Annotated in this window: 57 protein-coding genes and 1 tRNA gene; 11 read left to right on the top strand and 47 right to left on the bottom strand. The window is 58.8% G+C overall.

The window, feature by feature from the left end; genetic code table 11:
- Together IIC71_09235 and IIC71_09230 are read left to right on the top strand one after the other, a co-directional pair.
- Positions 1 to 223 (top strand): hypothetical protein (locus IIC71_09235; GenBank protein MCH7669361.1); only part of this gene is annotated, 223 nt, incomplete at its 5' end.
- Positions 220 to 618: a hypothetical protein gene (locus IIC71_09230; protein ID MCH7669360.1), complete on the top strand. Its 399-nt coding sequence runs from the start codon at positions 220 to 222 to the stop codon at positions 616 to 618. The genes IIC71_09235 and IIC71_09230, both read left to right, overlap by 4 nt.
- Before the next feature lie 675 nt (positions 619 to 1,293).
- On the opposite strand, the gene IIC71_09225 is transcribed toward IIC71_09230, so the two are convergent.
- Positions 1,294 to 1,367, bottom strand: a tRNA-Pro gene (locus IIC71_09225).
- 87 nt (positions 1,368 to 1,454) lie between these two features.
- On the opposite strand from IIC71_09225, the gene IIC71_09220 reads away from it, so the two are divergent.
- A complete protein-coding gene (locus tag IIC71_09220) occupies positions 1,455 to 2,411 on the top strand; it encodes a hypothetical protein (GenBank protein MCH7669359.1) in 957 nt (318 codons plus the stop codon).
- A 14-nt stretch (positions 2,412 to 2,425) separates the two neighbouring features.
- Here IIC71_09220 and IIC71_09215 read toward each other — a convergent pair whose 3' ends face one another.
- Genes IIC71_09215 through IIC71_09205 form a run of 3 tightly spaced genes read right to left on the bottom strand, consistent with a single transcriptional unit; the run spans position 2,426 to position 5,282 of the window.
- Positions 2,426 to 2,587, bottom strand: coding sequence for a hypothetical protein (locus IIC71_09215; protein ID MCH7669358.1), 162 nt, complete (start codon positions 2,585 to 2,587; stop codon positions 2,426 to 2,428).
- On the bottom strand, positions 2,587 to 3,900 hold the full coding sequence (gene der / locus IIC71_09210; protein ID MCH7669357.1) for a ribosome biogenesis GTPase Der: 1,314 nt from the start codon (positions 3,898 to 3,900) through the stop codon (positions 2,587 to 2,589). The genes IIC71_09215 and der overlap by 1 nt, the downstream gene beginning before the upstream one ends.
- Positions 3,897 to 5,282 carry a DUF512 domain-containing protein gene (locus tag IIC71_09205; GenBank protein MCH7669356.1) on the bottom strand — a complete coding sequence of 462 codons (1,386 nt, stop codon included), beginning with the start codon at positions 5,280 to 5,282 and terminating at the stop codon, positions 3,897 to 3,899. The genes der and IIC71_09205 overlap by 4 nt, the downstream gene beginning before the upstream one ends.
- A gap of 117 nt (positions 5,283 to 5,399) precedes the next feature.
- Between IIC71_09205 and ispH the strand changes: the two genes are divergently transcribed.
- Positions 5,400 to 6,446: a 4-hydroxy-3-methylbut-2-enyl diphosphate reductase gene (gene ispH / locus IIC71_09200; GenBank protein MCH7669355.1), complete on the top strand. Its 1,047-nt coding sequence runs from the start codon at positions 5,400 to 5,402 to the stop codon at positions 6,444 to 6,446.
- Positions 6,447 to 6,450: 4 nt separating this feature from the next.
- On the opposite strand, the gene IIC71_09195 is transcribed toward ispH, so the two are convergent.
- The 13 genes from IIC71_09195 to IIC71_09135 form a co-directional block, all read right to left on the bottom strand.
- A complete protein-coding gene (locus IIC71_09195) occupies positions 6,451 to 7,113 on the bottom strand; it encodes a (d)CMP kinase (GenBank protein MCH7669354.1) in 663 nt (220 codons plus the stop codon).
- Positions 7,098 to 8,384: a 3-phosphoshikimate 1-carboxyvinyltransferase gene (gene aroA / locus IIC71_09190; GenBank protein ID MCH7669353.1), complete on the bottom strand. Its 1,287-nt coding sequence runs from the start codon at positions 8,382 to 8,384 to the stop codon at positions 7,098 to 7,100. Before aroA ends, IIC71_09195 begins: the two co-directional genes overlap by 16 nt.
- Entirely contained in the window at positions 8,381 to 9,115 is a 735-nt protein-coding gene (locus IIC71_09185; GenBank protein ID MCH7669352.1) for an rRNA pseudouridine synthase, read from the bottom strand. Before IIC71_09185 ends, aroA begins: the two co-directional genes overlap by 4 nt.
- The gene (gene scpB / locus IIC71_09180; protein MCH7669351.1) at positions 9,094 to 9,687 is read right to left on the bottom strand and encodes an SMC-Scp complex subunit ScpB; all 594 of its coding nucleotides are present in this window, start codon (positions 9,685 to 9,687) and stop codon (positions 9,094 to 9,096) included. Before scpB ends, IIC71_09185 begins: the two co-directional genes overlap by 22 nt.
- Positions 9,672 to 10,457 (bottom strand): segregation/condensation protein A, encoded by a 786-nt coding sequence (locus tag IIC71_09175; GenBank protein MCH7669350.1) that lies wholly within the window; start codon positions 10,455 to 10,457, stop codon positions 9,672 to 9,674. Before IIC71_09175 ends, scpB begins: the two co-directional genes overlap by 16 nt.
- Before the next feature lie 104 nt (positions 10,458 to 10,561).
- Positions 10,562 to 11,038 (bottom strand): hypothetical protein, encoded by a 477-nt coding sequence (locus IIC71_09170; protein ID MCH7669349.1) that lies wholly within the window; start codon positions 11,036 to 11,038, stop codon positions 10,562 to 10,564.
- A 48-nt stretch (positions 11,039 to 11,086) separates the two neighbouring features.
- Positions 11,087 to 11,431 carry a TraR/DksA C4-type zinc finger protein gene (locus IIC71_09165; GenBank protein ID MCH7669348.1) on the bottom strand — a complete coding sequence of 115 codons (345 nt, stop codon included), beginning with the start codon at positions 11,429 to 11,431 and terminating at the stop codon, positions 11,087 to 11,089.
- Between the two features lie 42 nt (positions 11,432 to 11,473).
- On the bottom strand, positions 11,474 to 12,355 hold the full coding sequence (locus IIC71_09160) for a site-specific tyrosine recombinase XerD (protein MCH7669347.1): 882 nt from the start codon (positions 12,353 to 12,355) through the stop codon (positions 11,474 to 11,476).
- Positions 12,352 to 12,885: an NUDIX hydrolase gene (locus IIC71_09155; protein MCH7669346.1), complete on the bottom strand. Its 534-nt coding sequence runs from the start codon at positions 12,883 to 12,885 to the stop codon at positions 12,352 to 12,354. The genes IIC71_09160 and IIC71_09155 overlap by 4 nt, the downstream gene beginning before the upstream one ends.
- Positions 12,882 to 14,537, bottom strand: a complete 1,656-nt coding sequence (locus tag IIC71_09150) for a CTP synthase (protein MCH7669345.1) — start codon at positions 14,535 to 14,537, stop codon at positions 12,882 to 12,884. Before IIC71_09150 ends, IIC71_09155 begins: the two co-directional genes overlap by 4 nt.
- 14 nt (positions 14,538 to 14,551) lie before the next feature.
- Positions 14,552 to 16,204, bottom strand: coding sequence for an AAA family ATPase (locus IIC71_09145; protein ID MCH7669344.1), 1,653 nt, complete (start codon positions 16,202 to 16,204; stop codon positions 14,552 to 14,554).
- On the bottom strand, positions 16,185 to 17,006 hold the full coding sequence (locus IIC71_09140) for an NAD(+)/NADH kinase (GenBank protein ID MCH7669343.1): 822 nt from the start codon (positions 17,004 to 17,006) through the stop codon (positions 16,185 to 16,187). Before IIC71_09140 ends, IIC71_09145 begins: the two co-directional genes overlap by 20 nt.
- 158 nt (positions 17,007 to 17,164) lie before the next feature.
- Positions 17,165 to 17,377, bottom strand: coding sequence for a hypothetical protein (locus IIC71_09135; GenBank protein MCH7669342.1), 213 nt, complete (start codon positions 17,375 to 17,377; stop codon positions 17,165 to 17,167).
- A 41-nt stretch (positions 17,378 to 17,418) separates the two neighbouring features.
- Between IIC71_09135 and IIC71_09130 the strand changes: the two genes are divergently transcribed.
- Positions 17,419 to 18,168 carry a rhomboid family intramembrane serine protease gene (locus tag IIC71_09130; protein MCH7669341.1) on the top strand — a complete coding sequence of 250 codons (750 nt, stop codon included), beginning with the start codon at positions 17,419 to 17,421 and terminating at the stop codon, positions 18,166 to 18,168.
- Here the strand turns inward: IIC71_09130 and IIC71_09125 are convergent.
- The 18 genes from IIC71_09125 to arc all read right to left on the bottom strand — a co-directional run bounded on the left by IIC71_09125 (position 18,161) and on the right by arc (position 35,560).
- Positions 18,161 to 18,970, bottom strand: coding sequence for an HAD-IIA family hydrolase (locus IIC71_09125; GenBank protein MCH7669340.1), 810 nt, complete (start codon positions 18,968 to 18,970; stop codon positions 18,161 to 18,163). The two genes, IIC71_09130 and IIC71_09125, sit on opposite strands and share 8 nt — an antisense overlap.
- A 2-nt stretch (positions 18,971 to 18,972) precedes the next feature.
- Complete coding sequence (locus IIC71_09120) at positions 18,973 to 20,370, bottom strand: M20/M25/M40 family metallo-hydrolase (GenBank protein MCH7669339.1); 1,398 nt, start codon at positions 20,368 to 20,370, stop codon at positions 18,973 to 18,975.
- Positions 20,367 to 20,846 carry a GNAT family N-acetyltransferase gene (locus IIC71_09115; GenBank protein ID MCH7669338.1) on the bottom strand — a complete coding sequence of 160 codons (480 nt, stop codon included), beginning with the start codon at positions 20,844 to 20,846 and terminating at the stop codon, positions 20,367 to 20,369. Before IIC71_09115 ends, IIC71_09120 begins: the two co-directional genes overlap by 4 nt.
- 10 nt (positions 20,847 to 20,856) lie before the next feature.
- Complete coding sequence (locus tag IIC71_09110) at positions 20,857 to 21,639, bottom strand: polyprenol monophosphomannose synthase (GenBank protein MCH7669337.1); 783 nt, start codon at positions 21,637 to 21,639, stop codon at positions 20,857 to 20,859.
- A 40-nt stretch (positions 21,640 to 21,679) separates the two neighbouring features.
- Complete coding sequence (locus tag IIC71_09105; protein ID MCH7669336.1) at positions 21,680 to 22,075, bottom strand: DUF4193 family protein; 396 nt, start codon at positions 22,073 to 22,075, stop codon at positions 21,680 to 21,682.
- A gap of 107 nt (positions 22,076 to 22,182) precedes the next feature.
- Positions 22,183 to 23,064, bottom strand: coding sequence for a YegS/Rv2252/BmrU family lipid kinase (locus tag IIC71_09100; protein ID MCH7669335.1), 882 nt, complete (start codon positions 23,062 to 23,064; stop codon positions 22,183 to 22,185).
- Positions 23,061 to 25,616: a DEAD/DEAH box helicase gene (locus tag IIC71_09095; protein MCH7669334.1), complete on the bottom strand. Its 2,556-nt coding sequence runs from the start codon at positions 25,614 to 25,616 to the stop codon at positions 23,061 to 23,063. The genes IIC71_09100 and IIC71_09095 overlap by 4 nt, the downstream gene beginning before the upstream one ends.
- The gene (gene tatC, locus IIC71_09090; protein MCH7669333.1) at positions 25,613 to 26,320 is read right to left on the bottom strand and encodes a twin-arginine translocase subunit TatC; all 708 of its coding nucleotides are present in this window, start codon (positions 26,318 to 26,320) and stop codon (positions 25,613 to 25,615) included. Before tatC ends, IIC71_09095 begins: the two co-directional genes overlap by 4 nt.
- A complete protein-coding gene (locus IIC71_09085; GenBank protein ID MCH7669332.1) occupies positions 26,320 to 26,817 on the bottom strand; it encodes a twin-arginine translocase TatA/TatE family subunit in 498 nt (165 codons plus the stop codon). Before IIC71_09085 ends, tatC begins: the two co-directional genes overlap by 1 nt.
- Positions 26,818 to 26,901: 84 nt before the next feature.
- Positions 26,902 to 27,198 carry a hypothetical protein gene (locus tag IIC71_09080; GenBank protein MCH7669331.1) on the bottom strand — a complete coding sequence of 99 codons (297 nt, stop codon included), beginning with the start codon at positions 27,196 to 27,198 and terminating at the stop codon, positions 26,902 to 26,904.
- Between the two features lie 148 nt (positions 27,199 to 27,346).
- Positions 27,347 to 28,306, bottom strand: coding sequence for a WYL domain-containing protein (locus IIC71_09075; protein ID MCH7669330.1), 960 nt, complete (start codon positions 28,304 to 28,306; stop codon positions 27,347 to 27,349).
- The gene (locus IIC71_09070) at positions 28,303 to 29,226 is read right to left on the bottom strand and encodes a WYL domain-containing protein (protein MCH7669329.1); all 924 of its coding nucleotides are present in this window, start codon (positions 29,224 to 29,226) and stop codon (positions 28,303 to 28,305) included. Before IIC71_09070 ends, IIC71_09075 begins: the two co-directional genes overlap by 4 nt.
- A gap of 70 nt (positions 29,227 to 29,296) precedes the next feature.
- On the bottom strand, positions 29,297 to 30,652 hold the full coding sequence (gene pafA, locus IIC71_09065; GenBank protein ID MCH7669328.1) for a Pup--protein ligase: 1,356 nt from the start codon (positions 30,650 to 30,652) through the stop codon (positions 29,297 to 29,299).
- Between the two features lie 39 nt (positions 30,653 to 30,691).
- Positions 30,692 to 31,375: a proteasome subunit alpha gene (gene prcA, locus IIC71_09060; GenBank protein ID MCH7669327.1), complete on the bottom strand. Its 684-nt coding sequence runs from the start codon at positions 31,373 to 31,375 to the stop codon at positions 30,692 to 30,694.
- Positions 31,372 to 32,082, bottom strand: a complete 711-nt coding sequence (gene prcB, locus IIC71_09055; GenBank protein MCH7669326.1) for a proteasome subunit beta — start codon at positions 32,080 to 32,082, stop codon at positions 31,372 to 31,374. Before prcB ends, prcA begins: the two co-directional genes overlap by 4 nt.
- 89 nt (positions 32,083 to 32,171) lie before the next feature.
- The gene (locus IIC71_09050; GenBank protein ID MCH7669325.1) at positions 32,172 to 32,360 is read right to left on the bottom strand and encodes a ubiquitin-like protein Pup; all 189 of its coding nucleotides are present in this window, start codon (positions 32,358 to 32,360) and stop codon (positions 32,172 to 32,174) included.
- The gene (locus IIC71_09045; protein MCH7669324.1) at positions 32,347 to 33,834 is read right to left on the bottom strand and encodes a proteasome accessory factor PafA2; all 1,488 of its coding nucleotides are present in this window, start codon (positions 33,832 to 33,834) and stop codon (positions 32,347 to 32,349) included. Before IIC71_09045 ends, IIC71_09050 begins: the two co-directional genes overlap by 14 nt.
- A 4-nt stretch (positions 33,835 to 33,838) precedes the next feature.
- Positions 33,839 to 35,560 (bottom strand): proteasome ATPase, encoded by a 1,722-nt coding sequence (gene arc / locus IIC71_09040; protein ID MCH7669323.1) that lies wholly within the window; start codon positions 35,558 to 35,560, stop codon positions 33,839 to 33,841.
- A 144-nt stretch (positions 35,561 to 35,704) separates the two neighbouring features.
- Between arc and IIC71_09035 the strand changes: the two genes are divergently transcribed.
- The gene (locus tag IIC71_09035) at positions 35,705 to 35,950 is read left to right on the top strand and encodes a ferredoxin (protein MCH7669322.1); all 246 of its coding nucleotides are present in this window, start codon (positions 35,705 to 35,707) and stop codon (positions 35,948 to 35,950) included.
- Between the two features lie 42 nt (positions 35,951 to 35,992).
- Here IIC71_09035 and IIC71_09030 read toward each other — a convergent pair whose 3' ends face one another.
- The 3 genes from IIC71_09030 to IIC71_09020 form a co-directional block, all read right to left on the bottom strand.
- On the bottom strand, positions 35,993 to 36,778 hold the full coding sequence (locus tag IIC71_09030) for a tRNA (adenine-N1)-methyltransferase (protein MCH7669321.1): 786 nt from the start codon (positions 36,776 to 36,778) through the stop codon (positions 35,993 to 35,995).
- 403 nt (positions 36,779 to 37,181) lie between these two features.
- A complete protein-coding gene (locus tag IIC71_09025) occupies positions 37,182 to 37,379 on the bottom strand; it encodes a hypothetical protein (GenBank protein MCH7669320.1) in 198 nt (65 codons plus the stop codon).
- A gap of 3 nt (positions 37,380 to 37,382) precedes the next feature.
- The gene (locus IIC71_09020; protein MCH7669319.1) at positions 37,383 to 37,694 is read right to left on the bottom strand and encodes a phage holin family protein; all 312 of its coding nucleotides are present in this window, start codon (positions 37,692 to 37,694) and stop codon (positions 37,383 to 37,385) included.
- Between the two features lie 98 nt (positions 37,695 to 37,792).
- Here IIC71_09020 and IIC71_09015 point away from each other — a divergent pair, with 98 nt between their 5' ends.
- Complete coding sequence (locus IIC71_09015) at positions 37,793 to 39,079, top strand: MFS transporter (GenBank protein MCH7669318.1); 1,287 nt, start codon at positions 37,793 to 37,795, stop codon at positions 39,077 to 39,079.
- 124 nt (positions 39,080 to 39,203) lie between these two features.
- On the opposite strand, the gene IIC71_09010 is transcribed toward IIC71_09015, so the two are convergent.
- The 3 genes from IIC71_09010 to hppD all read right to left on the bottom strand — a co-directional run bounded on the left by IIC71_09010 (position 39,204) and on the right by hppD (position 42,348).
- Positions 39,204 to 40,364: an OmpA family protein gene (locus IIC71_09010; protein ID MCH7669317.1), complete on the bottom strand. Its 1,161-nt coding sequence runs from the start codon at positions 40,362 to 40,364 to the stop codon at positions 39,204 to 39,206.
- Positions 40,365 to 40,405: 41 nt separating this feature from the next.
- Positions 40,406 to 41,104 (bottom strand): DivIVA domain-containing protein, encoded by a 699-nt coding sequence (locus tag IIC71_09005; GenBank protein ID MCH7669316.1) that lies wholly within the window; start codon positions 41,102 to 41,104, stop codon positions 40,406 to 40,408.
- Between the two features lie 125 nt (positions 41,105 to 41,229).
- Positions 41,230 to 42,348, bottom strand: a complete 1,119-nt coding sequence (gene hppD, locus IIC71_09000; GenBank protein ID MCH7669315.1) for a 4-hydroxyphenylpyruvate dioxygenase — start codon at positions 42,346 to 42,348, stop codon at positions 41,230 to 41,232.
- A 144-nt stretch (positions 42,349 to 42,492) separates the two neighbouring features.
- On the opposite strand from hppD, the gene IIC71_08995 reads away from it, so the two are divergent.
- Positions 42,493 to 42,984, top strand: coding sequence for an Lrp/AsnC family transcriptional regulator (locus IIC71_08995; protein MCH7669314.1), 492 nt, complete (start codon positions 42,493 to 42,495; stop codon positions 42,982 to 42,984).
- Here IIC71_08995 and IIC71_08990 read toward each other — a convergent pair.
- Positions 42,981 to 43,757 carry a hypothetical protein gene (locus IIC71_08990; protein ID MCH7669313.1) on the bottom strand — a complete coding sequence of 259 codons (777 nt, stop codon included), beginning with the start codon at positions 43,755 to 43,757 and terminating at the stop codon, positions 42,981 to 42,983. The genes IIC71_08995 and IIC71_08990 overlap by 4 nt on opposite strands.
- A gap of 93 nt (positions 43,758 to 43,850) precedes the next feature.
- Entirely contained in the window at positions 43,851 to 45,008 is a 1,158-nt protein-coding gene (locus tag IIC71_08985) for an MFS transporter (protein MCH7669312.1), read from the bottom strand.
- An 89-nt stretch (positions 45,009 to 45,097) separates the two neighbouring features.
- Here IIC71_08985 and lon point away from each other — a divergent pair, with 89 nt between their 5' ends.
- Both lon and IIC71_08975 read left to right on the top strand, forming a co-directional pair.
- The gene (gene lon, locus IIC71_08980) at positions 45,098 to 47,389 is read left to right on the top strand and encodes an endopeptidase La (GenBank protein ID MCH7669311.1); all 2,292 of its coding nucleotides are present in this window, start codon (positions 45,098 to 45,100) and stop codon (positions 47,387 to 47,389) included.
- Positions 47,390 to 47,520: 131 nt separating this feature from the next.
- Positions 47,521 to 47,922: a hypothetical protein gene (locus IIC71_08975; protein ID MCH7669310.1), complete on the top strand. Its 402-nt coding sequence runs from the start codon at positions 47,521 to 47,523 to the stop codon at positions 47,920 to 47,922.
- A gap of 463 nt (positions 47,923 to 48,385) precedes the next feature.
- On the opposite strand, the gene IIC71_08970 is transcribed toward IIC71_08975, so the two are convergent.
- From IIC71_08970 to IIC71_08955, 4 genes are all read right to left on the bottom strand, one after another.
- Positions 48,386 to 49,414, bottom strand: coding sequence for a cation transporter (locus tag IIC71_08970; protein ID MCH7669309.1), 1,029 nt, complete (start codon positions 49,412 to 49,414; stop codon positions 48,386 to 48,388).
- A 452-nt stretch (positions 49,415 to 49,866) separates the two neighbouring features.
- Positions 49,867 to 50,046: a hypothetical protein gene (locus IIC71_08965; protein MCH7669308.1), complete on the bottom strand. Its 180-nt coding sequence runs from the start codon at positions 50,044 to 50,046 to the stop codon at positions 49,867 to 49,869.
- Between the two features lie 1,058 nt (positions 50,047 to 51,104).
- Positions 51,105 to 52,337 carry a site-specific integrase gene (locus IIC71_08960; GenBank protein ID MCH7669307.1) on the bottom strand — a complete coding sequence of 411 codons (1,233 nt, stop codon included), beginning with the start codon at positions 52,335 to 52,337 and terminating at the stop codon, positions 51,105 to 51,107.
- Positions 52,334 to 52,756 carry a hypothetical protein gene (locus IIC71_08955; protein MCH7669306.1) on the bottom strand — a complete coding sequence of 141 codons (423 nt, stop codon included), beginning with the start codon at positions 52,754 to 52,756 and terminating at the stop codon, positions 52,334 to 52,336. Before IIC71_08955 ends, IIC71_08960 begins: the two co-directional genes overlap by 4 nt.
- Before the next feature lie 119 nt (positions 52,757 to 52,875).
- Here IIC71_08955 and IIC71_08950 point away from each other — a divergent pair, with 119 nt between their 5' ends.
- Entirely contained in the window at positions 52,876 to 53,097 is a 222-nt protein-coding gene (locus IIC71_08950; GenBank protein ID MCH7669305.1) for a helix-turn-helix domain-containing protein, read from the top strand.
- Positions 53,098 to 53,357 lie beyond the last annotated feature (260 nt).

Raw genomic sequence — 53,357 nt, 5'->3', positions numbered from 1 at the left:
GCAATTGCGAGACGAGGTCATTTTTGATTTCGTCCAGGCAACCGTGGGGTCGCCTAGTAATCGCGAGGAGACGGAAGCCGAGGTCGTTGCGCGCGTCGTAGTCTCGGTGGGGCTAGCTACCCGCATCCAAGACATGTTCGCCCAGCTCAATTTCTCTGTTTCGCTAAAGGAACAGGCGGTGGGTGCTGAGGGCGATGCAGAACCCACATCGGAGACAGCATGACAGTCCTCGACCATCCGAACGAGTACGCTGACACCGCACACTTTTTGAACTACCTCAGCCGCGTGGTCTACTCGACGACTGCTGGTCCTATAGCCACACGTATCGTCAGTGAGGCACGCGCTAGTGACGATTCTTTTCCTCTCCTCCTCTCTGTACTCTCCACTCAGGTCATAACCGATCAAGTCTTGACGACACCGCGGAACCCTACGCTGTCGTCTCTGTTCAAGGCCCTGGTAGACGATGAAGCCAACCTCGCCCTCTTCATACGTGATCTCGCCGAAACCGACGACATCGATTTCTTGCTGCATGAGTGGGAGGAAACGCTCGCGTTCGAGCACGCCGAGCCCAGCGCCGTCATAGACATTCTCGGTCGGATCGAGCGCCACCAGAGCTAAGGATCTATAGGTGGTCAGCGAAACCGGTTGGTCCCACATTCAAGTACCGTCTGTCACTCGGTTTCTCCAGAGGGACGGACGGCGAGGACAAGACTTCGAACGGGCCATCGCGGTGATTAAGGCCGACCCATTCAATGAGGCGAAGTCGCGCAAGCGAGTGCGACTCCGTACGCGTGCTTGGAGAGAGTACGGCGAGGTCTACAAGTACAAAATCTCGACCAATAACTGGCGCTTCATTTACATGCTTGACCGCGATACTAGATGTATCCACGTCTTGGATGCAGGACGCCACGACGAGCTGAACGAGAGGGCCTATCGCTAGTCCAAGTCACGCAGGCTTGTAACGACAAGCAGGCAAGAGTCCCCCACTCAAGGCCACGGTTACCATGCAGTATCCGCGTGGTGTCCGCGGCACCTGCCTATTTCGACGCATCTGAAGCTATCGCAGGCAGTCCCGCATCCGTGTCACATGGGTTCCGGTCCCAGGCTTGCCTACACGTTGCACCACAGCCTAAGCACACACGATCACAGTATGCGAACGAAGACAAATCAGAGGGCGCAAAAAGGGCAATAACGGCACATTTCTCGAAAGTTTCGTTGCCTACTCGTTGCCTCCAGCGACTCGGCTAGCAAACATCCACCCCCGAAAAGCCTGGAATCATTGGGGTTTTGCGGTCGGGCTGGCCGGATTTGAACCGGCGACCCCTTGGCCCCCAGCCAAGTGCGCTACCAAACTGCGCCACAGCCCGCAAGATCCGATTGTAGCCCACCACCACAGCGGCGAACGGTGGCGGTCTGCTCGGGCCACAAACTCGGTTGGCCGGTATCATCGGGTGGTGAATCAGACCGCCACACGCACCGCAACTTTCGCACGCAGCAAGCGGCTTGCATCGCTGAGCGTTGCGATCGCACTCACCGCCTCTGCGTGTACCGGCGCAACTGAGCAAGACGCGGCCAGCTCCGAGCAAAGTAGCCGTGAAACTAGGTCGGACAGCGTCGCTGTTGCGACCGAGTGCCCCACAATCGAGCCCGCCCGAGACTCGAACGACGTCATCACTCTCACAATCGGGCGCACTTTTGATGAAATCCTCTCCGCCACGGATGTCACTGTTTGTGTACGGATCGTCGACCCCGGCGGAGCCACTGTTTACGCCGACGGGTTGGTGACGCGCGCCGGACGCTCCTTCTCCCCCGAGACCACCACCGTCTCGCTGTCGCCGGATGCGTATACGCTGCGGTGGAGCTACGTGTGGCCATCGAAAGTCGACAGGCTGAGCTGCGCTGCGGAGCTGAACCTCTCGGACCCTTTCGACGTGACGGCAACCTTACATATTCGACCCACGTGTCTCGCCAAGGTTGAAGAAACCGCACCGTGGGCAGGCACCCAGGGGGATCCGGCGCCGCGATCGGAGGTTGAAGAGTTTGTTTCCGGCGGGCACTGCAACTGGGGGCAAGCCCATTTCGTCGCCATCGGCGGATATTTCGAGGGCACTGCGTATGTGAATGACGTCTCCGGGATTTTTAGCAATTCAAGATTCGTGTCGAGCGCTGCGCGGCTTCGTCTTGGACTCACCGGCGACTTCGAGTACTTCGGAACCGAACTCGACGCGACCGACTATCTCACGTTCGATCCAGACGTCGTCCTCCCTGTCGACGCCGTTACGCTCGGCTACACACGAGGTTTTAGGGAACTGTTTACAAGCCCGGCGGATGATGGTGACTACCTCTATGTCGTAAGCCCCGACGGTGTTGAGCGGTGGCCGAGGATCAGGCCTGTGCCGGCATGCGCCTAGTTCAGACACGGTACCTAGAAGATTGCGCGCAACGCCTTGATGCCTAGATCAACAAAACGTAACACGAGGTAGAGCGCCACGAGGCCGGTGAACATGAGAAACCCGATCGGCCACGGTTCGTCTGCCGGGTCGACGTGCCCGTTCTCCTCATCGTTGGCTTGTTCCTCAGCGACCATCAGCGTTCCCGGCGCTTGGCCACAACTCTGATTGGGGTACCTGCGAACCCATACGTGGCTCTCAGCTTGCCCTCGATGTAGCGCAAGTAGTCATCACCAATGGTGCCGCCGCGGACGTAGAGAAGGAAGGTTGGCGGACTCACGTCGGCCTGCACGGAGTAGATGATTCTTGGCCGCTTTCCTTTACGCACCGGCGGTGAATGCATGTCTTGCCACTCGCGGATTTTGCGATTGATCTCGCCGGTCGACACACGGAATCTGGCGCTCTCCAATACCATCCGGATGGCCTTTGGCAGACGATGAATCCTCGAACCGGTCTTGGCAGATAGCCTCAGCACGGGTGCCCACGACACGAACGCGAGCCGGTCCGCAACGGAGTCCTCAGTAAAGTCTCGCTGTTTCTCGTCAATGACGTCCCACTTGTTGAGGAGCACGATGAGACCGGTGCCCGACTTCACGATCTCTTCGGCGAGGCGCTGCTCCTGGTGGCTTGCTCCCCTGGTCCCGTCGATGAGGAGAAGTGCAACATCAGATTGCCACAACACCTCACGGGCACGCAGCGTTGAGTAGAACTCGACATCGTCGGTGATCTTCGTGCGTCGCTTGATCCCCGCGGTGTCGATCACCTCAAACGGCTCACCATCGAGATCGACGACAATGTTTACCGGGTCGCGGGTGGTGCCAGGGATCTCCGAAACTATTGCTCGATCTTCGCCGGCGAGTTTGTTGAGCAGCGTCGACTTGCCGACGTTGGGCCGGCCCATGATGGCCAGCGACGCCAGCGGCACCCTTTCGGGATCGTCGCCGTCGACTGCGGGCATCTCGGCAAGTACGGCGTCGAGAAAGTCACCGGTGCCGCGGCCGTGCAGAGCAGAGAGTGGAAAAGGCTGGCCGAGACCCAGCCCCCACAGGTGGTCATAGGTATGTTCCTGCTTTGGCGAGTCGACCTTGTTGGCGACCAAGATGTATGGTTTCCCTGATTTCTGAAGAAGTCTCGCGATCCCCAAGTCGTCGTCGCTGATGTCAGTTGTTGCGTCTGCAACAAAGATCGCCATGTCCGCAAGGCTCAACGCTACCTCGCTCTGGACCTTGATACCGGCAGGGATGCCCTTGTCGGGTCGAGCCTCCCAACCACCAGTGTCGATCAGACAAAACTCGACTCCCGACCATTCTGCGTCGAACTCCCGACGATCCCTAGTGACACCCGATTGCGCGTCGACGACAGCCTCCTTGCGACCGACGATACGGTTTACAAGTGTCGACTTGCCGACGTTCGGACGTCCGATAATTGCAACCACGGGCACGCGACTCATGCGGCGGCCCCATCGAGGAGACCCGCAACCGTAGTCTCCACAACCAGCACCGATGCTTTGGCGGCCGCAACGACGGTGTCGAGAGTGACGTTGTCGAGGAAGGTATTTCCGACGACCGCAACATCGGGGATCAGGTACACAGCGGCAGGTTCAGCATCTTCGCGAAGAGTGCGAACGAGGTCCTCCCCGACCATGAGGCCGGCAACTCCTACGTTGCCAGCGAAGAAATCATTTTCAACTTCGAGCAGCCGAATCTTGCGTCCAGCCACCGCCTGCAGACGTCCAACGATCGGCTCTAACGCGGCTCGACCGTAACTTCCAGTGAGTACGACAACATCACCCTTATCGGTTGAGGCGTCTCCTCGACGGGTGCCGCGCGGCGCGCGATATCCAAGCGCCGGTGCCGCAGGTATGGAACGCCACTCCCCTGTCACCACAGGGACATCGCCACCAGAGCCATTCTCGATACGTTCCAACTCGTCGTAGAAGGCCCTCACCATCCCGATGCCGTTCTCGTGCTGCGCAAAATCTTCGTAGGTTTCACTCGATGGAATGTCGAGCCCGGCAAGAAGGTACAGCTCGTCCGACGCAAAAAATAAGCGTCGCCCCAGACGCTCGTGTGCTACGGCCTGCCACGCATGCACGATCTCAAGATCACGCCGCGCGGTATCACGTGTATGAGGGATGAGACCGGGTTCAGTGCTGTACTTCGAGATACCCAGCGGCACAATCCCAACTGATTGAATACCGCTGTAACGACCTACGATCTCGCACAGGGTTCTTTCAAGAACCTCGTCGCCGTTAACCGTCGGACACAGAACGATCTGCCCGTGCACCACAGTGCCCGCATCGAGCAAGGCCCGCAACCACCGCAGACTGGTCGCACCGCGTGGGTTTCGAAGCATGTCGGTACGCACTGCCGGGTCGGTGGTGTGGATGGACACATAGAGCGGCCCTAAACGTTCCTCAACAACACGGGCGAGATCGAGCTCGGTGAACCGAGTGAGAGTGGTGAAGTTTCCGTAGAGAAACGACAGCCGATAATCGTCGTCTTTGAGGTACAGAGACTTTCTCATCCCCGGCGGTAGCTGATAGATGAAGCAGAATGCGCAATGGTTGTCGCAGGTTTGTACTCGATCGAAGATCGAGGAATCAAGACGAATCCCAAGCGGCTGGCCGGTCCGCTTGCTGATCTCAACAGACCGGGCAATTCCGTCCCGTTCGGTCTGGATTGACAGCTCCGGTTCGTCGATGAGTTGTTGGTACTCAATGATGTCTGAAGGGGCCGCGCCATTCACCGCGACAAAGGTATCGCCAACGGCGAGACCTGCGAGCGCGGCAGGAGAATCGGGGGTGATCTCGAGGACCGTCGGATACGACATATATCGTAGAGGATACCCCTGCGCGGGCCATCGACAGAATTGGGCGGCACCGAGTCGACAGGCCACGGCGCACCAAACGCTGCCTTTTGTGCAGTCTTGGCCGAGTAGCATGCCGCCATGGCAGACAAAGTGATCCTTGCCGAGCCGCGGGGTTTCTGCGCCGGAGTTGAAATGGCGATAAAGGCCCTCACCTGGATGGTCCAAGTGTTCGAGGGGCCGGTGTACTGCTTTCATGAAATTGTCCACAACGCCGACGTTGTCGCGGCCTTTGAACGGGCTGGTGTGGTGTTCATTGATGACATCGTCGACGCACCGCCGGGGAGCCCTGTAATGCTTTCAGCCCACGGTTCGGCACCCGACGTGGTGGCTGCCGCAGAAGGCCGATCGGCGATCATGGTCGACGCCGTGTGTCCTCTCGTTACAAAGGTGCACCACGAAATTAAACGCATGGCCGCTGACGATTTCGACATCATCTACGTCGGTCATCACGGCCACGACGAAGCTATGGGTGCAGTCGCTGAGGCGCCCGACTCCGTTCGATTGATCGATCCCGATAGCGGCCTCGGTGGGTATACACCTCGTGATCCGAAAAAGGTAGCGTTGGTCGCCCAGACGACGCTGGGCTTTTTCGAATGGGAGTCGGTGCTGAGCGCGGCAACAATTGCTTTCCCAGATCTCCACACCGCCCGCAAAAGCGACCTCTGTTACGCGACCACGAATCGGCAAGAAGCGACGATTGCGCTCGCAAGACAGGCGACGCTTATCCTCGTCGTCGGCTCGGAGAACTCATCAAACACCCAAGCCCTCGTGCGAGTTGCGCGGCTCCAAGGTGTGGAGGCCCATCGCGTCAGTGGCCTCGATGAGATTGATCCCGAATGGTTGGTCGGCCACAAGGTTGTCGGGGTGACGGCGGGTGCCTCCGCACCAGATCAACGCCTCCGTGAAGTGATCGACGCTATCGATCCCAAGGACGGAGTAGAGCTTTTGAGCGTTACCAACGAAGACGAGTATTTCCCTCTACCGCCGGCGCTTCGTCAGCTCATCATTTCTCTTCAATATCTCGTTGAAGGTGGATTCGCCGCCCAAGGCCCACACCGCTCCGGACCTATGCAGGCCGACCGGGATCACACCGCAACCGAATCGCTTGACTTGCTCGCTCTGTAGGCAGCTACACCGGGTCGACAGAGACGGCGACCGCTGCAAGAACTTTCTCGGTAACTTCAGACAGGCTCAACTCGGAAGTGTCGATCGTGAGCGCCCCGTCGGCAGCCAGCATCGGACTGATCTTGCGTGTCGAGTCCAGATGGTCGCGGCGACGCAAACTGTGCTCGATAGCATGTGTAGAAAGGTCGGAGACCTCAGCGTCACCAGCCCGGCGCCTCGCACGCACCTCGGGCCGCGCAACAAGAAAGATCTTCACTGCAGCGTCGGGGAACACGACCGTGCCGATGTCACGGCCCTCGACGACGGCTTCGCCGTCCCTTTCGCTGACCCAGGCACGTTGCAGATCCACAAGAATGAGCCGGACCTGCGGGATGGCCGCGATGACGCTCACGGCACTGGTTACCTCGCTGCCGCGCACTTCGGCTGACACGTCCGCGCCACCCAACAGAATCGCGCCATCGGCGTAGACAATTTGTGATCGTTCGATCACGTCGATAGCAGCGTTGGTGTCTTCAGGAGCAACACCGGCTTGCAACACGGCGAGAGTCGCTGCTCGATACATCGCACCCGTATCGAGTGCCTCGTAGCCACACGCAGAAGCCACGGCTCGTGTTACCGACGACTTTCCGACACCGGACGGCCCGTCGATCGTTATGACCACAGTGATTCGAGAACTTCGTAGAAGTCTGGCCACGACACCCCGGCAATGCCCGCATCGTTAATCGTCGACGGCCCACTTGCGCACGAAGCAGCAACCGCGCCTGCCATAGCAATGCGGTGATCGTTGCGGGTGTCTATTTCTCCACCTTCAAGAAAGCCTAGGCCGACAACGTCGAACCCATCAGCATGCTCTTGCGCCCCGCCACCCATGTTCTCGATAATCGCGACTGTTGCGCTCACCCGATCGGACTCCTTCGTTCGGAGCTCTGCCGCATCTCGGACCGTCGTCATCCCTTCCGCAAAACACGCAACCACACCAACGAGCGGTAACTCGTCTAGCGCGCCGGCGATGACCGGACCGCTGAGATCAACACCGTGCAACGTCTGACCGGTAACAGTTACCGTCCCAATCGGGTCTCCCAAAATGGCGCCCGTTACCTCGGCTTCCACCTTGGCCCCCATCATTTCGAGGACTTGGAGAAACCCGATCCTTCCAGGGTTAAGCGAGACTCCCGGTGTCGTTACCGATGAACCGGTGCGGATTGCAGCGACCGCCCAGAGAAAGGCAGCGCTTGAAGGGTCACCTGGTACATCGTATTCACCGGGAGGGATCTCGCCAGGGACGATGCGCAGCACTGATTTGCCGACTCGTTCACCGAGGCCGAGAGTGACCAGCCACCGTTCCGTGTGATCACGGAACCCATCGGGCGAGGCGATCGTTGACGGTGCGTCTCCTTGGATTGCAGCAAGCGCGAACGCGGTCCGGAGTTGTGCTGAAGCCACCGGCAGGACAGCGTCGGCAGGCCGACGAGTCACGTCGGCGCCACCAACGGTCATGGGTGCGGTGCCGTTGCTCGTTTCGACCCTGCCCCCGAGAGCGCCGAGGGGGCCGACCAGTCTCTCCATCGGGCGACTCGACAATGACTCGTCTCCAACAAGCACCGACTCAAACGACGCTGCACTCAACGCACCTGCCATAAGGCGCATCGTCGTGCCTGAGTTTCCACAGTCGAGAACATTTGCTGGTTCTGTCCATTCTCGGACACCAGGGGACATAACCGAGTCCCCGTCAAACACAACTCCTAGGTCAGCCAGGATCGATTTGGTCGACTGGATGTCTTCACCGGTACCGAGCCCAGATACGATGCTCGTACCGTTAGCAAACCCAGCAAAGATCAACGACCTGTGCGACAGAGACTTGTCGCCCGGCACCGTGACTGTCGCGGAAAAGGCCCCCGGCCTTGGGCGAATGGTCACCGTATCGATCGCTGACGTCATGCTTGGACCGCCGTACCGCCCGCCGAAGCGGTGTAGAGCGAACGAACTTCGTCAGCGCTCAGCGACCGTTGGGTACCTGGTTTGAGGCTCGGATCCCGGATCGGTCCGATGGCGGTGCGGACCAGTCTCACAACTGGGTGCCCGATGGCGTCAAAGATCCGTCGAACCTCTCGGTTGCGCCCCTCGGTAAGCACGATCTCCACAAGCGACGTTCCCTTCGATGTTGCTTTGACGACCGCACGAACCGGTCTTGCCGGGCCATCATCGAGGGTAACGCCGTCGCGGACAAGCCGGGCCATGTTCGCTGAAGTCACCGCGCCATCGACAACTGCCTGATACGTCTTTTCGACCCCAAAGCTCGGGTGTGTCAAGCGATGGGTGAGATCTCCATCGTTGGTGAGGAGGATCAGTCCCTCGGAGTCAGAATCGAGGCGGCCTACAGGGTGAACCGGGGTCGTTGTTGGCACAAGGTCCACAACAACGGTGCGCCCTTGGGGATCGCTCACGGTAGAAATGACATCGACCGGCTTGTACAACAAGTAATACACGAGGTCAGGACGCACGGGTAGTGGAACGCCGTCCACCACAATTAGGACACTTTGCGGATCAACTTGTTGACCGATCGTGGCCGGCTGTCCGTCGACCGTGACGCGACCCTGGAAAATCAGCTGCTCCGCCCTACGCCGGGAACATAGCCCGGCGTGAGCGATCAACTTATGGATCCGTTCGATGATTCCTCCGGACGAAACGGTCTCTCTAGAACATCCACGACGCTTGCTGGCGGCACGTGATCGGCAAGCGGTGGTAGCTCAGCTAGACCGACAATCCCGAGCTTTTCAAGAAACAGGTCCGTGGTTTCGTACAGCACAGCCTGCCCGGGTCCGTCATCTCGACCAGATTCGTAGATAAACCCCCGGCGCTCGAGTGTCCGCAGCACCCTGTCGGAATCGACTCCGCGAACCTCGGCAACCTGTCCGCGAGACACCGGTTGCCGGTACGCGACGATCGCAAGTGTTTCGAGCGCTGCCTTGGAAAGTCGCGCGGCGCGCTCGGTCGCGGCAAATCGTTCGAGGTACGGTCTCGCCTCTTCCCCCGTGTAGAGCCGCCACCCTCCTCCAACGTTGCGTACGACGAGTCCTGATGGGCCCGCGGCATGCCTCTCCCGGAGGGCGACCAACGCCTCGTCAGTTTCGGTACGCGGGACCTCGAGTAGCTCGGAGAGTTCGGCGGCCGAGACCGGCTCATCAGCGACAAACAGAATCGCCTCAATGGTCGACAGCACATCCATCAGTTGGTCTGCCATTCTGACGTTTCACCAAACACATCGATGACACCGATGAGCATCGTAGATGTGTTTCGTTCAAAGGTGATGGGTGATGCAGTCACTTCTTGGGTGGCGTGTACCAACCCCCACTGCACCAGTTCAAGTAGGGCAAGAAAGTAAGCAACGACCTCGATCGACCGCTCACAGTGTTCAACGACGGCATCAAACTCAAGGATTGCTTCGCTGGCGATCCTTCTTCGGAGATCGGTAATTGCTTCGTCGACAGAGGGCACGTCGAAATCGAGGTGGTCGAGATCAGGGTCAACAAGCCTTTCTGAAAACGCGAGGGAGGCAATGGCGTGGAACTCATCAAGCGAGACACCCAAGCGCACGTTTGCCCGTGCGGGTTCGATCCCAGGGTCGAGCCCGACATCGCGCGCAACCCAACGCTCAACTGCTTCGAGGCGGTGCAACAACACCGCGGCCACATCTTTGAATGTGAGACACGCGAGGAGCCGAGAGAGCAACTTGTCCCTCTCGCCCGCGAGCTCGAGTTCTTCGTCGAGATCGAGCGGACGACCATCGGGAAGAAGGTGCCGAGCTTTGAGCTGAATCAGCGTGGCCGCTATGAGCAAGAACTCAGAAGTCGACTCCATGTCGGTATCCGTGATGGCATCCAGATGCGCCACAAACTCCGTAACGATCGAGGACAGCGACAGATCTGTGATCTCCAACTGGTGCGAAGTGATGAGTTGCAAGAGTAAATCGAGCGGACCCTCGAACACTCGTGTTTGCACTTCAAACGACACACTGTCTCCAACAAATCGACCCTCCCATGTTATCGCCTCTGCCGCGCATCCGAGTCAACTGCTTGTGTCATGCATCGTCTCCGCATCGTCAAAACACCCGCTGTTCAGTCATCGTCAGCACGAAGCAGAGATTCCCATATGGCCTTCGAGTAAACAGAGGGTCCGCTATCGGGGTGGAACCTGGCGAAATCGACCACCAGCGATTCGCAACCCATGGCTGCGAGATAGCGCGCTCCGATCGGCCCATGGTCGTCGTAGAGGCGCCAACGGATGGGGCGAGGGAGCCTGAGCAGCCGGGCGACTGTAGCGAACGCACGCGTCACTGCACCGAGGTCGCTATCAATTTTTCCGATGTCGTGCCACAACGCCGCACGCAACACGGCCCTGCCGTGTGCATGCGTTGACAACATACGGCGTGCGGTGACAACCGCGTGTTGTTGATCACCGAGGCGTTGGCGCCAGAACAACGGTTCCTCATCCGGGCTGATCAGCGTCCTGATGAACTCGATATCCACATCGGTCAACGGTTTTGCGAGAACGTGTCTAGAAAAGCGTCGAACAACGTGCGCAAGTGAAGCCACGTTTAGCGTTCCACTGCCGCGGTATGGATCGTCATCAGGTCGCGAGTACTAGGAAGCGAGCGACGACTTACAGGAAATACACAACCGCGACGTCGGACGATGCTCCATCCGGGCAGCACCAATTTGGTTTCCACATGAGGCGCAAATCCCGTACGTCCCGTCGGAAATCGACGAGATTGCGCGGTCAATGTCACCCAACAGCCTCGTAATGTTCTGGACGAGGCCAAGCACTTCGCTGCGTTCGGCGGTGGCGGCGGCGGCGTCTGCAAACGCGTTGCCGTAATCGACATCGCCGGTAAGGTCACCGGATTCGGTAGCGCCGAGTTCGTCGAGTTGCCGAAAGAGTTTGCGACGCTCGTCGTGAAGGTCCGACGCAATCGCTTCGATGTTCACTGGTTGCTCCCACTTTGACGGCGGTTCCCTTGACTGCGCCCGCTAGCGCCCTCTCGGATGTGCACTGACGTACACCTCATAGAGGTGCTCTGGCGTTACGCGTGTGTAGACCTGCGTTGTAGAAATACTAGCGTGACCGAGCATTGTCTGGACAGTACGCAGGTCAGCGCCTCCTTCGACCATGTGTGTAGCTGCCGAGTGCCGCAGTACATGTGGGGACACTCGATCGCTTGGGATTCCTGCTGCGCAAGCCGCTCGCTTGAGTATTCCCCACATCCCTTGCCGGGTGAGGCGGCCACCTCTGGCATTGAGAAAGAGCGCTCCCGTATTCAGCGCGTCCGTCCGCCCGTTCACGCGTACTTCAACATACGCATCGATCGCTGTAACGGCATAGGTGCCGAGCGGCAAGAGTCGCTGCTTGTTTCCCTTGCCAGTGACGACAACGGTGCGATCAATGAGGTTGACATCGAACATGTCGCACATGCTCGCCTCGCTTACCCGAGCCCCCGTCGCGTAGAGGAACTCAAGTAGTGCGGTGTCCCGCCGTTGCAGCGGCGTGTCGTCTCGAGATGGGATAAGGAGGCGCCGCACCTCGTCGATTGTCAGCGCCTTCGGAAGCGACCTGCGAGGTCTCGGCGTTGCCAACTTCACGGTCGGGTCGTCAGTTCGCAACCCCTCGCGGACCGCGTGTCGGTGTAGGCCGCGCAACGCGGATACTCGACGCTTGATCGAACTCGTTTGCAGCCCAACGTCAGTCAAACCTTCGACATAGTCGGCGACCAACTTGGTCGTCGGCTCCCTACCGGACAGAAAGTCTAGGTAGTGGAAAATGTCTCGCCGGTAGGCCTCGGCGGTAAGCGGAGACTGTCCAGCCTCGGTCACGATCGATCCGATGTAGTCGTCAGCGATCGTCTTGAGATTCACTTCCGATCCCGTACGGAATGCAACGCAATGATCGTCTTGGCATCTTCTATGTCCCCGGAATCAATGAGCGCTAATGCGTCGGCGAGCGAGAGTTTTACGATCTCCGCGTGCTGCTCCTCTGCGCCGTCGGGTTCCAGGCCGACTTGGCTGACTGCCGTCATCTCAAAAACGTCTATGTATTCGTCTGTGAACCCCGGCGCCGTGTAGAAACCGGCAATGTGTGACACGTCTCGAACCGTGTACCCAAGCTCCTCACGGACCTCACGTTCGATCGCCGCGATTCCGGATCCGTCTGATTCGTCGAGTTTGCCTGCCGGGATCTCCAAGAGGTATGCATCAACTGCTGAGCGGTATTGCCGAACGAGAACGACAACCGATCCGTCCCAGACGACCGCTGCGACCGCACCCGGGTGCCGAACGACAACTCTGGTGACCTCTCCACCGTCGGGCGTCGCTACCGTCAGCTCGGCGGTTGTGATGAACGCCGTTCTCGCTACCGCCACCTCAGAGGTGATGCGGAACCGGTTCACGATTTTGGCAAATGGTCCGCTGTTAGATCGTCGACGCTCACGCCGTGCGTTAGGCGCGAGCGGTCGCGAGCTGCTTTGAGAAACCCGACGAACATTGGATGTGGCAGATCGGGCCGAGACCGTAGTTCGGGGTGTGCTTGACTCGCTAAGAAGAACGGGTGCGACGGGAGTTCGATGTGTTCCACGAGCCTGTCGTCGGGTGACACACCGACCATCTGCAAACCGGCATCTTCCAAGTCCTTGCGATATTTGTTGTTCACTTCCCACCTATGGCGATGCCGGTCATATATCAGTTCCTCACCATACAAAGCACGCGTGAGCGACCCTTCGCGTAACTTCGCCGGATACAGGCCGAGTCTCATCGTTCCACCCTTGTCCAGCACCCCCGTCTGGTCTTCCATCAGGTCGATGACGCGATGTTCGGTCATCGGTTCGAATTCGCCAGAGTGCGCCGACGCCAACCCCAGCACATGGCGGGCATACTCAATCACTGCACACTGGAGGCCCAAACAGAGACCTAGAAACGGCACGTTGTTCTCTCGTGCGTAACGGATCGACTGAACCTTACCCTCGATCCCTCGGTGACCGAACCCGCCTGGAACCAGGATCGCATCCATCCCCTCCAGGTAGGTTGCGGTAAGCAGCCCCTCAACATCATCGCTGGGAATCCACTTGATTTTCGCCTTCACGTCATTCACCGCGGCGGCGTGGCGGATCGCCTCCACGACTGATTTGTATGCGTCAGGAAGATCGACGTACTTGCCGACTATGCCAATAACCACTTCCTCGGTCGGTGAGTCCATCCGCTCGACAATCGCCGCCCAGTCGGCAAGATCGGCCGCTGGCAGATCGAGGTGAAGTGTTCTCAGTACCGCGGTGTCAAAGCCCATCTCGCTGAGCGCTAGGGGCAACGCATACACGTTGCTTACGTCCAGCGCGTTGATTACCGCATCGGGCTCAACATCGCAGAACAAGCTGATCTTGCGGCGAGCTCCTTCGTCGAGAGGGCGATCTGAGCGCACCACAATGACGTCGGGAAGGATGCCACGACTTCTCAGCTCAGCAACGGAGTGTTGGGTGGGTTTGGTCTTCAGCTCGCCACTTGTCTCCAGGTACGGAACCAGCGTCACATGGATGTAACAAATGTTATCGGGACCGACGTCTTTGCGCATCTGACGGATGGCTTCAAGAAACGGAGTGCTTTCGATGTCTCCAACAGTTCCACCGATTTCACAGATGACAACATCGACGTCGTCGTTGTCCCCGACCTTACGAATGCGGGATTTAATCTCATTGGTGATGTGGGGTATGACCTGCACGGTGGCGCCGAGGTAGTCACCGCGGCGTTCCTTTGCGATGACCGTCTGGTACACCGACCCGGTTGTGACATTCGATTCCCGACGTAACGACACCCCGATGAACCGCTCGTAGTGTCCGAGGTCAAGATCAGTCTCGCCACCGTCATCTGTGACAAACACCTCGCCGTGTTCAAACGGATTCATCGTGCCGGGGTCGACGTTGATATACGGATCGAGCTTCTGAATAACGACCCGCAACCCTCGACTTTTGAGAATCCGCCCGAGAGAGGCGCCGGTGATCCCCTTGCCGAGGCTTGAAGTAACTCCCCCAGTGACAAAGATGTACTTGGTCAACGTTGTTTCTCCACCTAGGACGACCGCAGCATAGCCGACTCTTGTGCGACTCCGGATCTCACCGACGAAGCAAGTAACTCTTCAGCATGGCGGATTCCACTTTTGGATTCTGGCATGCCGGACAACATGCGGGCGATCTCGTCCACTCGTTCCTGTGGACTCAGGACACGTGCAGTAGCAACGGTTCCGTCGCGTTCGACGAAAATGTGCCCGTCCGCGTAGGCCGCAACCTGGGGCAGATGCGTCACGCAAAACACCTGCCTACCACTCGCAAGTTCTTGGAGTCGGGAACCCATTGCGCGGGCTGTGAGTCCACCGATGCCTGCGTCGATCTCGTCGAACGCCACCACCGCCGCCGACTCGATTCCCGCCGCAAGTCTGAGCGCAAGCACCAACCGCGAGAGCTCACCACCCGATGCGACCTTCTGGATCGGCGATGGAGTAAGCGAGGAGTGCGACGCAAATTCGAGAACGACACGGTCGGCGCCGTGTGCCGCGGGTGGCAGCGGTGTGATCGTGAAAGCGACCGACGGATCGGTGAATCCGAGAGCGGTTAAGTGTCCAACGGTGGCCTCCGCCAACTCTTGCGCACGGGCGATGCGTACGTTTGTCAGATCCGCGGCGGCGGCGCCCACGTCGCGCAACGCACCTTCGATCTCATCGTCAAGCGTTCCCGAGCGCTCGATGAACTCGCACAGCTCATCGCGCCGCATTGACGCCTGTTTAGCGAACGCCAACACATCCTCGAGGCTGTCGCCGTACTTTCTACGCAGGTTGCTGAGAAGCGCAATACGCATTTCTACAGACTCCAACATGTCGCCGTCGCCTACATCGTCCGCACCATGACGTGCGATCTCCCCCGCCAGAACCGCGAGGCTTTCCTCGATGTCGGCTACCTGGCGCATCATGCCGGTAACCGAGACGTCAAGCTTGACCAGACGGCGCACGAGGCTACCGGCATCCGCGAGCGCTGACACAGCCCCGTGATCGGCGTTGAGCGCGATGTCGATCCCGTTGAACAGTTCGCTGATCTCCTCACGATTGCGCAACCGCTCGACCCGGATCTGAAGATCTGCGTCGTCACCGATAGAGAAACCTGCCGCCGCGATCTCTTGTGCCTGGAACTCCACCATCTCACGCTCACGTTCGAGCGACCTCAGGTCCTCCCCGATCGCAGCGCGGGTACTAATCAGACCGCGCCACGTTGCGTACTTTTGCGCGTACATGTCGAGTGTCGAGCGCTGCAGCGAATCAAGCGCATCGTCGAGAAAAGTGCGCGCGCCGGTGGGGGAACCGAGGCGAAAGCCATCATGCTGCGCAACAACTTCCACACGTTCACCGATTTTTCGCCGTAGATCGCCAGCCGCTGCAATCTCGCCGTCGAGGTAGGCCCGCGACTTGCCTTTGGTAGTCACCTTGCGTTGCACGACAACATCGACGCCGTCGATGAGGAACCTACCGGTGACCGACAGCTCGTCGCCCTGCGGACCGACCCCGCTCCGACTCGCGTTTTCGCCGGCGAGAAGCCGCAGCGCCCCCAACAGCAAAGTCTTGCCTGCCCCGGTTTCCCCCGTCACCACGACGAATCCCGAAGGGATGTCAATCGATGCTTGTCCGAGAATTCCGAGATTCTTGACCGATAGTTCCTCAAGCATGACGAAGCCCAAATTGATCTCGTACCGCGCGAGGAAACGGGGCGCCACCGGTGACCAAGAACCGTACCGGGCGCTTCGAGCGGGTGACATGTACGGTCTCGCCAAGGGCAAGCTTGCGCGTCCCACGACCGTCCACGTGTACTTGAGCGGGTCGATCAGATGCGGTCTGGATGCTGACGACTGCGTCGAGACGAACGACAAAGGAACGGTTCAAAAGGCTGTGCGGAGCAATCGGAGTCATCACAATACATTCAACTGTTGGCTGAACAATGGGTCCACCGGCGGACAGTGAGTACGCGGTCGACCCGAGTGGAGTCGAAACGATGATGCCGTCGGCCCGGTACCGTGTCAGCGCCTCACCGTCGATCGCAACCTTGAGCTCCACGATGCGTTGGCTGACTACCTTTTCCACAACGACGTCGTTGATAGCAGTGAGCGCTGTCCCATCTTCGAAAGTGACCTCAATCGTTGGGTGCTCAACCTCTTCAAGGCCCTCTGCACCGAGACGTTGCAAAACCTTCCCGGCATCGGTTGCCTCAACCTCAGCGAGGTAGCCAACGCGGCCCAGATTGATGCCGATGATTGGAATGTCTGCCGCACGCGCCACCGCGGCAGCATGCAGCACGGTGCCGTCGCCACCAACACCGACCACTGCATCGACATCGCCGATTGCAGACCCAATGGGTGCATAGACGCCCTCGAAGCCAAAGTCTGCAAACGCTGACCCAGCAAGCGTCTTCGCAAGCTCAGTGCCTGCATGGTTTTCCTCGGATGCGACGAAGGCGACCCGCGTGGGAATGAGATTCGATGTCATTATTCTTTGATCCAAATCACGAGAAGTTCTTCTTGGCCAACGATGGCGGCACGTCTGTGTCGCCGCTAGTTCCCGGTACACGAGATGGTATCGCACCACAGAGACACATACCCACATCCATAAACATTTGGCTCAAGACTACGTTTGCGGATCCGAGTTCACGGGCCAGTCGGGGTCTCAGTCAAATCGAAGTTCGCGGCAAGTTGCTCACCTGCTTGTGAGACCGGCGATGAATCCTCAAGTCTCTCGGTGAGTTCTGCAGCGAGCCTTTCGGCGACGTCGGGAGCTTCTGCCGCATCGATATCGGCGAGCTCCTGTAACGCATCGGTCCGGTTCGGCGCGCTGTTAGCTGGTGTGTGCGTAGTATCCATGTTGTGCATTATCGCCCATCGAACCGCAAAAGGTCTAACGGATGATCCCGATCAGAGACATCAATCCAACGAAGACGTTTCCCATCGTCACGCTGGTCCTGATAGCTGTGAACCTCGCCGTGTTTGCGTTTGTGCAACCCCATGATTCGACCGACGCGGAGGATGAGTTCCTCTACAAGAACGCGGCGATTGCGTGCGAGGTCGTGACGTGGGAACCAGTCTCGCAATCCGAAGTCGACTCCGACACGTGCAGCGATGTCTCTGAGCCGGGGTTCTTTGCGGACAAGGCGATTCTGGCGTCGATCTTTTTCTCGCTGTTTCTACACGGCTCCTGGTTACACGTGCTGTTCAATATGTGGTTCCTATGGATTTTTGGCAACAATGTCGAGGAGGCGTACGGGCCGAAGTGGTTCCTGTTCGGGTATCTCGGCGTCGGGCTGTTGGCCACGTTGGGATTCGTCGCAGCAAATCCAGACAGCGTGATTCCGCTGGTCGGAGCGTCCGGCGCCGTTGCCGGAGTACTCGGAGCGTATTTGGTACTGTTTCCAAAAAACAAGATCACATCGCTGGTAATTGTATTCTTTGTGCCAATTCCGGCGTTCATCTATCTCGGGTTGTGGTTCGTCAGCCAATTCGCCGACCAGTCACCGAACGTGGCGTGGGAGGCCCACGTTGCAGGGTTCCTCGTCGGAGCCCTCGTCACACTGATGTTTCGCACGGTGCTGATACGGCGCCTCGCGCTCATTCACAGGCCCCGGGCCACGCTCGGGTTTCCCACTCAGTTCAGATAGCGCAACGGCGGCGAAGTTCTCCGGGCAGGTCAGCAATAGAGTCGAGCACGAGCATTCGTGGTGTCGGCGCAGGGGCCGAACTCGCATCCGTCGAACCGCTGAGCACCAATGCACCAAACCAACCCTGCGCAGTAGCCATTGCAATGTCAGTATCCATACGATCACCAACCACGACAACCTGCCCTGGCGCCAGGCGAGATGCGATGAGGTCCCGAATCGGGGCCGCGGGTTTTCCGCAAGACACCGGGGTGACACCCGCCGCGACTTCGACTAACGCAGCAATGGCACCTCCGCCGGGCTGAAGCCCTGCAGGTGTCGGATATGTCGGGTCCAAATTCGTGCATATAAACTGCGCACCGTGACGAATCGCGAGAGTGGCGTCTGCGAAACGTCGGTACGTCACACTTCTGTCGAGACCGGTGACCACCGTCTTCGCCTCTCTCCAGTCCTCCACGAGTCTCAGTCCCGAATAGCGCAGCGTCTCTCGCAGACCGTCCTCTCCGATCACAAAACAGTCGTCAAGTTGATTCTCCTTGAGATAATGCGCTACAGCTTGTGGCGAAGTGACCACACGGTCCGCTGTGGTGACAAACCCGGTGCGTTGCGCAATGTTGGCAACCACCATGGCTGGTGTTCTTGTTGCGTTGTTGGTCACAAACAACAGGTCGTACCCGTCCGATTGCAAACGCTCAAGGGCCTCTCCAGCACCGGGGACCGGCTCGCTGTCAACGTACAGGACGCCGTCAAGGTCACACACAATCGTCCGTACCTGGTCGTACCCGTCGGGCTCTGCTAGCGACACCCCTACGTCGATTCAGGTCTGTTCGATGCGATGTCCTGGCGCGGAAGGACGGATGTCCTGGCACCGAAGCGCTCCACCGTTGTACTCAAAAACGCGGTTGTTTGGTTGACGGATGTCACTCGGACTCTCTCGTTGTGACCGTGGAACATGGATAGCAGCTCGGAAAATGCTGCCTCGTCGTCGAACCAACCTACTCCATACGATGTGACTCCGCGACGCCTGAAAAATCTCGCGTCCGTCGCGACCGGACTCGTCATTGGCACCAAAGCGCGAGACCCGATGTGCTCTTGTGCGGCGTCGCCGATCGCTTCCCACAGCAGCCCCGAGGCCATTGACAGGGTGGCCTCTCCAATCGATGCCCGTTCGATATCGACACGGGCAGCGACCGTCTCACCCATGGCCTTACGAAGATGCGAGTCGGCGTCGTCCTGAGACTGGCCAGGCAGCAAGCGAATGTCAACGGACGCCGTCCCGAAATCTGCAATGGTGTTCGTCTTAGTACCGGCAGTCAACGTTGTTGGAGCAACGGTCATGTGCGTGCTGGCATGTGCCCACCTCGCAAGCAGCGGATCGGTCTCAGCTAGATCGTCGATCGCTTCGTCGACAGTATCGGGATGCTTCAGCCGCATTGCGACGTCAACGTCTAGATCAAGCGCATCGACAAACGTTGTCCATTCTTCGCTTATCGAAACCGGAGTCGGTGTAGACGCTAGTGAGACGACCGACTCAGCGAGGGGAACAACGGCGTTGTCAGCACCAAACGGCTGACTGGCGTGGCTTGGGGTGCCACGTACTGAGAGGATCCGCCACCCAGTTCCTTTCTCCCCTGCGGTAACCGGCAGCACGGACGACCCGAGTTTTGTAAGTGTCGGTGCGGCTACCTCGGTGAGCAGATAGTCACACGACACGAGATCCCAGTGGTTCTCAACAAGGTTCTCAGCACCGAAAACGCCGCCAGATTCCTCGTCTGCGACCGCCGCAAACACGAGGTCGCCCGCAAGTGGCGGAATGTCGCCCACAAGGTATGGTCTGAACACCGCGGCCATTGCCGCCGTGACGTTGAGCATGTCGACGGCCCCACGACCCCACACGACACCGTCGCGAATCTCGGCGTCAAACGGATTGTGCAACCAGCCGTCTTCACTCACCGGAACAACGTCGAGATGCGGAAGCAACATGAGCGTCGGCGCCTCGGAGCTGTGCCCGCGAACCCGGTAAACAACGGACTGCCTCCCCGGCGACGGTTCGATGACGGTCCCTGAGCGACCGAAGAACTCGGCCAGCGTTGCGACCGACTTCCACTCGTCCCCCGAATCAGAGTCTCCGGTGTTGATACAGGCATTACGTATCAGCTCCTGCAAGAGTCTGACGACATCAGAGCTTTCATCACTGTACCTCACGTCGTCAGTGCCCCTTCGTCGAGACCGTGCATCACGATCAATCGCGCCTTGAAACCATGCGCCTCAAAGAAATTCTTGGCACTGCGATGCCCTGGGGAGACCAGCGCGTCGAACAGGTGTATCCCCGCCTGTCGAAACTCGTCCAGAGCATGGTCGAGCAGTGCGTGTCCAATGCCGACACCCCGCATACCTTCAAGCGTGAAAATCATGCGGACCACACCGACTCGCTCCCCACCTGCTTGTGGCAGAAGGTCTTCGGTAAGGGCCTCGAGAAAACCAACAACGGCGCCACACACCTCCGCAACGTACAGCTCATGTTCGCCGTCGACGATCATTGCCGCCAGCGAAGTCGCCGCCGGTTCGCCGAGTCCGTTGGCGTACCTCCACAAGGGGCGCAGATCTGACTGTTCTCGCTCGAGCATGGCAAAGAGATCAATCAACTCATCCAAGTCGTCGAGCGTCGCGTTACGCACCACGGGTTTCGGTTCACCTGCCATTAAATCTCAGCTTTCTCATCAGTCGTTGGACACCCCATTTGCTAAACAGGCGAACCGCCTCAGAGGCCACCCTCCAATCCATTTTCGATGTGCCACGCACCCTGTCACGGAAGATAATCGGAATCTCCTGGACAACTAGCGAAAGACTCTCCGCTCGGGCCGCCATCTCGACCTGGAACGCATACCCCGCCGCGGTGCAGCTTCCAGGGTCGAGCCGGTTAAGTGCGGACGATCGAAAGGCGCGAAAGCCACTGGTCATATCTTGAACCTGGCCCCCAACCATAAGCCGGGCAAAGCGGTTTCCTCCAGAGGACAGCAGTCGCCGAAACATCGACCAATCGCCTATACCTCCGCCAGCGACGTATCGAGAGCCAATGACGACATCTGCGCCATTTTGGATCGCTGCCGTTAGCCGGGGTATATCGACCGGGTCGTGCGACAGATCCGCATCCATCTGAACGATGACATCGTATCGGTCAACAACGTGGGCGAATGCAGCGCCATACGCGGCGCCGAGTCCCTGTTTCGAAGCACGATGAAGCACTTCGACCCCGCTGTCGCCGTCCGCTATTCGATCGGCTATCTCCCCCGTGCCGTCCGGCGACGCATCGTCGACAATCAGCACCGCGTACCCGTACGCCCGTACTGCGCCAACGACTGTATCGATGTTCTCCGCTTCGTTGTATGTCGGCAAAACAACGACAGTGTCCTTGCTGAGCGGGTCGGCCGGCCTGAATGGGTCGGCGGGCCGATCAGACTCCCTCGAATCAATCCCGCTTTCGGGAACACCCTGACGGCCTATGGACGGAACGTTAGCCCGCACAGTCGATGCAGATCTTCTTCCTCTTGTTCCGCAACTGAGCGTACGGTTTCACAAGAAAACAAGATTGGCACACAAACTCCTGATCGCCAGCGGCGTCGACATCGGACGACTCCATAGAGCGCTCTGCAATCATGATGTCGCGCAAGGCTGCGTCCTCGTCAATGCCGATGCTTTCCGACGCTTCGTCGTCGGTGAGCATGCTGCGTTCCTCGGACTCGAGTTCTTCGAGCGGTTCGCCCGTTGCCTCAGTTTCTTCGACCTCGTCGACCTCTTCCTCAAAGTCGTCGCGCCCATCGTCGACTCTGTCGGCGTCTTCTTCCCACGAAACGTCGCTGGATGTCTTGTTGTTCTTTGCGCTGTCAGCGACATCGTCGCTAGATAACATCAAAAGCACCTCATGCGGTGGCTGAAACAAATTCTGGGCGAGTATATCTCGCCCGCAAGAAAATGTGAACCGCGTTTCGCAGACTTCACATCTCGCGGCGCTCGGCCTCAGATCTTGAGATAGAACGCACCAGGTACGACACTAGCGACCACGGGCCCATGGCCAATCAATTCGCCGTCCGCTTCGATCGGCCAGTGTTCGCGACACCCAATTTCGATTCGTGCAGACCTCGTTACCCTTACTGAGGCGTGGCGAAGGTGCGTACCCCTCATGACCCTCGGCATCACAGACAGCGCCTGCCATCTTCGTCCTGTGAACACCTCAACATCAAGCAAGCCATCCATAAGCACGGCTTGTGGAGCAATGTGCATGCCGCCGCCAAAGAATTGTCCATTGGCGATTACGACGTTGACCGCACTGGCTTCGATTGTCGTCCTGCTTGTGACGGCCCGTACATCTCGCGGAGAGAACACTGCGAGCGCAAGCCAGAATCCCACGGTGTAGCGCAGCTTTCCCAACTTTCGCGGCAACCTATTTGACCAGGATACGGCTGCACCCGCGACACCAACATCGGCGACGTTGACGAAGTACCGCAGACCGAATGATCCCTCAAGGAGGCCGATGTCGCAGAGGTAGCGGCCGTCACCCGTGAGGTGAGCGATCGCGCGGTCGAGCCTACGAGGAAGAGCAAACGAACGTGCAAAGTCGCTCCCCGACCCTAGGGGAAGGATTCCGACGGTTGGTGGCTCGGGCCACTCGTGGGCCATGAGAGCGTTCACGACACCGTGTAGAGTGCCATCACCGCCAGCAGCAACATAATGCTCGGTCCCGCCACTGTGTGCGCTAGCGATCACCTCCGCGCACTGCTCAGCGCTGGTCGTCTCGTGTACCTCTGCGTCGATACCGCAGTCCTCAAGCACGCCCGCCAGAGATGCTCTCTTCCGAGATCGCTTACCGGCGCGGATGTTGTGAATGACCACCCACCTCACGCGCGGCCGCCTGCCGCAACGACGCCTCGGTCCATGGCAGAGATGGCGCCACGCGCCGTATTGGACAACGTTGGGTAGCCGTCACGAATCTGCCTAATCAAATCGATCACCTGGCGGCATGTCCGCACGAAGTCGCCAATGACAATGTCCTCGTCACCAAACAGGTCAGCAAGGCTAGATCCCTCGACCCACGCGTACACCAGCTCGGCAAACCCAACCTCAGGGTCGCGCGAGACTGATACATCGTGGCTGCGTTCCGCAATCTGTACGGAATCAACAATGTCCCAGAGCGCGTCAACGCGCCGGTGCACGCGGCGCGACGGCGGGCCCCCGCCGATGTCGACTCGACGAGGTTCATACACAAAAACGGAAACCATTGCCGCAAACTCTGCGCTCGTCAGGTTGTCGAACACCGCATTATCGAGAGCCTCTGTGAGAAGAAGATCGAGTTCGGTGGATAACAACCGTAGGCGCTGCCCTTTTTCTTGCAGTGCCCATCCCGATATAAAGCGACGATCCTCAAGGAGCGACATCATCGCTTCAAACGCGTCGAGAACGGTCGTGTCAACACGGAGAATCCGTCGGTTGAGTCTCCGAAGATCGTTTTCGGCATGACGCAGTTTCGCCAGCGCTGATAGGTGGTTATCGAAATCAACACAGGTGACAACACCGACGTCGGGTCCAGGGACTGTGGGAACCGGTCGAATAGGGTCACGACCGTCAGATCGCCACCCTCGTAGTGCAGATCCGACGCGGCGTTGAAATCGTGTGTCCGTCGGTCTGAACGGTTCCGGAAATCGGATTTCCCCGACCACAGCAATGTCGCGTCCCAGGTCTGCCGACTGCGTTCGGCGGACGGTTCCGTCTTCCGATAACAAGGTCACTCGCGGTGAGGCACCGAAACCTAGTGCTAGCACTGCCCACCGGTCCGGGAAGCCACCTCCCGGAGCCGGTCGCTCAAGTACGTCTCCAATGTCAAGCCGGGTGACGAAGTCGTCCAGTTGGGACCTGAGGTCGCCTGTCTCCGCAGCGGTCTCCGCCCACTGGCGGACGTCGCCCTGGTCGCATTCGACCATCGGGGTCCATGCAACTACATCCCGTTCGAGCTTGGCAACACGCATACGCATCGACTCTGAGTGTGTCTCGATTGTGAACTGCGCAAACGATGCCTGTAACAACCTCGTGGCCTCATCTCGGTCGTATTTGGCGATCATGTTGACGACCATGTTGTAGGACGGGCGAAACGACGATCGCAACGGGTGAGAACCGGCGCCAGCGATGGCCACAACTCTGTCGAACGGCACATGGTCAGTGTGCAACACCACCGCGGTGCCTTGCGTATCGATTCCACGACGCCCGGCGCGACCAGTGAGTTGAGTGAAGTCGCCGGGTTTGAGCAGCTCGTGGCCCTGACCGGTGAACTTCGAGAGCTTTTCGATCACCACGCTTCGCGCCGGCATGTTGATACCCATTGCCAGCGTCTCCGTTGCAAACACGACCCGCAAGTAGCCAGAGACGAACAGGTCCTCAACCGTCTCCTTGAATGCAGGAATCATGCCTGCATGATGGCTGGCGACACCCGCTTCGAGATTCTCAAGCCATGTGACGTAACCGACTACTGCGAGATCTGAGGGACTTAGATGCGATGTGAGCTGCTCGGCCCGCCGGCGAATGTGTTCGCGCTGCTCAGCGTTTGTCAGCGTGATGCGTGCGGTGGCGATGTCTCGGGCCGCCTGATCGCACCCTGCTCGCGAGAACACAAAAATGATTGCTGGAAGAAGCCCAAGGTCGTTGAGCTCGTCGACCGTCTCGCGCCGCCGAGGCGTACGAAAACGGCGTTCCCTCCCCCGTCCTCGCTTGAGGAGTTTGACAATCGCCGAGTTGGGACGTGTCCCCCCGCTGGCGAACACCGGCTCGGTGATAAGGCCTCGGTTGCGGTGCTTGTCATTGATCATGTACACAACATCGAGCGGCACCGGACGAACCATCTCCTGAATGAGGGTCGTCGGGCCGCGTCGGGCCCGGATCCATCCGGTGAACTCTTGCGCGTTGGCAATCGTGGCGGACAGGTTCACAAACTGCACACCCTTGTCCAGGTGGATCACGACTTCCTCCCAAACGGAGCCACGCTCAGGATCGGCGAGGTAATGGACCTCGTCCAAGATAACAACACCAAGACCCGTGAGAGCGGTGGAATCTGCATAGATCATGTTGCGCAGCACTTCTGTTGTCATGACAACTACACGAGCGTCTGCGTTGATGACGTTGTCCCCTGTGAGCAGACCGACGTCGGTAGCGCCGTACATGTCGACTAGATCTGCGAACTTCTGGTTAGAAAGCGCCTTGATCGGCGTGGTGTAGAACGCCCGCCGCTGTAGCCCCAAGGCCCGGGTGATCGCAGCATGAGCGACCACCGTTTTCCCAGCCCCGGTGGGCGCAGTCACAACCACGCTCTCGGCGGCGTCGATCGCGGAGGCCGCTTCTATTTGAAAGGCGTCTGGAGGGAACCCCAGACCGCCGAGGAACTCACTCGCAAATGCGGTACCGCTCACTTACGAAGTAAGAGCTTGATGGCGAGGATGGTCGCCTCGTACAGAAGGTACATCGGTATTGCGAGCATGAGAAGCTGAAGCGGGTCCCCACCGGGCATGATGAGTGCAGCGACGACAACGATCGTGACCATTGCGCCTCTCCACGACTTCCGCAGTCGTTGACTTGTAAGAAGGCCAAACGTCGCTGCCGCAAACAGCGCGACCGGGAACTGGAACCCGAGACCGAAACCGAGCATGTAACGCAGGACAAAAGATAGATAGTCCGGCTCGGTGATGGTCGGTTCTACGGACTCGCTAGCGAAACTGAAAAGCACTCGCAGTGCCAACGGCAGCGTCCAATAGGCCAGCAACAAACCGGCGAAGAACAGGCCAGCCATGACGAGCGACAGGGGGATGACAAGCTTCTTTTCGCGTCGACTTAGTGCGGGGGCGACGAACCGCCAGATTTGGTAAATCACGAACGGAGCCGCGATTACCAGTCCGATGAACAAGGACACCTTCATCGCCTGCGAAAAGCCGTCGGCGGGGGAGAGAAACCCGAGCTTGTTGTCGGTGATGTCCACATACGGTTGTTCAAGAAACTCACGGCCGCGTTGATTGAAAAAGAAGCCGATGATGGTACCAACCGACAATGCCATCAGCGCCTTGATGACGCGATCGCGAAGTTCTCGAATGTGACTAAGGAGGGTCATTCGGTCCGTCATTAGTCGCTCGACCCTTGATCTACCGCATTTCCAGACGAAACATCATCGGGTGAGCCCGCCTCGACGCCATCTGCGTCGACATCTTGAACTCCTCCTGTGGCGACCAGGTCGGTCGGTCCACCGTCGGACACCGGCTTCTCGATCGAGATCGCGTTACGGGCCGCGGCAAGGGATTCGTCCACAGAATCACGTGCCTGCGCAGCGATCGACGACACGTCGGTCGTGACATCATCAATGGCCCCCGTCACCTGGTGCGCGACATCGGTGGCAATACCTCGGATCTCGGCGCGGGCCTCGCGTAGGGATTTGCGGACGTCTTCGATCGGGGCGAGGACCTCTTTGTAGTCATCGCCGAGGTCATCGCGAAGCAGCCGCACCGTATCACGGGCCTTTGCAAGCATGGTGCCGGCCTTGCGAGCGAGTGCGGGCATCCTGTCAGGCCCGAAGATCACCAGGATTAGGACCCCGAGAGTGAGCATGTCGCCGAACGAAAACATGGATTAACTCTAGGGAACGTTATCGCACAAACGAAAAGACCCCCGCACCTGCGGAGGTTCTCTTCACGTCTTGGTTGCGAGTCTCTACGACGCGGCGATTTCCGAGAACCATCCGTCATCGTCAAGCGATCTGACGAACTCTTCGATCTCGTCCTCCGTGATCGTCTCGGTTTCGGGTGTCACGAATTCAAACGTCACGCCGGTCGCAAGAAGGATGCTCACAACTCGGTGGTTAGCAGGCCGCCGCTGGATAGAGCTGCAGAACGGACACTCGAAGCGATAGCTGCCCGTGGACCTTTCAGCGGTCAGCTCCAAGCCGATATCCGAAGTCGTAAGTTCGACATCGCCGCAGCGGTTGCAGGTCGTACGAATTGTTGTCATCAGTCTTAGCCTCGCAGTGTGCCCGTACTGTCCCCTTCACCATCGGCACCGCGAAAAAAGGCTGAATGACTATTTGCGGCGTAGTCCAATCTGGCTAGTTCCCGACTTCCTGCCGCCGAGAACTGTGATGGCGACGAGCGCTCCCCGGTCAGTCCACTGTGTCGTCGAGAACTGCGGATTCCGGGTATCGCGAAAGTATGCTTCGGCGCAGATCACCGTACGCGGCGGCCACGCGTTCGCCCGCGAGAAGTTCCGCATGGATTCCGAGTCTGATCAGAAGTTTTGCTGCAACACTCGGGTCGTGTGTCGACAAATTCACAACCACGCTCTCGCCGGTGTCCTCGACAACGTCCACCGGGTAGTACTGCGCGACCCACCTTCCACGTTCTGTCAGACGAATCGTTGCAATGCAATCGCCAACGTTTGGAGTGTATCGGACCGGTTCGCTGCCGATTTTCGGTTCTGCGGTGGCGGTGTCCGCAACGTCGGCAACGCTGCGGATACGGTCGACGCGAAAAACTCGCTCGGCATCCGCACGACGGCACCACGCAGTTAAGTACCAGTTGCCTGAAGCTGAGTACACCTGCCAGGGTTCGATATCACGGGTCGTCTTCTCTCCGGTGCCAATGGCAGTGTATTGAATACGGACAACGCTGTTTGTTTCAATCGCTCCACGTAACTCATCGAGAAGTGGGGGTTCGGAGAGATCGATTGTCAGCATCTGATCTACATCGCTAAATACCAGGTTTTCCAGCTTTCTCACGGCTGACTCAAGGGCAGCGGGGGCAGAGCCGGCGGAAAGCACGGCGCGGCCGGCACCGATCATTTGCAGCGCCTCCGGTGGGGTAAGGCGGATTGGCCGTGAAAAGTAGCCGGCGAAATCCACGACCACTTCGTCATCGTCGATGTACGCCACCATCAAGTCACCAGGCCCGTACCCGGGCAACCCGCACACAAACACGAGATCCAGGTCGCTGGTGAGTTGCCGAACAGATGAGTAGCCGAACCTCTCGATCACCGCGGCGACGGTGCAACCTGGGTTGGCAATCACCCAAGGGAGCATCGACAGGATGCGGAAGAGCCTGCGTACCGTCTTCTCGCTGCTCATTGCACACCCCGGATCAGATCGACAAATTGGGATCGAAGATCTGGCGGACCTTCGATGACAGCCTTGTCTTGGAAGTCAATCATCCACGCAAAGAACGCGTCGACGTTATGGACCGGGATCTCGCAACGCAGACCACCGCTCTCGGTGCGAGTAGTGATTGCACGGTCGGTGAGCTGCCGCTCTGCCCACCAGGCGAGATCCGGATCAAAACACACAGTTGCTACTAGATCATCTCCGCCCGCCTCCCAAGGAGCTCCCGGAATAGCGTCGGACACCTTAACGGCGAGTGGCCGATCAAATTTCTCAGATGTCAGCGCTACCCCAGACTCGATCCTGTCGATGCGAAAAGCCTTTAACGCCTCACTTCCAAGTTCTGACCCGACTGTGTACCAGTTGCCGCGCCTGTGTACCAGGCCGTACGACGCGAACCTACGGTCCGAGTGGTGGTATCGAAAGTCCACGTACAGTCGTTGAGTGGTAGCCTCGAATATCGTGGCGACAATCTCATTGTCGAGAGCGAGATCAGCAGCAAACGGCTCGCTTGACGCAAGAGCCGGCAGACCGCCCAGCTTCAGCAATGGCTCGAACGCCTGTGCCGTCCCGCCCATGAGGACTGCCTGACGAGCCAACATCAACGCAACCCGTTCGTCTTCGTCGAGATCGATGTCGAACATTGCGTACTCGTCGCTTGGAACCACATACCCCGACTCGACCTCCCAAGCGTCCGTCGCTTGCATTTTCAGCGGGACCCCCAACGTACGCAACAGGTCCTTATCGCGTTCGAACATCCTCCGAAACGCGTCGTCGTTGTCCCGGTCGTATCCCGCAACGGTATGGCGTATTTCATCGGCGGTTATCGGGCGATCAGAGGTGAGCAGAAATGCCAACAGGTTGAGAATGCGTTCGACCACTTTTTGCATACTCAGAGCCTATCGAACGCCGAGGGGTCCCGGAAGCACCCTGGAACGCGAGGCCGCGACAGCCCGCCCCTTACAGCGCTGCGATCAGTTTCTCGACTCTCTCATCGACGGCCCGAAAGGGATCCTTGCACAGCACCGTCCGCTGCGCCTGGTCGTTGAGTTTCAGGTGTACCCAGTCAACGGTGAAATCGCGTTTTGCAGCCTTTGCGGCCCTTATGAACTCGCCCCTGAGTTTTGCTCGCGTTGTCTGGGGCGGAGTAACCATCGCTTTCGCCACGGCCTCGTCCGTAATAATTCTCTCGACCATGTGCCTGCGTTGCAGAAGGTAGTACAAACCACGTTTTTGATTGACGTCGTGGTAGGCCAGATCGATCATGGCCAGTTTGCCAGACGACAACGGCAGGTTGTGTTTAGCCGCATACCGGTCAAGGAGTTTGTACTTTGCAACCCAGTCGCACTCCCTGTCGAGAGACATGGGGTCTTTCTCTAAACCTGTAAGCAGCGTCTCCCACATGTCGACCGCACGTTGCGTTTCCGCTGGGAAGCCGCTCGATGAAGCATGGCGCATGGCGCGTTCGAGGTATTCCCATTGCATGTCGAGCGCAGACAGCTCACGGCCGTTCGCCAGTCTGACACGTTGACGGCACGTCGGGTCGTGTGAAATTTCGCGAATCGCTCGAATCGGGTTCTCCAGCGTTAGATCCCTGAACACAACACCATCCTCGATCATTTGCAAGATCGCTGCCGTCACCCCCATCTTCACGTAGGTGGCGTACTCGGACATGTTCGAGTCGCCTGCAATGACGTGCAGCCGCCGGTACCGCTCAGCGTCAGCGTGCGGCTCGTCCCTCGTGTTGATGATGGGTCGCGATCTCGTGGTGGCCGACGAGACACCCTCCCAGATGTGCTCGGCTCTCTGCGAGATAGAGAACCTGGGTCCTCTCGTGGTCATCAGCAGCTTTCCCGCCCCGATGTATATCTGGCGGCTCACCATGTGAGGGATGAGAACGTCAACTGTCTTCTGGAAATCATCGTGACGGCTAACGAGGTAGTTCTCGTGACAACCGTACGAGTTTCCCGCTGAATCTGTGTTGTTTTTGAAGAGATAGATCGTTCCACGAATCCCCTCGTCCTCAAGACGCTGCTCGCCGGATTCGACGAGCCGATCAAGTATGCGCTCGCCAGCCCTGTCATGGATCACAACATCGAGCAACGAGTCACATTCTGGCGTTGCGTACTCGGGATGCGAACCGACGTCGAGGTACAGCCGGGCGCCGTTTTCGAGAAACACGTTCGATGAACGACCCCAGCTCACCACCCTACGGAATAGATAACGGGCAACCTCGTCGGGCGAAAGCCTTCGCTGGCCCGCCAACGTACACGTGACACCGTATTCGTTTTCGATTCCAAAGATACGTCGCTTCACGCTATCAAGCGTACCCACTCGTACCGGCTTGCGTGCCGTTTACGCGTCGATGAAACCGCAGATCTCTTTGGTCGTGAGGCGTCGAAACACGCGCCGGCTCAGCGTGCGGTCCAAAATCGCGGCCTCCCAGTGTTCAGGAGCCACGGTCCGCTCCTCTAGACCTGTGATGGCGGTTGCCGTACGTTTGACCGCCTCGCCGAGATCCGCTGTCTTGTCGTAGGTCTCCCCAAGCGCGGCAACGAGTGCATCTTCGGAACCACCCATTGCGGTAAAATTGGCCACATCAATCAGAGTGCCGTCGAACTGAACTCGATACATGACATCGCTTGAGGCTTCGAGACCCACTTCAGCAACAACCAGAGCCACCTCGTACGGTTTGACCTCGTGCGTAAAAATCTGACCGAGAGTTTGGGCATAACCATTCGCCAGACCGCGGGCGGTCACGTCTTCGCGGTGATAGTTATACCCCTTAACATCGGCGTATCTCACACCTGCAACCCTCAGCGCCTCGAACTCGTTAAACCTACCAACGGCTGCGAACGCAATCCGGTCATAGATTTCGCTGATTTTGTGGAGCGTCGCCGAGGGGTTTTCTCCGAAAAGCAAGATACCGTCGGCGTACTGAATAGTGGCGATCGGGCGGCCCCGGTCGATGCCCTTCTTGGCGAAGTCTGCGCGGTCGTTTATCAGTTGTTCCGGCGGGACATACATCGGTATGCTCATGGGCGCCCATCCAAGATCTCAGCCGCGATCGGCGCCAACGTTTGATCGTCAACGGCGCGGAAGCCGTCCTTGTCAACAACAACAACGGTCGGAAAGATACCGCGGCGGACATCAGGTCCACCGGTTGCCGCATCCTCCTCGGCGGCGGCGACAAGAGCCTCCACCGCCCACCGTACCGCAGCGTCCTCGGTTGCGTCCGCGCGGTACACGCTTTTGATAAACGCCCGCGCTTCGTGCCCACCAGAGCCGGTAGTGGCATAGTCGTCCTCTTCGTAGCGTCCGCCAACGACATCGAACGTGAACAATCGACCCTCGGCCGCCAGTTCATCGAACCCGCAGAAGAGAGGAACGATGACAAGGCCTTGAAACGCCAGAGACAGGTTCCCACGCACCATCCGGGCAAGATAATTCGCCTTGCCTTCGAGCGAAAGACGCATGCCCTCGATCTTCTCGTAGTGCTCCAACTCGGTCTGGAAGAGTTTGATGAGTTCGATCGCCATGCCGGCGGTCCCAGAAATCGCCACCGCGGAAAATTCGTCGGCAGCGTACACCTTCTTCATCTTGGTGTGCGCAATGACGTTCCCCGCCGTTGCACGCCGATCACCTGCCATCACCACGCCACCAGCGTATTTGAGAGCGAGAATCGTTGTAGCCTCTGGTACAGACGACACGTCGGGACTCCCGGACATCGTCCAGGAAGGGGTCATGCCGTACCTGTCGAGGAGCGCGAGAAAGCTGGCGTCAAGATGCGAGCCCAGCGCAGGCACTCCCTTTGCGAGGTCCGAGTCGTTCGGTGTCACTCTCCGCCTTTCTGGACGTAGTTCTTGACGAATTCCTCGGCGTTCTCCTCGAGAACTGAGTCGATCTCCTCAAGGAGATCGTCGATCTGATCGGTCACATCTTGTCCGGTAGAAGCCGGCTGGGTGTCCTCCTGGGCCTCAGTTCTGTCCGCCCGCTTTTTTTGCCACTGTTCACGATCCGTCATCGCCACCTCCAAGTGCTTTGATAAGGTCGGCCGGGGATTCGCTCTCTTCGAGAATGGTCCCAACAAGCTCTTTAGTTCCACGGAGCGGTTCCATCATAGGCACCCGCTGTAGCGTGTCTGCCCCTACTTCGAACACCAGAGAGTCCCAGTTTGCAGACACGATGGACTCGCCATACATACGGATGCACTCGCCTCTGAAGTACGCCCGTGTATCGCGAGGAGGTTGTGAACATGCGCGCAGAACCTGCTCATCGGTGAAAAGCCGGCGCAGACGCCCCGACACGACAAGCTTGTGAGACAGGCCGCGAGACGGATCGACATCGTGATACTGCAAGGCAACGAGCGCCAGCTTCGGATCGTCCCATGATAGGCCTTGCCGGTGTCGGAAATGGTTGAGTAACGCAAGTTTTGCGGTCCAGTCAAGACGGTCCGCGGTGAGCAACGGATCAACGGAGAGATCGTCGAGAACCGCACTCCACTCAGTGATTACGTCAGCGAACGAAACATGGAGGTCCGTAGACCGGACATACGAATCCAGATAGCCGAGGTAGGTTCGCTGCATTTCGAGCGCTGTCATTTCGCGCCCGTCAGCAAGCGTCACCTTGCAATCAAGAGTGGGATCGCGGCTTATCGCCCGGAACGCTGCGACTGGATCAGCAAGGACGAGCGGTTCCCCGAGAGCGTCATCTTCGAGACATGCCAAAAACAGGGCTGCGGTGCCGACTTTCAGAAAGGTCTGTACCTCTGATAGCGTGGCGTCACCAAGAATTAGGTGGAGTCGTCGATACTTCGCGGGGTCAGCATGCGGCTCGTCCCGGGTATTGATAATGGGGCGCTTCAGCGTTGTTTCCAAGCCGACGCGCTCCTCAAAGAAGTCCGCCCGCTGACTGATCTGGTACTGCACATGGGGTCGCCCATGTTCGCTGCCCAGCTTGCCGGCGCCCGCAATGATGGCACGCGACACGAGAAAGCCCGTCAGATGGTCCACAATTGTGTCAAAGGGAATGGCACGCGTGACGAGGTAGTTCTCGTGCCAACCGTACGAGCTGCTGTGACCGTCAGAGTTGTTCTTATGGATTCGATACTCCTCGACACCGAAAAGCTTTGACGCCTGCTTGGCGGCGAGATGAACCACCTGCTCGCCAGCTTTGTCGTACAGAGCTGCGTCATAAGGGTTAGTAGTTTCGGGTGATGAAAATTCCGGATGTGCATGATCGACATAGAAACGTGCGCCGGACGTCAACACCGTGCTGACAAGGCCGCTTTCAAAATCGAACGGATAAGAATCTGATGTGCCGTAACCACGCAAATCGAGTCCCGGCGACTCTTCTTCGAATGACCATCGGATCGGTCGCCGACTGCCAACCTGAGCGTTCACGACGTGAGTTGAGGCAAGCACAGGATTGAAATCTGGATCGACCCGTCCCGCGATTCCGAATTCAGTTTCAGTACCGATCACGATCGCGGGTCGCATGTCGCTACAAATACTGTCCGGGCCGCACAGCCTCGATCGTCTTGTTGTCGCCGGCACCCTCGATCAGCGTGCGCACGTACACGATTCGCTCACCTTTTTTCCCGGAGATTCGAGCCCAATCGTCGGGATTTGTCGTGTTTGGCAGATCCTCGTGCTCGCGGAACTCCTGTTTCACCGCGGCTTCAAAGTCGTCATACTTCAATCCGAGACTGCCACCCGCGATCTCCCGTTTGATGGCATCCTTTTTCGCACGTCGGACAATGTTCTCAATCATTGCCCCGCTTGCGAAGTCCTTGAAATACAGAACCTCCTTGTCGCCGTTGGCGTACCTCACCTCAAGGAAGCGGTTCTCGTCGCTGGTTGAGTACATCTGTTCAACGACGCTTGTAGATATCGCGGCAATATGTTCCGCTTTGGAGCCGCCGGACTCCTCCAGCTCGTCGCGGTCAAACGGTAGTTGTTCATCGATGTATATCGAGAAAATTTTCTTGGCAGCATCCTCATCGGGACGCGATATCTTGATCTTCACATCGAGCCTGCCCGGACGCAAGATCGCAGGGTCGATGAGGTCTTCTCGGTTCGATGCGCCGATAACGATGACATTCTTGAGGCTTTCCACGCCATCAAGTTCGGAAAGCAACTGCGGGACGATCGTAGATTCCACATCGGACGAGATCCCGGTGCCTCTAGTGCGGAACAGCGAATCCATTTCGTCAAAGAAAACGATGACCGGGACGCCTTCGTCCGACTTTTCCTTTGCTCGCTGAAAAATCAGCCGAATCTGGCGCTCTGTCTCACCAACGTACTTGTTCAGCAGCTCGGGTCCCTTGATATTGAGGAAGTACGAAAGAGACCCGTCGAGGCCTTCTTTTTCGGCAACCGCTTTCGCCAACGAGTTGGCAACCGCCTTGGCGATCAGCGTTTTGCCACATCCAGGAGGGCCGTAGAGCAGGATGCCTTTCGGCGCCTGCAGGTCGTATTCCCGAAACTTGTCCTTGTGCAGGTACGGGAGTTCAACTGCATCGCGGATAATCTCGATCTGATCACCGAGCCCTCCGATCTGCTCATAGGTGATATCGGGAACCTCTTCGAGAACCAGCTCCTCGATGTTTCGCCGCGGAATTCGTTCGAAAATCAATCCGCTTCTGCCGTCCATTCGCACGTGGTCGCCGCTGCGTATGAGAGCGGTGTCGATCGACCCGGCAACGTCGACGACCTGCTCCTCATCACCGTGAGCCATGACCACAACGCGATTGTCGCTCAGAATCTCCTTCACCGTGACGATCTCGCCAATGTGAGAAAACGGGCGCACGTCAACGACGTTGAAGGCCTCGTTCAAGATGAGTTCCTGGCCAACCTCAAGCTGTTTTACCTCGATCGATGGTTCAACGCTAACGCGCATCTTGCGCCCTGCGGTGAACACATCGACCGTGCCCTCCGGGTTTACCGCAAGAAGCACACCGAACGGGTTTGGCGGGGCGGTTAGTTTCTCGACCTCGTCTCGCAGCATTGCAAGTTGCTCGCGGGTCTCTTCGAGCGCGGCCGCAAGCTTTTGGTTCTGGCTGCCCGCCGCGTTGAGGTCGGCACCGATCCTGAGGACTCGTTCTTCAAGAACACGAACACGATGTGGGGCGTCTTGAAGACGACGGCGGAGGACGACGATCTCTTCCTCCAGCACACGGATGGTTGCGGCGTACTCGCTCCGTTGCCTCTCGGTGTGTTCCATACGGTCGTCTCCTCGGGCTGCGCCGACATCGGCACTTACCTTGCAGTGTAGGCAAGATCGACAAACAAGTCAGCGCGGCGAAGGGCCGCCAGCAACGAAATAGCAGGTACCATATGGAGTGTTAGCGACAATGGAGACGAATCGGTGAAAGTTTGGATCGACCAGGATCTTTGTACCGGAGACGGCTTGTGTGAGGAAATCGCTCCGGACGTGTTCGTACTCCTCGACGACGGCCTCGCATATGTGCGTGAGGGTGACACGATCTTCGCGGCAGCCGAAGGAAACGCTGAAGGCGCCAAGGGGCTGGCCGAGTTCAGCGATGCGCAAACCGACCTTGTCGTTGAGTCCGCAGAAGAATGCCCGGGTGAGTGCATTTTCATCGAGCCGTAGGCCTCTCGGATCCGGCGACTCGCGTCGGCCGGACAATCAGCCTCAGGTATCTTTGTCGGACCCTGTCGAGACCTTCGTGAGAGGCCGAAACGTGCGACCGACAGTGATAAACCCAGTGTGACCAACCATTCTGTGCTCGGGTCTGACCGAGCGGCCTGACACAGCCCACTCGCGGTGAAGCACTTCGAACGATGTCACTTCAATGAACCGGCGCGTCTCTGCCATTGCAGCGCGCAGCTTCTCCACCTGTGGGATGGTGGGTAGGTACGAGCAGAACACGCCGCCAAGGCGCATGCGCTCGACCACGCCAGGTACCTGGTGCCAGGGTTCGGGCACATCGAGAACCACGCGATCTGGTGTCGTGTTTGCCAGAACTTCCCCAACATCGCCAACGATGAGATCGATCCAATGAGGAATCCCGTTGAAGAACCCGCGGATTAGTTTTCTTGCTTTGTCGTGGTGATCCTGACGTAGGTCGACCGAGACGACATGGCCGCCCGACCCAACAGCGCGCGCCAGCGCCATTGTCAGAGACCCCGACCCGGTACCGGCCTCCAACACGGTCATGCCGGGCCCGATGTCGCCCCACGTCAAGATCGCCCCAACGTCCTTCGGATACACGATTGCGGCGCCACGACCCATCTTGGTGACGTAGTCGGCCAGCCTCGGTCGCAAAACCGTGAGAGGCGCGTTGAGTGTTGAGGCAAGCGTGGTGCCGGGCGCCGTACCTACTATTTCTGCGTGAGCGAGAGCACCCTTGTGGTAGTGAAACGACGCACCCTCGATGAGATCGATGAGGTAGCGCCGTCCCTTACGGTCATAAAGCATGCATGCGTCGCCAAAAGAAAAGGGGGATGTGCCCGCCGGGGCGGCGTTATCCGAAGGAGGCAAGGCTTGCCGCGATAGACAACACCATGGCGCCGACAACGACCCACACCACTATCTTGATCATCCGTTCACGATTTCGGTACATCCGCCATCCTCGTCTTCCTCGGCACTGACTAGCCGGTCGTTGTGTGTTGGGTGACGGACCTGCCGCGCACCACTTTCATGGTGATCGACTCGCCCGGCTCGAGCACCTTGGTATATATGGGCTTGGCATGTGTTGCTCGCGACCGAGAGAACGCAAACCACGCCAATAATGCGCCGACGCCGGTGAGGACGTGGTTACCGGTACGTATCCCGCGCGTCGCCCACCGCAGTCCTCGGTACACGGAAAAGAAGCCTCGTATCACAGACGGAAAATCTCGATGCGAGCGCCTTTTGCCCGACGACCGCGCCGCCGCCCCAGCAGGTAGACGAGACCGATGACGACAACGGCGCCAACAACGACCGCGAATGTCCTGGTCTGGACCTGTTGCCTGGTGTCGTCGACCGCGGATTCGATCTGTTGGAGTTTTGCCTCAATGTCGTCTCGAGAGATTGCCATGTGTTACACCCGCGTCCCTTCCGAAACCCTTGTACGCCAAACAACGATACCGATCGTGGCGACCACGACAAGGACTGTCAAGCCATACGCCAAAGCGGACCAGTACGGGCCGGTGGGCAGCGAACGCGTGATGACGCGAAGGATCGCGATCGAAAAGAACAACCCTGCCACAGCGAACGATATCCCCGCGCCAAGCGCGAACGCGAAATACCGGCCGAGCCGTTTTGCAGGCTCGATCGTCCGTTGGCGAAGGTAATCCTTTGCGAGTTGAATGAACTCTTGAATAAGTGTTGGGATGTCCGAGCGGTCGTTCATTGGCACAAGGCTACCTCACCAGCGCATCGTTGTGTTCAGAACCGCTTCAAGACCGCAAAACCACTACTCACCGCGACGCTCGACTACAATTGCGTTCGATGCGTGTTGTTCATCGGCCAGAACTGGACGGCCTGCGACGTTCTGTCCGCGGCAAGCGAAACTCAAACCCCATTATCCTTGGGCAGGCAGCGTCTTTCCTCGGCGACTACGTCGCCTACATAACTCTCCCGCTGTTTGTCCTCTCTCTTACAGATCGTGTAACCGACCTAGGCAAGGTGGCAGCACTCGAGACGCTTCCGCTAGTGCTCTTCGGTCTGGTCGCAGGTGCGATTCTTGATCGCTATCGGATCAGACCGATCCTCATCGGCGCCGATCTCGTCAGAGCAGGTATCTTCGGGTGGCTTGCGTTCGGCGCCTCGTCGGGAACGATCGGACTGTCAGCGGTGTTCGCGGCCGCGTTCGCGGTCGGCACCATGAGCGTTTTCTTCGACAGCGGATTGCAGACACTGCTACCAACCGTAATCCCGGCGCGGCATTTGGCGGTGATCAACTCACACCTTGCTTTGGCAAGGACATTCGCCTTCGCCATCGGACCAGCCCTCGGCGGCGCGTTGATCGCGACCTCGGGTGGATTTCCTCTCGCTTTCGGAATCCAGGGCGCGACCTTCGTGGTCTCCGCGCTGTCCCTGCTGTTCGTGCGGCCGACACACCGGATCGAAAAGACCGCGACCGAACGCCTCGCCAAGAGCGTGATCTCGGGCGTCAGAGAACTCATCAAGCTCAGACCCCTGGTTGTCGCAACGTTGGCTGCATCGTTTGTGAACTTTGTTTTCGCTCCGCTTGAAGCCCTGCTGGTGGTGTATGTCCGCGACAACGCAGCTCCTGAATTCACGGTTTCCGGCTTGCTGTCTCCGTTGTTCTCAGATCTTGGTGCCGTCGGAATGTTCATCTCAGCTCAGGCCTTGGTAGGCACCGTCCTGCTCTTGGGTGCCAGCAGAGCGGTCAAGAAACTTCCGCTGGGGACGTTCTTCATTGCCGGGATGATCCTCATGGGTAGCGGGTTCACAATCATGCTCCTTATGGACAGTTTCTTTGGATTCATCCCTGCAGGATTCTCTCTTGCCGGCGTCGGAATGGTAAATATCGCGTTCGTGACATCCCGTCAGAGACTCTCGCCGCCAGCGTATCTCGGGCGTATCACCGCGGCGTCGCGCACTGTGGCGTACGCCAGCCTGCCACTCGGCACCATGATTGGAACGACCTTTGCGGATCGCATCGGAGTGACCACGGTGTACGCGGTCGGGGCTGTGTCTGTCGTAGTCGCTGGACTGTTGTTGCTACCCACCCGCCTGGGAAGGATGTCGTTCGACAAGGGTGGCGCCTAGCGGCTGCGCCTACGGACTTGCGATGTCGATCGGCGGTGCCTGCCCCGCGCAAACCATCCGACGCCAAAGCCGAACGCAGCGGCTAGCACGATCCAAGTTGAGATCTCAGATGCAAGCTCGAGCACTACACCTCCAGGGCTTTGAATTCGATTCGCCGGTTTCGCTTGCGGCCTTCTGCGGTCGCATTGTCAGCAATCGGTTGAGTCTCACCGTAGCCGACAACCTCAAACAGCTTGGGATCGACTCCTGCGGCAACGAGATAGTCAAGCACCGATTGAGCTCTCCGAAGCGAGAGGTCAAGGTTGGCTTCAGCCTCACCCTGAGAGTCGGCGTAACCGCTGATTTCAACCGGCACGAGTGGGAATTGTCGAAGGGCATCGAGAATTTCATCGAGTAGCGCGATACCGACATCCGTCAACACATCGGAATTCAACTCAAACTCCACTACCTTGCCTGCGATGAGGTCGTCGAGGGTCGTTTGCAGTTCGACAACCTGCTGCTTCACCGGTGGAGGCTCTTCCTTGACGGTGAGGCCGGACACGAAATCGAGGACGGAATCTTCTACGATCGACTCAGCAACGTCGCGTGCATCGCGCCGAGTCTGACGATCTTCGAACTCACCTGACACTGCAATGACGTCGCGATTCACCGTCACAGACCCGACATCTAATCGAGTGCCGATCTCCGTCAGCATGCGCAGCGCTGCTCCCAACCATTCACTCTCACTGGGAACCCCGGTGAGGACGACGAGGTCTGATGAATCAACGGTTGCAAACACGGAATCGACCGTCACCAGCACGGACGCCAACGCCGATTCGTCCGACATCGTGCCGGTGACGGTCGCCTCTGACCCAACCCATTGCACAACGAAGGGCACCGGCTCGACGGACACGTCCCCACCCTCTCCGGCGGGGACAACAATCCGGATATCTTCGAAGCTCACGGTGCGGCTCAGACGGTGTCGCTTTGCAATCTCAACGACCACCGCCACATCCGCCTCGTTGTCGACCGCCCCGGACACCGTAACTGCGCGACCATCGGCGGTCACGGAGATGTTTTTGAGACCGGCTTCGAGGAACTGTTCCGCTAGCGTGCTCTCGATGGAGTCCTCTACGGATTTTCCTCCGAACCAGGCAGCCACCAAAACAAGGACGAGCAGTCCTGTCATCGATGCAGCGATAAAGGGAAGCCATGCAAGCGGGGTGTCGTCTACGACAGGCTGCCCAGGTCGCGACGAGCCACGGGTGTTGAGTTCTTGTAATCGTTTATTGACGCGACGCGACATTGCGCTCCGATGGTACCCGGGACACGGATTCTACAACCGTGTTAACGAATCTCGCTGACCGTGCGTACCGTTTGCTCAGCAGCATTGAGATCCACTGCAAGGCCCTGGCCGTCGACACCGCTTGGATACGTGGTTGACAGCGAATCGACCGACTCTGCAACGGCTTGCTTCAGCGAACTCAAAAGGACCTGAATGCGCTCATACTCGCGAGTCGCATGGGCGATGTCGTGAGTCGTGCTCTGCTGCGCGTTGCTAGCCAGGTCACGCGCCTTGTGTTCGGCGTCCATGAGCATGGTACGAGCCGTCAACTCTGCCCTTGCAAGAATGCTGCTCGCCTCAGCATCGCTTGCGTCTATGCGTTTCACCGCGTCGCTGAGCATCTCGTCGGCCGTGATCCGGGCCTGTTCAACAGCTCTTTCGGGCTCCCCAAGGAGACGCGCTGCTGCGTCGTTCGCTTCGGCGATGATTTCAGCGGCCTTGCGCTCTGCCTGAGCAAGCAGCCTTCTCTTTGCGTCGGCCGCGGCCAGAAAGGCCGCCTCGGCAACGTGTTCGGCGTCACCGACCGTACGCATCTGACTCTCAAGGCTGCCGCTCTTGCTGATTGACAACATCAGTCGGCCCTCAAGGGTGGCGACGAGCTCCTTAAGGTTGTCCATAAACTTGTCAACGGCGGAAGTGTCATACCCTCGCCGCGAAAGCGGAAACGTGGTGTCTTCTAATGCTGTGGAAAGAGTGTCCATGCTCTCAGCCCTTCGCTGCTTACACAGAACGCTCCCGCTACCTCATTGTTACGCCCACCCATAGTGTATCGGCAACCACCCCCCGTAGTCAATAGGTCTTTAACATCATGCTGCTTGCAGCACCGCTACAGCGTCCCTCGGCGGGCTTGATCACGTTCGATGGATTCGAACAGCGCCTTGAAGTTGCCAACCCCGAATCCCTTCGATCCATGACGTTCGATGATCTCAAAAAACACCGTCGGGCGATCCTCAACAGGCTTGGTAAATATCTGCAAGAGATACCCTTCCTCATCCTGGTCAACGAGGATCCCCAGCTCGGCAAGGCGGTCGATGTCGCGGTCGATGATCGACCAGTCGAGACGGGTTCTTAGGTCGTCGTAATACGTCATCGGCACGGTGAGGAACTCCATACCGGCGCGTACGAGCGCCGTAACGGTTGACACGATATCGTTCGTCGCCAACGCCATGTGTTGGACGCCGGGACCGTCGTAGAAGTCAAGGTACTCTTGAATCTGGGAGCGCTTCTTGCCTTGCGCAGGCTCGTTGATGGGCAACTTGATTCGTCCCTCACCGTCCCACAGCACCTTCGACATGAGTGCGGTGTATTGCGTTCCGATCTGCTCGTCGTTGAAGTGCGCCAGTTGGGTAAACCCCATCACGTCAGCGTAGTAGCGGGCCCAGGTGTCCATTTGACCTAGCTCAACGTTGCAGACAACGTGGTCAATGTACTTGAGGTTCGTTGCAGCACGCGGGACGTTCCACGTCCGTGGTTCATACCCCGGTCGAAAATAGCGGCCGTACGCGTCGCCGTTCGCGTATCTTGAGCGGTCGACAAAGGTATGGATTGTTTCGCCGTACGTTTTGATCGCGGCCGTCGTGAACTCGCCGCGGTCGTCTTGTTCTGTCACCGGCTCAAGGTGTGCTGTGGCGCCACGGCGAATCGCTGTTGCAAAGGCAGCTCGAGCGTCCGGCACCCGAAATGCAACGTCATGCACCCCGTCACCGTGCACCACGTGGTGGTGAGCGATCTCGGTATCCAACGAAAGTGCGCCGGTCAGCACGAACCGCAGCCGGTCTTGCTGCATGGCAAACGACACGCTGTCGCGCCGGCCAGTCTCCGGTCCCCTGTAGGCGAACAGCTCGAAACCAAACACGGACGCGTAGTAGTGCGCTGCCTGCAGGGCGTTGCCGACATAGAACTCGATGTAGTCGTAACCCTCAATAGGCATGACGTCTTCGGACATGGAAGCTCCTCTCGTGGTCCCCCGCTCGCTATGTTGTCGCAGCAGCACCGTGCACTCGTAAGGAATATGATATATATCACTCGATGCATTCACAACAGATCGTGACTACGCTGTACAATTCGCACACCCAAAAGAGCGAAACTGATGAAACTTAGCCAACACGGGTGCCGATCTCTCGATCAGATCGACACATCGATTCTCCGACTGCTTGCGAGTGAGCCGCGAATTGGCGCACTCGAGATCTCGCGCAGGCTTGGAATCGCCCGAGGAACCGTAACCGCGCGGATAGCCCGCCTTGAGCAGGATGGCGTTGTCACCGGTTACGGACCCGACATCGACCTGGCCACCCTTGGGTACGTGTTGACTGCGTTTGTGACAGTAGAGATGCAGTCTGGGACATACAAAGATCTCATCGACAAACTTCGCGAGATCCCCGAAGTTCTCGAGACTCACGTCCTAGCCGGACCTGGCGACATCCTGTGTCGGGTTGTGGCCCGCTCGAACGACCACCTCATGGCGCTCCTCCAGGATATTCTTGGTAGCGAGGGTGTCGGCAAAACGACGACCGCGATCTCCCTGTCGGAAGAGATCCCGCCCCGATCCTTGAGCCTCGTGCTGTCAGCCGCCGAGGGTTAATTCAGCACTGGTAGCAGATCAGTAGCGCCGAACAAAAACAGGCTGCCAATGCCGAGGCTGAAAACCCCGACGACAACCACCGTCGTGACGTACATTACCTTCGAGCGTGTGGCGCCGATGAACCCAAACGTAGCTCCAATGGCAATGAAGGTGTTCATCGTGACGATGCCCGCGACAAACATAAGTAGCGTAGCGATCCCGATGCTTCGACCACCAGCGTCCGCGGCCGCTAGGAAAATCAGGACCTGAGTTGGTGTCTCAGCGCCGATGCCGTGCAGCATGCCGACGCCGAACGATGTTTTGACGCCGTAGTCGACGAACGGCTCGTCGACCGGGTCGACCTCCTGTGTGCCTTCAACTGGTTGCTCGCGTAGAAATGTTCGCCGCACCCAGGCAGGAGTACGGCGCCGCATCCGACGCGCAAACTGAAATATCAGCATCCACCGACTACGTAGACGAAAGTTGGCACCGTACCGGGCCAACGAAACAAACACCCAGACTCCCAGGAAAACGAGCGTCGCCCCAACGAGTCGTTCGACGATCGTTTCCATCGATTGCGGTATGACAAACCCGGAGAGAATGAGAACCACGCCAAGCACAACGACGACAAACCCGTGCCCGAGTGCGTAGAGAAGCGAAAACCACAATGCCCGCCTACGGTCGCCCTGCGAACTCGTGATGTCCGTGATCGCTGCGATGTGGTCCCAATCGAACCCATGTCTCAAACCGAGGAGGTACGACGCCCCCAATAAAGCCCATGCGATTCCGGCCATCGTGATACCCACTCGCTAGTTGCGAACCGTTCGCAGTATAGGCCTAGAGTGTGCGGCTGCGACTCGATTCTTCGTAGTCAACGAGCGGAGCGATCAACCCGATCGAGACCGATCCGGTTGATCGACGCGGTCGATGGAACGTTTTGCGTGCCGAGCGAGTGCGATCAACGGGACGACCGACATCACAAGCCCGATGGCAGAAACGCCACGAAATCCCCACCAGTCAGCAACAAACCCTGTTGCAAACGCTCCGGACGCGGCCGCGAGCGCGGTGAGCGTGTCGCCGATCCCCTGGATGCCCACACGATCCTGCAGCATGAGTTCCTCTTGAATGACGGTGCTGCCCGCAACAAAACCCAGATTCCACCCCAATCCGAGTAGGAACAATGCGACGACAAGGGTCTTCATATCCGCGGTCGGCGCGGACATCGCAACAAGCGTGGCCGATGCCAGGGTCACAGCCGCTCCCGCAATGACCCGGTGGGTTCCCCACCGGCGGATCGCAGCACCGGTTATCGGGGCGACGCCGAACATTCCGAGAGTGTGCGCCATCATGACCCACCCAATCGCATCAAGACTGTGCCCGTTCGCACGCATGTGGACGGGAGCGATAACCATCACAAACACCATGACAAACTGCGACGCCATCATCGTCACCAGCGCAAGCTGGATCGCGGGCACGCCAATAAGCTCGCGCAAAGCGCGGCGCTCCACGAAACTTGTAACGCCGCTCTGCGCGATAGCCAGTTCCATCGGGTCGGGACGTAATGTAGTGGCGTAGTAGACGGCGGCAACGGTGAACCCGACTGCTGCCATCACGAACGGACCTGCGAGTTCGTTGGCGCCAAGCGACTCCGCCATTGCTCCGGCCCTGCCAATCAACCGTGGCCCGATCACGGATCCGATCGTGGCCGCCCAGACGATGAGACTGACAGCGGACACCCGACGGTCGTCGGCGTGCATGTCGCCAGCCGCAAAACGGGCGAGCTGGTTCACCGCACGTGCGGGGCCGATCACAAACATGCCGACCAGCAGCAGCAAGAAACTTCCGGTCCATAGAGCGAACGCAGAGACTGCCGCACCGAAAGTGAAAAACACCATGCCGAGCACGAATGTGCGCCGTCTACCCCACCTGTAGCTGAGCTGCGACAACGCCGAAGCTGCCACCGCAGCGCCGAGCACCCGGACCGTCGCGGGGACCCCCGCGACCGTCATCCATGTCGTCCGATGCTGATAATATGAGCGATACATACATAGATTTTCTGCGCAGGTGGAATAGCCATAACAAAAATCGGTTATGTTCGCACCGGCCGAAAGGGTCCAACGTGTCTGAAGTTCTCATCACCAACCTCCCAGTTCTCCCGCTCCACAGCGGGATCGTGTTCCCGCACATGGTCATCACGGTCAGCATCGAGTCTGACACGGCGAAACGTGCACTGGCCGCCACAGAGGCAACCGATGGTCGACTTCTGCTCGTGCCGCTCATCGACGGTGAGTACGCGTCCGTCGGAACCATTGCAGAAGTGCAAGAGATCTCTGACCGAGACGGCACCTCGGCGATTATGAGCGGCGTCGCCCGCGCACGTATCGGTGCAGGCGCAACCGATTCGGACGACGTCTTGTGGGTCGATGCGCAGACCATTCCGGAGCCGAAAACGCACAGCAAGAAAACCATCGCTCGAGCTGCCGAGTTCCGCGCCGTCGTCGAAGAAATTCTCGAACAGCGCGGCGTGCGCGGCATTGCTGATCGGCTTCTCTCCACCGACGACCCTGGTCGTCTCGTGGATCTCTTGGTGTACTCACCCGACCTCGATCTGCAGCAAAAAGCGCAGCTCCTCGAAGAAGTGGACGTCGACAAACGCCTTGAGCTCGCCTTGCCATGGATGAACGAAGTACTCGCATCGATCACGCTGCGGCGTCGCATTCGGGAAGACGCCTCCGAGAGAATCGACAAAAACCAGAAGGAGTTTCTCCTCCGCCAGCAGATGGAAGCGATCCGAAACGAGCTTGGCGAGGATGAAACAACCACGGTCGGGGAGTACCGCAAGATGCTCGAAGACGCCGAACTCCCCGAAGCTGCGGCCGACATCGTCGGTCGGGAAATCGACCGTCTTGACCGTCTCAGCGAGCAGAGTCCGGAACATTCATGGATCAGGACTTGGCTTGACACCACGTTCGAGCTGCCGTGGGGCGAAACAACCGAAGACAACCTCGATCTCACCGCCGCCCGCGAGGTACTAGACGAGGATCACACGGGTATCGAAGATGTTAAGGACAGAGTGATCGAACTTCTTGCGATCCGCAAGCTCCGTCACGACCGCAACCTCGACGCCGACACCACGCTCCGTCGTATGGGGACAATCCTGCTGCTCGTTGGCCCTCCCGGTGTTGGCAAGACGTCCCTCGGAGAATCGGTCGCTCGCGCCCTCGGTAGGAAGTTCGTCAGGCTTGCGCTTGGCGGACTTCGCGACGAGGCAGAGATCCGCGGCCACCGACGCACATATGTTGGCGCCCGGCCGGGGAGGATTGTCCGTGCCCTGATCGAATCGGGTTCGATGAACCCGGTGTTTCTACTCGATGAGATGGACAAGGTCGGAAATGACTGGCGCGGAGACCCATCTTCTGCCTTGCTCGAGGTACTCGACCCTGAGCAGAACCACACGTTCCGCGACAACTACCTGGAGTTCGACCTAGATCTCTCAGATGTTATGTTCATCGCCACCGCAAACGTTCTCGAGACGATTCCCGCTCCGCTGCTCGACCGTACAGAGGTGATCCACCTCGATGGATACACACAGGCCGAGAAAGTGGAAATCGCTGAGAAGCACCTGCTTCCACGCGTCATCGAGCGCTCTGGGCTCACGAAGGACGAGATCGAACTCCCGGCGGAAACGATTGCTCGCGCGGTCGACGACTACACACGAGAAGCAGGTGTCCGCAACCTCGAGCGACAGCTCGGCAAACTCGTACGCAAGATTGCAACACGTATCGCGACCGGTGAGGCAACTGGTCCGATAGCGGTGAACCCGGAGGACCTCCGAGACCTTCTCGGCAAACCAACGGTGCATCACAACGAGATCGATGAGCGCACTGCGGTCCCCGGAGTTGCGACAGGCCTTGCGGTTACGGGAGCCGGCGGGGACGTTCTTTTCGTCGAGGCCAGCATCGTCCCCGGCGAACCAGGATTGACGCTGACAGGCCAGTTAGGCGACGTGATGAAGGAATCCGCAGAGATAGCGGTCTCCTACATTCGGCGGCACGCGACCGAACTTGCTATCAACCCCGACGACCTCAAGGGTGCAATCCACATCCATGTTCCGGCAGGTGCCATCCCAAAGGACGGACCGTCTGCGGGCATCACGATGGCGACCGCGTTGGTCAGCCTGCTCACAGACCGTACCGTCAAGACACGCGTCGCCATGACGGGTGAGGTCACGTTGCAAGGGAGAGTTTTGCCCATTGGCGGGTTGAAGCAGAAGGTTTTGGCCGCACATCGAGCCGGCCTGCGCGAAATCATTATCCCCCAAGGAAACGCTGACGATCTCGATGATATCCCCGAGGAGGTCCGCAACGATATGACCTTCCACCCGACCTCGGATCTGGAAACCGTCCTGGAGATCGCGCTGTCGTAGTCAACCCAGCACCCTGTAGTTTCATACAGACCCGAACATCATCGCCTAAACGACAAGACCCCTCGCCGCGCATGCATTCGCAAAGTCCTCAGGCGGCAGGACGGGTGACCTTGGTTCCAGGGATACCTTCGATGAATCGCCGACCGACAAACGTCCACGGCCGCCGCACATGCGCCGAGATCAACGGCTGCGGTGGAGGACGGTGCGCCGTGGAGTTGACATCCCCAGACCCATTCGGCATAGCTAGGTTCGAACCAGACCGTTCGCCAGAAACGTTTGGATGCAGCGTCCGAACTCTCGACGCTTCACCAGACGATGACCCCGTAGGTCGGCCTCTCATACCCACAGCATACCAAGAAGAAGTGCCCATGTGGGCATGTCTTCGCCTCACTGACCTCTCACCCGCCCGCGGTTTAGACGAACGGACCATGGGGCCGCCTGATCTTGCACGGGTAGCGCTCTCCCTAGATGCTGCGGTCAGACAGACGCACATGAACACCGAAGCGGGCCTTGCAGACTCCGCGGAGGGCTGAAGTCATGTGATGCCTATCGGGAAAGACGGATAGAGTCCGAACGTCGCGGTCGCGAGCACGAACTCAACCAACGCGCCATCCCCATTGCGCACGACATCAGCCAACGACGCCTGTTAGTCAGTCAAGTTGTCCTCAAGCGCATCGGCGGCCGACTACCGCGCCAACAAGGCGGCAAGCCTTCCAGAGTTTGCAGCCACTCCGGTGACTAAAGCCCCCAATAGTGGTGCAAGACAGTCTGAGGTCGCGTTCGCGTTCCAGCTCTGGATATCCAGGCGCGATCTGCATGGTCGAAGGTACGAAACCCGCTCTCAGCCCGTCCGGTTCGTCGGCACGGATAGAGCGCCGACTATCGATCCTGTCGAACACGTGAACCCGTCGCTGGCGACGCACAACATCGCGTTGAGATGTGGGTCCGCGGAAAACGCACAAGCCCGACCCCCGCAGTCTGACTACGCCGATTCGGCTACGGGCGGGCGTGGTGGGAGACGATCTCGTGGCGATCAGCCTGGTCGCGGGGTTCAATGTGTATGGTCGCGACGATTGAGGCCGTGAACTGATGATGGAGTGCATGTTCAACCTCGTGAGCTATATCATGCCCCTGTGTCACGGACAGGTCGGGATCGACAGCGACCGAGGCCGTGACGCGAATCTGGTGACCGTGCCAACGCACCCGGACATCCTCGACACCGTCAACGCCGTCAACAGCGAGAATCGCCTCGCACGCTTCGTCAACAATTTCCGGCTCTACACCATCAGTCAGACGTCGCACCACGATCCGGCCCGACTTGGCGAGCAACCACAGGATCGGCACCGCAACAACGAGTCCAGCAACCGGGTCGACCCATGGGGCGTTGACGGCTGCACCGATTCCAGCGGCTACGACCGCGAGGGACGTGAGTGCGTCAGTTCGCGCATGGTGACCGTCGGCTATCAGCGCTTGAGAAGAAATCGCTGTGCCGACTCGGATACGGTACCGGGCTACAAGTTCGTTCCCGAATCCACCGATAAAACCCGCGGCAATCACCCAGGGGATGTGATCGAGCATACGCGGCTCAAAGAGCCGATAGACGGACTCCCGTATCACCAGTGCACCGGAGATAGCGATCGCTGCGACGATCGCTAGTCCGGCAAGATCCTCTGCACGGTTAAGCCCATAGGTGTACCGACGAGTCGGTGCTCGACGACCGACGGAGAACGCAATCCACAACGGAATTGCCGTGAACGCATCAGTCACGTTGTGCAACGTGTCGGACAAGAGGGCAACGGACCCGCTTATCACGACTATGCCAGCCTGAATCAGCGCGGTGGCGCCCAGGATTACCAACGAGATCTTTGTGGCACGAATACCAACTGCACCGGTATCAAGCAAGGCAGCGTCTGCATGGTGATGATCGTGCGCGAGTAGGTGTCGTGCGCGGTTGAATAGGCGCCTCCGCCTCGAGTCGCCGTCGTAGTCAACGAAATGGTAATCGCCGTGGTGGTTGTCCCTCATCCGAAAATGATAGGGCGAACAGTTCCGCTAGCGGAACTGACGCGTGCGTGTCCAATTCACAACCAACTCCACCCTCAAATTCTCACCTCATGGTTGAACGCCGACGATCGCCCTGACGTTGGCCTTGGGTATCGGCCAACCTGACCCGGGCCGGTTCAATCCGGCTTCGAGTCCGCTGCCCGCCACTCGAACCCTATGAACCTCCAACAACCCAGCAGCCGCGACACCTCGTTCCGAAACATACCCAAATCGTCGCAGATCTTCGCCTTCGGCCAACCCTCCCGGAAGAAAAGCCAGTGAACCTCAGCCCAGTCCTGCACCCGGTTTATCCTCTCCTCCGCAAACCCGCGTCGGACCCAAGGATCGCAACCAACCCCACAAACCACGCGCTATTCGGTCGACATCACATGCTCAGTATTCACCATCGTCGAAATCCAATCCATCAACCATCTCTAGGGATACACCTCATCCGTGGTGTTGCAGCGCTCACCTGAAGTCGTAGAGTGGGTGTGCGCTATCTGCTGGAGTAGTTGCATAATTCCCTCGGTCACGGCTTTGGCACGTATCAGTGTCGGGACATGACCAGTTTCTGGGATGACTATCAGTTCTGCTTCGGAGATAAGAGACGCCATTTCTTCTGCTGCGTGAGAGGACTCGTCAGCAGGCTATCGAGTTCGCCGTGAATGCCCACAGTTGGACTGCGATTTCAGCTAGGTGGTAGCGCACATCGACTGAGTAAAGCGACTTCACAACGAGAGCAGCTCGGTCTCCTCCGGAACCGCCATCTGGACGAAAGCCTCGACCGTCGGCTGAACGGTGTATGCAGACCTGAAACGTACCGTTCAACCTGTCCCGCGCTGCAAAATCGAGACCTCCCGAAACCAGCGCCAAACTCAAAACAGAGTGGGGTCACCTGTGCGCCGCTTCGATGGCCACAGTGGTCATCGACGAGTCCGCTGCGAGGATCAGGCGATCCCCGGTGCTGTGCTGCATCAAGATTTCACCAAGGAGTTACACCTGATTTTCGAAGGCAATTAGGTGTGCTGGAATGCGCGTCCGGCCTGTTCCGTAGTGGTCGTATCCGACCATCCGGGTGCTACCGCTCAGGATCTCGACCAAGGCAGCCAAATATCAGTCGAACCAAACGACCCGGCGACGCCGACTGCTGTAGTCGAACCAGAACCGAACGTGGCGGTGAACTCATCTTGTCCATTGATCTTGTCAAACGCAACACCCTCCCACGCTGCTCACCTGGTACAACGCACCGCGTTGCCCGTGTGTGCTGTGACGTGACCGACGGCTGGCCGGATTGAGACAGAACCTGTACTTGAAGCCGAGCCCCGGAGAGATTGATCGGTGTGCTCCACCTCGGCGCATGTCATCGATGTGGTTGGCGCGAGAGTCGATGTCGAATCAGCCCAACGCGCTCAACATCGGATTCATCGTCCCAGCATCTTCGCCAAGCTCTCTCGGGTCTTCCACACCGATATCGTTTCCCGGTTCTGAATTCGACACTCATTGAGCGAACGCATCTGCGTTCGCTCAATGAGTGCACGACAACCCAGGGGTGAAACCTAGAGCCGCTGGTGTCGGAAAGAGGACTCGAACCTCCACGGGAATACTTCCCACTAGGCCCTCAACCTAAAAACCCTATCGCGGCTCATCCCGCCCAGTATCGAAAACCCTTGTCCTATAAGGGTTTTCCCCGTCTCCGTGCTGTGTCGTCTCGTCCAGTATCGGCCAGTTGGGTAGAAGATTGGGTAGAAGATTGGGTAGAAGACCACACCACCGCGGCCACCGTTTCGGCCGCATCCTGGTCGAGTCCGGCGATCACATGGCTGTAGGTATCGAGTGTCATCGCTATCGAAGAATGCCCCAAGCGCTCCTGGACCACCTTTGGGTGTACACCGGACTCGAGGGCCAGCGTCGCCCACACATGGCGCACGTCACGAAGGGTGATACGTCTCACTCCCGACTCTGCTCGCAGCTTCTCGAACCGTCTCGACACCTGTGGAGGCCGCCGGATGGTTCCGTCCTCTCGGCAAAAGACAAGCCCCAGATCGTGATAACCCGCTCCCCACGCGATCCGCTCGGTGAGTTGTCGACGGCGATGCTCCCGCAACTTTTTCATGGTGTCCCCATCGAGGGAGATCGGGCGGCGGGATCGTCTGGTCTTGGTGCCCCGCCTCCGTACCGGCCCTCCGGCGGCGTCGACCACGGTGTAGACCACCGCCACCGTTCCACGCTCGAAGTCCACCTCGTCCCAGCTGAGGCCCAATGCCTCCGACCGTCTCATTCCCGTGAACGCGATCAGCGACCACAGCGCCTCTAGCTGGTCCCCCTCCACATAGTTGAGAAAAGTACGCAGCTCATCCGCCGTCCACGGTGTCGCCGTATCCGGTCTCCCCGCCTCCGGTGACTCGGCCGACGCCACCGGATTACGGTTGATGAGTCCTTTCTTCACCGCGAACGAGAAGGCCGCCGACATGACCCCGTGGACGTTGCGAACCGTCTTCGCCGCCAGCGGCCCACCCGTTCGGGAGCCCTCACGGCGAAGCTTGACGTACAGCAGATCTATCGTGGTGGCGTCCACCCGGTCGAGCCGGAGGTGGCCGATGTGGGGGTTGATGTATGCATCGACAATGACCGGGTACAGCTTTTGGGTGGTGGCCGCCAGGTTCGGTTCCACGATGGGTAGCCAACGCTCCCGAAGGTACGTGGCGACCGTCAGTTTCGTCGTCGCAACGGAATCGCCCTCATCGAGCGCATGCAAGAATTTGACCAGCTGCACCTCCGCTTCCTCTTCGGTGGTGAATCCCGACGACCAACGTCGGCGGCGTCGGCCGCTCAGCTCGTCGCGGCCCAAGTCGACCACCGCGTAGTACCGGCCCGCCTTCGAGGTGATCGTCCCTCGGCGTCTCATCGAATCGTGTTCCGTTCTCGATCCCGGCGGATTGCCGACCGCTCGGACGCCGCGCCTTTACCGTTCGGCGCGATCACCGCCACCGAAGCACCTACTTTGATAGCCTCGATGATCGCAGTGCCGATCCTGGTCACCAGGTCCCCCTCCTGGTCGCTCCCCTCGAAACGGTGGTTGTGATCGCAGTTGACTACCGGCGAGAACATGTGATCGGGGCTGTCTTGGGTGACGTTGAGTGAGACCCAACTAGTGCGGTCCTTTCCGTCGCGGGACCGGCGACGGACCTCGACCCGGGCGTTACCCCAGTTCTCTACTTCGGCACGGAACGTCGGTGGGGTCCGATCGAAACCGTAACGTCGCACACACTCAGCGCACAAGACAAGAAACCACTTCACTTCCATGAAGTTGACTTTAGCAGCCACCCCTGTACCCTTCGCGAGGTGTAATCACATGCCGAGTCTTTGCTACTCGGCATCGGCCGCCCGTCTCGGGCCAGGAGCCGCCCAATCTTGGGACACGTCCTCACAAGGAAGTGTCAAAAATGGCTCCAAGCACATCATCCGTGTCCTCAATCGACGACCTCCCCCCCGTCCTCTCCATCCGCGACGTAGCCCGCTTCTGCTCGGTTTCCGAGTTCTTGATCCGTGAGCTGGTCTCGACCGGCAAGCTCGGCCACGTCCGGCTCGGGCGTCTCATTCGAATTCCGCGCGCAAGTCTCGCGGTCCTCTTGAGCGGCGAAGACTCGTCGACCAATGAGTCCTAAACCGAACCGCCCGAAGACACCCCGGCCGCATCGTTGTACCTGCGAGTTGGGTCGCTGCCCGTCGTGCGACGCAATTGTGGCCCGCCGAAAAGTTGCGTGGCGGCGAATCCGGGAAGAGAAGGTCGCCAGTGACCGATAAACCCCGGTACTTTACGGGTGCAGAAACCGTCGCGTACCTCGACGACGCCGAAAGTCGGTACCAGGCGCAACAGGCCGCCGCTACTGCGGTCCCGGAACAGCGGGACGGGCTACGGCTGGTC

The organism is Acidobacteriota bacterium, from assembly GCA_022562055.1.
Lineage (GTDB): Bacteria > Actinomycetota > Acidimicrobiia > Spongiisociales > UBA5794 > BMS3BBIN02.
Note: the sequence above shows the minus strand (reverse complement) of the source record. Positions and strands in the feature narration are given on the sequence as shown.

Excerpts from the sequence above, each read along its gene's own strand:
- IIC71_09230 (MCH7669360.1), top strand. The coding sequence starts at position 220 with ATGACAGTCCTCGACCATCCGAACGAGTACGCTGACACCGCACACTTT.
- IIC71_09215 (MCH7669358.1), bottom strand. The coding sequence starts at position 2,587 with ATGGTCGCTGAGGAACAAGCCAACGATGAGGAGAACGGGCACGTCGAC.
- der (MCH7669357.1), bottom strand. The coding sequence starts at position 3,900 with ATGAGTCGCGTGCCCGTGGTTGCAATTATCGGACGTCCGAACGTCGGC.
- IIC71_09205 (MCH7669356.1), bottom strand. The coding sequence starts at position 5,282 with ATGTCGTATCCGACGGTCCTCGAGATCACCCCCGATTCTCCTGCCGCG.
- ispH (MCH7669355.1), top strand. The coding sequence starts at position 5,400 with ATGGCAGACAAAGTGATCCTTGCCGAGCCGCGGGGTTTCTGCGCCGGA.
- aroA (MCH7669353.1), bottom strand. The coding sequence starts at position 8,384 with ATGACGTCAGCGATCGATACGGTGACCATTCGCCCAAGGCCGGGGGCC.
- scpB (MCH7669351.1), bottom strand. The coding sequence starts at position 9,687 with ATGGCAGACCAACTGATGGATGTGCTGTCGACCATTGAGGCGATTCTG.
- IIC71_09140 (MCH7669343.1), bottom strand. The coding sequence starts at position 17,006 with ATGACATCGAATCTCATTCCCACGCGGGTCGCCTTCGTCGCATCCGAG.
- IIC71_09135 (MCH7669342.1), bottom strand. The coding sequence starts at position 17,377 with ATGGATACTACGCACACACCAGCTAACAGCGCGCCGAACCGGACCGAT.
- IIC71_09130 (MCH7669341.1), top strand. The coding sequence starts at position 17,419 with ATGATCCCGATCAGAGACATCAATCCAACGAAGACGTTTCCCATCGTC.
- IIC71_09105 (MCH7669336.1), bottom strand. The coding sequence starts at position 22,075 with ATGTTATCTAGCGACGATGTCGCTGACAGCGCAAAGAACAACAAGACA.
- tatC (MCH7669333.1), bottom strand. The coding sequence starts at position 26,320 with ATGACGGACCGAATGACCCTCCTTAGTCACATTCGAGAACTTCGCGAT.
- IIC71_09085 (MCH7669332.1), bottom strand. The coding sequence starts at position 26,817 with ATGTTTTCGTTCGGCGACATGCTCACTCTCGGGGTCCTAATCCTGGTG.
- IIC71_09080 (MCH7669331.1), bottom strand. The coding sequence starts at position 27,198 with ATGACAACAATTCGTACGACCTGCAACCGCTGCGGCGATGTCGAACTT.
- IIC71_09075 (MCH7669330.1), bottom strand. The coding sequence starts at position 28,306 with ATGAGCAGCGAGAAGACGGTACGCAGGCTCTTCCGCATCCTGTCGATG.
- IIC71_09070 (MCH7669329.1), bottom strand. The coding sequence starts at position 29,226 with ATGCAAAAAGTGGTCGAACGCATTCTCAACCTGTTGGCATTTCTGCTC.
- prcA (MCH7669327.1), bottom strand. The coding sequence starts at position 31,375 with ATGAGCATACCGATGTATGTCCCGCCGGAACAACTGATAAACGACCGC.
- prcB (MCH7669326.1), bottom strand. The coding sequence starts at position 32,082 with ATGACCCCTTCCTGGACGATGTCCGGGAGTCCCGACGTGTCGTCTGTA.
- IIC71_09050 (MCH7669325.1), bottom strand. The coding sequence starts at position 32,360 with ATGACGGATCGTGAACAGTGGCAAAAAAAGCGGGCGGACAGAACTGAG.
- IIC71_09045 (MCH7669324.1), bottom strand. The coding sequence starts at position 33,834 with ATGCGACCCGCGATCGTGATCGGTACTGAAACTGAATTCGGAATCGCG.
- arc (MCH7669323.1), bottom strand. The coding sequence starts at position 35,560 with ATGGAACACACCGAGAGGCAACGGAGCGAGTACGCCGCAACCATCCGT.
- IIC71_09030 (MCH7669321.1), bottom strand. The coding sequence starts at position 36,778 with ATGCTTTATGACCGTAAGGGACGGCGCTACCTCATCGATCTCATCGAG.
- IIC71_09025 (MCH7669320.1), bottom strand. The coding sequence starts at position 37,379 with ATGGCAATCTCTCGAGACGACATTGAGGCAAAACTCCAACAGATCGAA.
- IIC71_09020 (MCH7669319.1), bottom strand. The coding sequence starts at position 37,694 with ATGAACGACCGCTCGGACATCCCAACACTTATTCAAGAGTTCATTCAA.
- IIC71_09015 (MCH7669318.1), top strand. The coding sequence starts at position 37,793 with ATGCGTGTTGTTCATCGGCCAGAACTGGACGGCCTGCGACGTTCTGTC.
- IIC71_09010 (MCH7669317.1), bottom strand. The coding sequence starts at position 40,364 with ATGTCGCGTCGCGTCAATAAACGATTACAAGAACTCAACACCCGTGGC.
- IIC71_09005 (MCH7669316.1), bottom strand. The coding sequence starts at position 41,104 with ATGGACACTCTTTCCACAGCATTAGAAGACACCACGTTTCCGCTTTCG.
- hppD (MCH7669315.1), bottom strand. The coding sequence starts at position 42,348 with ATGTCCGAAGACGTCATGCCTATTGAGGGTTACGACTACATCGAGTTC.
- IIC71_08995 (MCH7669314.1), top strand. The coding sequence starts at position 42,493 with ATGAAACTTAGCCAACACGGGTGCCGATCTCTCGATCAGATCGACACA.
- IIC71_08990 (MCH7669313.1), bottom strand. The coding sequence starts at position 43,757 with ATGGCCGGAATCGCATGGGCTTTATTGGGGGCGTCGTACCTCCTCGGT.
- IIC71_08985 (MCH7669312.1), bottom strand. The coding sequence starts at position 45,008 with ATGTATCGCTCATATTATCAGCATCGGACGACATGGATGACGGTCGCG.
- IIC71_08975 (MCH7669310.1), top strand. The coding sequence starts at position 47,521 with ATGAATCGCCGACCGACAAACGTCCACGGCCGCCGCACATGCGCCGAG.
- IIC71_08970 (MCH7669309.1), bottom strand. The coding sequence starts at position 49,414 with ATGAGGGACAACCACCACGGCGATTACCATTTCGTTGACTACGACGGC.
- IIC71_08965 (MCH7669308.1), bottom strand. The coding sequence starts at position 50,046 with ATGGCGTCTCTTATCTCCGAAGCAGAACTGATAGTCATCCCAGAAACT.
- IIC71_08960 (MCH7669307.1), bottom strand. The coding sequence starts at position 52,337 with ATGAGACGCCGAGGGACGATCACCTCGAAGGCGGGCCGGTACTACGCG.
- IIC71_08950 (MCH7669305.1), top strand. The coding sequence starts at position 52,876 with ATGGCTCCAAGCACATCATCCGTGTCCTCAATCGACGACCTCCCCCCC.